We start from the raw sequence: 57671 nt of genomic DNA on the forward strand, positions 1-57671 counted from the left end.
GATTGTATAATGCAATTATAGCATATTTAGGAGGTATTTAAAATGAAAGAATATAAATATACTGTTATTACAGGAGCAAGTTCAGGGATAGGATATGAGGCTGCAAAGGCATTTGCAAAAAGAGGAAAAAATTTAATTATTATTGCTAGAAGAAGAGAAAAATTAGAAGAGTTAAAAAAGGAAATCTTACATTATAATAGATCATTAAAGGTAATAGTTAAAAGTATTGATTTGTCAATTACATCTAATGTATATAGTTTATATGATGAGCTTAAAAATTATAATATTGAAACTTTAGTAAATAACGCTGGGTTTGGCGATTATAGCAAAGTAAATAATCAAAATTTAGAAAAGGTTGAGTCTATGCTTAGCTTAAATATAGAAGCATTAGTGATTTTATCATCATTATTTGTACGTGACTATGAGAAAATTGAAGGTACACAGCTTATAAATATTTCATCCGCAGGAGGATACACAATTGTACCAAATGCTGTTATATACTGTGCAACCAAATTTTTTGTAAGTTCGTTTACAGAAGGATTAGCTAGGGAACTTATAGAGGCTAAATCTAATTTAAAAGCGAAGGTATTGGCACCAGCAGCAACTGAAACAGAATTTGGTAAAGTAGCAAGTGATGTAAAAGAATATGATTATCAAGAGAAATTTCATAAATATCACACATCAAAACAAATGGCAGAGTTTTTAATTAAATTATATGATAATGATTATATCGTTGGTAAGGTAGATAGAAACAGTTTTAAGTTCACACTACAAAATCCAATTTTTGATTATGCTTAAAAGGTAAATGTAATCTATAACTGTATATAAGGTTACTTTAAATATTAGTATTAGGTATTAGGGTTTAGTACTTATTATAACCCTAATACTTAATACTAATATTATTCTTTAAAATGTTGAATAAAAAAAGAGAAGAAAATGATAAAATCAAAAAAAGTAAACGAACACATTGAGGTATTGTCATTATTGGACAGTGTAAACATTGTTTTTTATAAATTCTCAAAAAACTTAGAATTATTGATTATGTTGAATAATGAAGTGATTTTTTATAGAAAATCTGTATGAATTAAAGTTGTAAGAGTCAAAGAAAAATGATATCTTAGAAGCATGGTATTATATTTAATAAAGTGTAAGGAGCTTTTCTAATAAAAAAGGAACATTAGTTAAAAAATAATGAATACGTTTTATTACAAAAGCAAATTAGAATCGGTATAAATGGGTAAATACAAGATAATGGTGAGAATTTAGCATGGGTGTTGTAATGGTTAATGACGAACGAATATCACATGTTTTTTATAAGCACCATTTAAAATTAAATAAAGTTTCATGGAGGGCTCAATATGAAGAAAAAGAATGTAGTTTTGAGTATTGTCCTTGCACTTGTATTTATATTATTTTATTCAGGTAGTACTTTAAAAGCCGATTCTAATAATGCAGCAATTTCCTATGAAGCACACGTACAAAATATAGGTTGGCAGAATTGGGTTAATGATGGCGCGGAGGCAGGAACAGACGGACAGGCTCTTAGAGTTGAAGCGTTAAAAGTAAAGCTTATAAATGCACCAGTAGGAGCGCAAATTACCTATAGAACTCATGTACAGAACATAGGTTGGCAAAATTGGGTTAATGATGGCACGGAAACCGGTACAGACGGATTAGGGTTAAGAGTTGAAGCACTAGAGATAAAGCTTGTAAATATGCCTGAATATTCTGTACAATATCAGGTACATGTACAAAATGTAGGTTGGCAGAATTGGGTTAGTGACGGAGCTGAGGCAGGAACAGATGGAAAAGGACTTAGAGTTGAGGCATTAAGGATAAAAATAGTTAAAAAAACAGCTGTTCAGGCTATTAGTTTGGATAAAACTTCTGATATGTTAAAGGTTGGTCAAACTGACATATTAAATGCCAATGTTAGTCCTGTAAATGTTGATAACAAAAATTTAAGTTGGACATCTTCAGATTCAAGTATAGTATCTGTGGATTCTAGTGGTAAAATTGCAGCACTTAAAAAGGGAACTGCGATAATTACAGTAGTATCTCCCGATGGAGCTAAAGCTAGTTCCTGCAAGATTACTGTAAATTCTGGAGATTTAGGAGTAACCTACGAAACGCACGTACAGAATATAGGTTGGCAAGATTGGGTTTACGATGGGAACGAGTCAGGGACAGAAGGAAAAGGGCTTAGAATTGAAGCTTTAAAAATGAATCTTGTAAATGCGCCTTCAGGGGCACAAATTACCTATAGAACATATGTACAAAATATAGGTTGGCAGGATTGGTCTAGTAATGGAGCTGAGGCAGGAACAGAAGGAAAAGGCTTTAGAATTGAAGCACTAGATATAAAACTTATAAATATGCCTGAATACACTATTCAGTATCAAGCTTATGTGCAAAATGTAGGCTGGCAAAATTGGGTTTCTGACGGAATTGAAGCTGGGGAAGCTGGAAAAGGACTTAGGATTGAAGCTTTAAGAGTAAGGCTTGTGAAAAAAGTGCATGTGCAGGCTATAACTTTACAAAAAGCTGATGCAAGTTTAAATATTGGAGATGTGTATAGTTTAGTTGCAACAATTTCACCAATTGATGCTACTAACAAAAATATCAAATGGACTTCTTCTAATGAATATGTTGCAAGCGTAGATGATAATGGAAATATTAAGGCACTTTCCATTGGAACTGCTGTGATAACTGCAGCTACGGAGGACGGAAATAAGACCGTTTCTTGTAAAATTATTGTAAATAGTAGTAATAAGGAAGATACTCAGGCATTAGAAAAAGCAAAAGATATTTTAGCTCATATAATAAAACCGGATATGACACAGGTTCAAAAGGAACTTGTAATCCATGATTATATAGTAGCTAATACAAAATATGATAAGGATATATTTCATACATATGATGTACCTTATAGTGTTTATACGGCCTATGGTGTGCTTATAAATCATGAAGCTGTATGTGCAGGGTATGCAGAAGCTTTTAAGCTAATGTGCAATATAGAAGATATTCCTGCAAACACTGTAGTTGATTATAATATTAATCATGAATGGAATATTGTTAGATTAGATGATGGAAATTATTATGAAGTAGATACTACGTGGGATGATCCTATATATTTTGATGAAAATAAATCAGATGTAAGCCATAGATACTTTAATTTATCTGATAAGCAAATGCTTGCAGATCATTCTATTAATAAGGGCGAATGGGATTCAAAGGGTTATCCAAAAGCGGCAATTGATAATAAAGAATTTTATTCAATCACAGATGATTCATACGATAGTAATATGGTTTATACAAGCTATGCGGGAAAGCTTTCGGGAGTTGATTCAGAGGGTAATGTTAAGGTTATAGCTAATGATGATGCAAGAAATATTATTTATTACAATGGACTCATATATTATATAAGTAATGATTCAATATATAGAATAGATACCAACGGTCAAAGTAAAGTACAAATAGCAAGAAATGCTTCTAAAATGTATATATATAATGGAGATATTTATTATCTTGGAGATAATGACTGGGCTATTCACAGGGTTAAAATAGATTGGAAATATAATAACAATGATAATAGCATATTAGCATATACTTGGAGTGCTAATTATTTCATAAATGATGGATACTTATATTATGAAGCTAATGATCATTTAGGTCTCCATAAAATTAATTTAAGTACTCTATCTGATCAAGAGATATTAAAAGTATCCGATTACAATGTTACAAATTATAAGGATTATATATATTATAAGGATTCTAATAAGCTTTATAGAGCCGATTTAAATGGTGATAATATAAAACTTATATCAAGTAATATTACACAATGGATGCAAATATATATGAATTATATATATTATAGTAATGATGATATCACATGGTATAAGATGGATCTTGATGGAAGCAACTTAACTAATTTACTAATTTAAAAAGATTGGGGAAACCCAATCTTTTTAATATTTATATATAATTAATTGTATTGGTATGTAGGACATTTATATAAATATGCTTTTTCATGCATTTTTATATAAAGATAGTGCCATAAGAAAACGATATAATTAAAAAATAAATAAGTTTCATGGAGGACTTAAATGAAGAAGAATGTATTATTAACTATTGTCCTAATATTTATGCTTGTAATCTCATATTCAGGCGGCGATTTTAAAGCAGATACTAACGAAGTAGGAGTTTCCTATGAGACGCATGTACAAAATGTAGGGTGGCAAAACTGGTTTAGTGATGGTGTTGAGGCAGGAACTAATGGTCAAGGACTTAGGATTGAAGCCTTAAAAATTAAGCTTGTAAATGCACCAGTAGGAGCACAAATTTCCTATAGCGCACATGTACAAAATGTAGGCTGGCAAGACTGGGTTAATGACGGAGCTGAGGCAGGAACTGATGGAAAAGGTCTTAGAGTAGAAGCTCTTAAGATAAAACTTGTAAATATGCCAGATTATACAGTTCAATATCAGGCACATGTACAAAATATAGGCTGGCAGAATTGGGTTAGTGATGGAGCTGAAGCTGGAACAGACGGCAAAGGATATAGGGTTGAAGCCTTGAGAATAAAGATAGTTAAAAAGGTAGCCGTTCAAGCAATAACATTAAATAAAGCCTCAGATGAATTAAAGGTGGGACAGACAGATCAATTAAGTGCAGCCTTTAATCCAACAGATGCTACTAATAAAAATTTAAGTTGGACATCTTCTGATGCAAGCATAGCTTCTGTAGATTCTAGTGGCAAAATTACGGCGCTTAAGCAGGGAACTTCAATAATTACAGCAACTACAGAGGATGGAAGTAAAACAGCTAATTGCAGTGTTACTGTTAACCCTGGCGATTTGCAAATTTCATATACAACACACGTACAGAATGTAGGGTGGCAAAACTGGTTTAGTGATGGTGTTGAAGCAGGAACTGATGGTCAAGGACTTAGGATTGAAGCCTTAAAAATTAAGCTTTTAAATGCGCCAGCAGGAGCACAAATTACATACAGAGCGCATGTACAAAATGTAGGCTGGCAGAATTGGGTTAGTGATGGAACTGAGGCAGGAACTGACGGCAAAGGTCTTAGAGTTGAAGCACTACAAATAAAACTTGTAAACATGCCAGATTATACAGTTCAATATCAAGCGCATGTGCAAAATGTAGGGTGGCAGAATTGGGTTAGTGACGGAGCTGAAGCAGGAACTGATGGAAAGGGATACAGGGTTGAAGCATTAAAGATAAGGATAGTTAAGAAGATAGCTGTTCAATCTATAACTTTAAATAAAAATTCAGATGAATTAAATGTAGGACAAACAGATCAATTAAGTGCAGTTTTTAATCCAACGGATGCTACTAATAAAAATATTAAGTGGACTTCTTCTGATAATTATGTGGCTACAGTAGATAGCACTGGAAAGATAACGGCAGTTTCTGGTGGAAATGCAGTGATAACAGCAACAACAGAGGATGGAAGTAAAACAGCTAACTGCAGTATTGTTGTAAACAGCACTGATTCAAAAGATAATCAAGCACTAGAAAAGGCTAAAACTGTCTTAAACACAATAGTACAGCCTGGTATGACGCAGGTTCAAAAGGAGCTTGCAATCCATGATTATATAGTAACTAATACTCAGTACGAAACGGCTGTTTTTACAAGCGATAATGTTTCTGATGATATATACACTGCCTATGGGGCACTTATAAATCATAGAGCTGTATGTCAAGGTTACGCAGAAGCTTTTAAGATGATGTGTAATTTAGTAGGAATTCCAACAGACATAATAGAGGACTTTAAGCTTGATCATGCATGGAATATTGTTAAATTAGATGATGGAAATTACTATCAGGTTGATACTACGTGGGATGATCCTGTATATGGAGACGATACTTCCTTAAGTATAAGCCATGAATACTTTAATTTGTCAGACAGGCAAATGTTTGCGGATCATACCATTGATAAAGATAAATGGCATTATCCTAAGGCTGCAGTTGATAACAGCGAGTTTTATTCAATTTCAGGAGATTCATATGACTCAAATGTGGTTTACACTAATTATAATGGTAAGCTTTCAAGTGTAGATTCAAGTGGAAATATGAAAACCTTGAATGATGATCCATCAGCAAGTATTAATTATTATAATGGATCAATATACTATTTAAGTGGTTCTTCAATATATAAGGTAGATACTAATGGACAAAATAAAGTGCAAATAGCAAGTGGAGATATACGTAAAATGTATTTGTATAATGGAGCTATTTACTACCTTGATGCTAATGATTTTTCTATTAACAAGTTAGTTTTAGATGGAACCTATAAAAATAAAAAAGTGATTGGCATTACTTGGAACAGCAGCTATTTTATAAATAATGGATGTTTATATTATGAAGCATATGATGATGACTATCTCCATAAGGTTGATTTACAGTCACTTACAAATACTAAAATATTAACAGTATCTGATTATTATGTAACTAGTTATAGTAATTATTTATTCTATAAAGATTCCAATAATCTTTATAGAACAGATCTAAATGGTGGAAATTCAAAACTTATTGTAAATAATATTACAGATAATTTTATTGATATATTCGAAAATTATATCTACTATAATGACAGTAATAATATTTGGTATAAGATGAATCTTGATGGAAGCAATTTAATAAAATTAATGTTTTAAAAAGAAGGCTGCAAAACTATTTTTGGTTTTGCAGCCTCTTTTTATTAAGTTAAAATCACATAAAGTAAATAATGAATTTACTCAATTATTAATTGATTTTTGAAAAAACACAAGGAGATTTAACTATTTTGACAAAAAGATTAATATGTGCAAGGCATGTAAATACAAGGATTAAAGCCTATAACTAATAAAAACAAAAGTTTTTAAAACACAAAAAATAAAAAAATGCAAGTTGCTAATTTATCAAGAAAAGCATTAAAAACATTAGTATTTTAGCAAAATATAACCTTTTTTTAATAAAAATTGAAATTGATTTTATCACAAGATGTAAGTATAATTATTTACATAATAGTATTGCAATTCTATAAATGTAAAAAAATAAAAGAGAAGGTGTATTTTATGAAAATTAAAACAATTACTACAAAATTATTAATGTGTACATTTACTATAAGTTCAATATTACTGCCAACTACAGCTTTTAGTGCACAGGCAAAAACAAAAGCTTTACATCCACTTGGACTTAGAACTCTTCATGAAAATATTAAAGGAATGAAGAAGGCTCCTAAAATATTTGGTGCAACTAAATTAGCACGATCTGTAGATTTATCAAGCAGATTTCCAAGTGTTAAGGATCAAGGATCATTAGGAAGCTGTGTTACATTTGCGACGACTTATGCTAAGACATATGAAGAGAATCAGAATAGAAATTGGGGAGTAAATGTTCCAAGCCATTTCTTCAGTCCTTCATACATCTACAGTCAAATACATTCAGATAATTCTGCTGATGGTGGTGGAAGCCAGTTTAGTGATGCTTTCAATCTTATTGAAGAACAAGGAGATACATCAATAACTGATATGCCATATGATGGTTCAGATTATGGATGGGAAACTCAACCAACAGCAGTACAAAGAGAACATGCAGCTCAATATAAAGCTACTGATTGGCAGCAACTTGATAGTGGAAATTATTCAGAAATAAAACAGGAATTAGCAAAAGGAACTCCTGTTGTTATAGGAATAGATGTTTATCCTGATTTTGATAATATTTCACCAAGCAACCCTGTTTTTGATGTTATATCAGGTGATGATAGAGGTGGACATGCCCTTTGCGTAGTTGGTTATGATGATAGTAAACAAGCTGTTAAAATAATAAACTCTTGGGGTACAAACTGGGGAATAAACGGATATGGCTGGATTAGCTACAAGGTACTTCAACAAGAAAATTCAGATGCATATGTTTTACAGGATTAGTGTATTAGGTTAGCAATATAATTAAAAACTGTGTGAGGAGATATTTCTATAAAATATCTCCTCACATGGTTTTTTAATTATATGATACTTATTATCCCTAGCAGAGTAATTCAATTGGCTAGTTCATTTAAAATTGAGATTTATCTCCATAATCTGAACGATATACACCATTTAAACCAGCATATTTACCTATTTCAGATAACTCTTTTATAATATTTTCTTCGTTAGATGAAAAATGTAGTCTTTCTGTATAAGCTGTAAAATATATGTATTTAATTAATCTATTTATCAAAGGAATATTTTTTTCATCAGATGAATCTAGCTTTACATAAACTTTTAATAATACCTCTTTAATATCATCAAAATTGCTTTTTTTTGATTGTGAAATACTGTTATATAAAGAATGTACTAAATCTTTAGAGCTATTAATTAATATCACCACCTTTAAGGCAAATTATATATAAAAACCAATGTAATGTAAATATTAATATTATAGGGTCTATACTAGTACAAAGGGTTAGGGTTAATAATTAATATTAACCCTAACCCTTTGTACTACACAAGTTCTATAACAATATTGTAATCATCTGCAATGTAGGTTCCATAGGTTATTTCGACAGGAACACCATCTGAATATCCATATTTGGTTTTAAGAAGCATTGCTCTATCATTACTAAAACCAAATACTTCTTTATCCTTGGCGGTAGATATTTTAGCAGATATTACTTCCTTAGCTGAAGTTATATAAAAGCCCTTCATTTCCAAATACTTATAAAAGGAACCTGTAAAATCGTCCTTTAATGATGCACCAACCTTAGGGCTTATATAATTGTGGTATATTGTTATTATTTTTCCTTTAGATTCCACTGAACGTTCTAACATTATAACATTATCACCCGGATTAATGTCAAACACTTCTGCTACGTCCTCACTTGCTTTAACGTTGTTTACACTTATAAGGGTTTTTGTGGTCTTATCGTATTCGTCTTGAAGCTGCTTAAAAGAAGATTGCATTCTTGTAGAAAAGCTTGTTTTGTCCCTTTTTACGATAGTACCTTTACCCCTTTGCCTTAGTATATATCCATCTGTCATAAGTCTATTAAGAGCTTGTCTGACAGTTATTCTAGATACGTTAAATTCATCTGCAAAGCTCATTTCAGAAGGAAGAGTACAGCCTATTTCGTATTCTCCATCCTCTATCCTTTTTTTTATTATGTTTGCCATTTGACTCCAGAGAGGTTTAGCTCCGCTGCTGAAATCAAGTTTCATTTTTTTTCACCTCGATTTATAATTTGTATATTCTCTTAGTATTATTGGCTTTATTATTTCAGTATACCTATTATAGCCTGTTTCTGTCAAATGTAAACCATCATTAGATAATTCTTTTTTTATGTTTTTAGAGGCTTCATCAAATAGTGAATCAAAAGCTTTTTTACTTTGAAGAAAATTAAACCATAAGGATTGGGGATTAATATTTTAATACTACCTCTAACTACTAAATTTAACTTTTGTTTAAAGAAGTTCTGACCACCTGTTAATAAAGGAATTATTATTTCCCAGATTAAAAGAATGACTAGGAAAATTAGTAATAGCAAATCCAGAATAAATATGAATATTTATGCATTAAAATACAATGGTTTTTTGTTATAGAAATAAAGCTTAATATTACTTTTTGTATTAATATTAAAAATACGTACTAAATATTCATATTACATATTAGGGCTGGTATTAATATTTAACCCTAGTATGTAACCCTGGGGTAATTGAATTATGTAATAGTCTTCTAGATGTACTTGTTAAGATACCTATAGAATTTGATAAAGTAAATTTTTAAGCTTATTTTATATTACTTGAAATTGGGAAAAGTAATATATACTAGACTAAAAGATATTCATTTCATTATATCGAAAAATATTAAATTTTAAATTTTTTTGAGGTAAAATGGAGAAAAGTTATCCTTTTATTTTTTAGAAAGAAGAAGGTATGGGTTTTGTTTATCAATTGGCATATTAGAAGCTTTATGGAAAATTGTAATATAATGTATGGTTTGCTATAATTGATACTATTCAAATGGTGGAGGGATATGGGAATGATTAGTGCAATTATAGTAGATAATGAAGTATTATCCGCAAATAATTTGTATAATATACTTAAAGAAAATAGTGAATTTAACATAAAAGCAAGGGTTAATAGTGAAGAAGAAGCTCTTTTAGAATTAGAGAAAATAAAGGTAGATATTATATTTATAAATATTGAAATGCAGGTAGTGGAGTTTGTAGCTAAAGCACGTGAAATAAATGATAAGGTAAAGATTATTTTTATTACTGCATATACAAAATACTCAAGTGATTCTAATATGCAGTATCTTATTAAGCCTGTAACCAAGGAAAAGCTTAATAAAGTTATTTTAAAACTTAAGCCTAACAATGAAAGTAAAAGTGAGGAGAGCTGGGATATAAAGGTTAGCTGTTTTGGTAAATTTACAGTACAAAATAGACAAGGTACTATAGCTAAATGGATAACAAAGAAGGCTGAAGAATTATTTGCATTATTGATAGATCAAAAAGGAAAGGCTATAAATACAAATAAGATAATATATATGTTATGGAGGAATTTTGATACTACTAAAGCTACTGTAAATCTTCATACAACTGTGTACAATATAAAAAAAGCACTTTCAAGGCTTAATGCTCAAGAGGTTTTTATTTGTTCTGATGGATTTTATAAAGTTGATGTAAGCAAAATTAAGTGTGATGTTTGGGAGGTTATTAGTAAAATCAGGACTATAAGTAGGCGAAATTTAACTATAGATGAGGTTGGAGAAAGCATAAAAATTATTGAAGATGGTTATTTTAAGGAAAATTATTTCGATTGGGCAGAAGATAAAAATAAGTATTTTGAAAGCGTGTATTTAAAGCTTATTTTTATAAAAGCAAAAGAGTGTAAAAAGAGTAGGAATTTTAATGAGGCAATTGAACTTATAAGAATTGGACTTAAGGTGGATGAACTAAATGAGAGCTTTAATAAAGAGTTAATAAGGCTTTTAATGTTAGTTGGCGATGAAATTGAAGCTATAAAGCATTACAATTTTTATAAAAGAAAGTTAAGAAAAGAGCTTGGCATAAACGTTGATTGTAAAATTTATGAATGGATAAAAAGCTAGAAATTAAACTTTTTAAATACTATGTAAATATGGAGGTATGTAATAATGAGACATAGCAAACTAAAGGATTTTCCAAAAGATTTTCTTTGGAGTGCATCAACTAGTGCGTATCAGGTTGAAGGTGCATGGAATGAGGACGGAAAAGGGATGTCGGTGCAGGATGCAAAAACTTCACTTCCAGAAGGAACAAGTGATTTTAAGGTTGCCAGCGATCATTATCACCATTTTGAGGAGGATATTGCTTTTTTAGGAGAAATGGGACTTAAAGCCTATAGGTTTTCAATTTCTTGGACCCGAATAATTCCAGATGGTGATGGAAAGATAAATACAAAGGGTGTACAATTCTATCATAAATTAATTGATGCTTGTTTGAGTTATAACATAGAGCCAATTGTAACTATGTATCATTTTGATCTTCCTTTTGAATTGGAGAAAAAAGGTGGTTGGAATAATAGAACTACTATTGATGCATTTTTAAAATTTAGTAAGATTTTGTTTGAACAATACGGCTCGAAGGTAAAGTATTTCTTAACTATTAATGAGCAGAACATGATGATTCTTCATGGAGCTGCTATTGGTACGTCTAAAGGTTCTGGTATAAATATATGGAAGGAATTATATCAGCAAAACCACAACATGTTAGTTGCACAGGCAAAAGCTATGGAATTATGCCATAAACTTTGTCCTAATTCTAAAATAGGTCCTGCGCCTAATATAGCTTCAATATATCCAGCATCCTCAAAGCCAGAAGATTACCTTGCTGCACAGAATTTTACAGCTATAAGAAATTGGCTTTATCTTGATATGGCCGTTTTTGGAAGGTATAATTCAACAGCGTGGTCATACCTTGAGGAAATAGATGCTGTGCCAAAAATAGAAGAAGGAGACATGGAGATATTAAGAAATGCAAAACCAGATTTTATAGCTTTTAATTACTATAATACAGCTACAGTTAAAGCAAATAATGATGCTAAAAAGGTACAAGATTCAAGTGGAGATCAACAATTAGCAGTTTTTGAAGCAGGAGTATTTGAAGGAGTCCAAAATCCTAATCTTGAAAAGACGGAATTTGGGTGGGAAATAGATCCTGTTGGTTTTAGAATAACTTTAAGAGAAGTATATGATAGGTATAATCTTCCAATTATAGTAACTGAAAATGGTCTTGGAGCTTTTGATAAGTTGGAGGATGGAACAGTTCATGATGATTATAGAATTGAATACTATAAGAAACATTTGCATGAAATAAAAGAAGCTATTACAGATGGTGTGAAGGTATTTGGGTATTCTCCATGGAGTGCAATTGATCTTGTTTCAACACATCAAGGAGTCACTAAAAGGTATGGCTTTATATATGTAAATCGTGATGAATTCGATTTGAAGGATTTAAAGAGATATAAAAAAGATAGTTTTTATTGGTACAAGAAGGTTATAGAAGAGAATGGGAATAACTTATAAAAAATAGAGTATTGATGTAGAGCCTTATGGGTTTTACATCAATACTTTATTTTTTAAGACTTATTTGTGATTGTGTGGTATAAATATATTAAGATAAAATAATATTAAAAGTATTAAGCTTTTATTGGAGGAATATAAACCTATGAAAAAAGATTTGAAGTTATCATTGATTTCTAGTTTGATTTCAACTATTGTTTTTGTTATAGCAATAAATGTATTTGGGAAGGCAAAAGGTTTTGGGGCATCTATTATTTTAGCAATTGTATTTTTTGTTCTATTTTTTGCTTTTGAATTTATATTTACAAAGATATTTGGTGGAAGGCTTTAGTTTTATTAATTTTACAAATACAATTTTTTTCTGCATTGACCTTTGGTAGATATTGAGCTATACTTTCCAGTAAAGGAAATGTCAATAGTGGAAAACTTTGTACTGTAAAGTTAATTTTTATAAGGGGGAAAATAGCAAATGAAAAAGAAAAAAGATGAAGAAACAGCAATTAGCCTATTTAATACTTTTAAAAGTTTGATTTTGGAAAAGAGTTCACAAAATAATGGATATTCTAAAGTTATAGACATTTTAAATCGTGCGATTGAACGCGTTGCAAAGGGAAGTCAAACACCACAAATGGAGGCACGATCAGTATTTCAAAACACTTGCACAATGTGTCTTGTAGAAAAAGTAAAATTAAATGAAGAAGAAGCTGCTGCTTTAAAGGAAATAGACCATTTCTCACATTCGAAAGGCATTTGGGGAGAAATGAATAATTTGAATATTTCAAATATGTGGCCCAGTAATTAATTTTTAACAAAATCATAAAGATTAAGTTCTAAGAAGAATGATTTGGAGATCTTCGGATGTTACGACGTTATAGTATTAAGTTTATGACTTTTTATAATTATTCCAAAGTTTCATAGTTGGAGTTAAGGTATTAAGTATTTCAAGGTGGCTTTTATTACTTATTACTTTATTAATTAATCCATCCAGAAATTTGTTATCCAAGTTTTTGACTATTAAATCTATATTATCATCATTTAAGTTCTCTAAAAATCTTCTTAGAACAAGCGAATTATTATAGTTTTCAAATAAAGGTTTTGCAAGTTCATCATATTTATCTAAATTGCATATATCATAAGCTGAATAAACACCTGTTAATATTGATGCAAACTGTCCAAAACCAAGACCAGGAGAAATTGTTCCAAAACAATTTCCAATAAAATATGTATTATCAATTATTGAATTGTTACATATTCCAATCATATATTTTGTAATCTCGAAGTTATCAGTTATTCTAAAATTTTGGTCTAAATCCTTACAAGCCATATTATAAAATGTTTCCCACATAGTATTTAAATCTAACTTTATATTGTTTGGATAATCGGGATAAGCAATAACTAAATTAGCTTCTTTTTCTGAAAAAGGTATCAACCAACCGTAGCCTTTTGGTATTACATCGTAATTAAACCAGGAATGAGCAATACTTGTAAGAAATTCACCTTCAATCGTAACACCTTTTATAGTACTCGTAAGGTCGCACTTATAATTACCTAAGTTAGTGGAATAAGCTCCATCTCCAGTTGCTAATATTACGTACTCAAATTCTTTACATAATTGTTCATAGTCGTAAGTAGAATTAAAGTTTATTTTAGTTTGTAACTGTTTTTCTAATTGGCATTCATAAGAATTTTCATGTCTGCCCCTAATGTTCACATATCCCATAGGTCCATCAATGCTTCCTACTTCATTTTTGGAATGAAAAACTAACTTTCTAATCATATCTGTGGGAGTTAAACTTATGTCGTAATTTTCTTTTATGTATTTTAAGCCATCTTTAATAGGTCTATTTAGTATACTAAAAGTAGCTTCTCCATTAATAAATCTATCCCCAACACGGTTTCGTTTTTCAAAAACAATTGGTTTAATTCCATGCTTTTCTAATGTTATAGCGCAAGATAACCCAGATATTCCTGCACCCATAATAGCAACATCCATAATAAATACCTCCTATATTATATAGTTTCTATCTTTGCAAGTTTTTTATACGATATTTATTATTATAGTTTGTCCATGAGGTTTTAAAGTTATCATTATTATTTTGGCAGTAATTATAGAATTTTTTTAAAAGCTGAACTCTTTTTTCAGCATCAGATTTTCCTAAGGAATCTTGTCCACTTAATAAATCAGCTCCGCCAATTAATTTTTGTCGCTTCATTATATCATAGAAGCTTACTTTCTTTGAATTTATCATCATATCGTACATTGCCATAAATGTGGTTGTTCTGCCTTTACCTCCTCGACAGTGAAAATGAAGCCAAGTACCTTTAGGAAGATTTTTTACAAAGCTAACAAAGGAATTAATTTGAGCATCATCAGGGGTTTTATGATCAGGAACTGTGATTCTTGAGTAATTAATGCCTAAAGCTTTAGCTAATTGTTCTTCTGTTTCAACGCTTTTTACATCATTAAGCTGTGAAATATTACTTATGGATTTCTTTTTTGAAAGTTTATCAAAGGTAACCTTTTTATCTTTTGATATGCGCATTAGCTTATTATTTTCATCCTTTAATACTTCTGAACTTGTTAGGTTAAGGTTGGCATCATCATTTTTTCCATACCAGCTTATACCTATTCCATTTACAAAGATATGAGATTCCTGACGTAAATCTATATCTACAATTGGTTTGTTCCCAATTTTATTTTTTATAGATTTTAGTTCATCCTCTGAGAAGGCACCACTTCCAGAAGCATTTAAGTCAGATAAGCCAGATAGGTTTAATGAACCTTTTTTATGTAAGCTTATAGTATCGCTTGTAGTTCTAAATTTTGGTGGTAAGGTATTTTTGTTTTCAGCATCAATAACTAATTTAACTTTATGTTCCTTAAGTGGTGTTCTTTTAAAGAAGTCAAAGTTATAAATAGAGATAGTTACAATTGCTGTAGCTAAAATTCCAATACAGATTAATTTAGTTTTTTTATGCAAAGTAATTCCTCCTTGGGTTATAATTAAAGTTTCAAGAATTATGATATACTAAAAAAATATATTCAAAGTTAATTTATGGTTAAATTTTTAAAAATTATATATTTTATATTGTATTAAATGACTATTTTTAATTAAACTAAGGATAAAACAGATACTTATAATTAGTTATATCACGAAAAATAGTAATAATATACTTTTTAGTGGATACATTAGCTATAATCCAGTATTATATGTATTAATTATAAGTGGAATTCGTGAGATAATATTAGTTAATAGATGAGGAGGGAATAGTCTATGAAAAGGGCAAATTATAAAATATTATATGCAGTTATGGTGGTATTAATTTTTGGACTACTATTTAGTGGCAGTAATAATATAAAGGCAGATACTATAACTGGAAAAAACAACAATAATATAACGGTTATTGCACATCGAGGTATATATTTTAATGAACCAGAAAATTCCCTTGAGGCAATTGAAGATTCAATAAAACACAAGGTAGATTATGCCGAAATTGACGTTCAAGAAACAAACGATGGTGTTGTAGTTTTAATGCATGATAAAAATTTAAGAAGACTAGCAGGAGTAAATAAAACTGTTGATGAGTTAAGTTATAATGATATTGAAAAGTTAAATATATCAAGAGGGATTTTTAATAAAAAGAAGATAACTAGAATTCCAACACTTAATAGTGTAATTAGAAAGTGTGATAATAGAGTTAAGCTAATAATAGAAATTAAGCCATATGGAAATACCGTAGATTTAACTAATAAGGTTGTTGATATTATCAAAAAAAATAATTTTGAGAAAAAATGTTTGGTTCACTCTATGAGTTATAGAATATTAGTTCAAGTGAAATCTTTGGATTCTGAAATAAAGACTGGATATATAGTATGTAGGCCAGTAAGAAATTTATCTGCATTTAATGTTGATTTTTTTAGTGTAAGAAATATTTGCGCCACTAAAAAAGTAGTTTCTATAATTCATTCAAAGCATAAAAAAATATTTGTATGGACAGTAGATAATCCATATGCTATGCAGCATGTTGTTAGTTTAAAAGCAGATGGAATAATAACAGATCGACCTAGTATCTTAATGGGTAAAAGAGTTAATAAAGTAACTAAGGCAAAGAAGTTTTAATTAATATGGTGCTTTATTAATCTGTATTCAATTAAGGTTAATATTACTATTGCGAGATCAAAGATACTTAAAACATTGAGCCATATTGAATATTTAATAGCACAACGATATAATTGGTAAAAAATAAATAGCAGAAGAGAAAATATTGTAAGAGGATAAGCCCAGGTTTTTTTATTCCAAAGCATTAAGATTAAAAAAAGTTTTATTATACCGTGAGATATTAAGTAAAAGACTCCGAAGGATTGACTGCTTAACGAAAAGTCTGATGCAAGTCTCATGGCATAGTTTGCAACAATATCTTTAGGGTCTTCTGACAGCTCGTGTTGAGTTAGCAAGACTATTATTTTATTTAATCTAGTTGGATTTAAAAATATTAGTAATATTCCTCCGAGTATTTCGAGAAGACCGTCTATTCCTTTAACTAAGATTGCTATTCTAAAGCTTTTATGAAGTATACTGAACTTTCTTCTTTTTAATAAAGAGTTTTTCATATCATTATGGTACATCTAAAATTCCCCCTGAAGTGTAATATTATCTTAGTATTACACTTTTTTTATATTTATATTACATATAGTATTAGGGGAATAGCTTTAGAAATAATAATGTGGTATAATTTTACAGTACAGTTTCATAGTAATTTGAAAAACTTTAGTTGAATGTGGGCTACTGGTATCACCTATCCCTTTCAAGGGAGGTGATATGCATGAGTAATGATGTTCTAACATTGCTATTTCAAGGCGGATTGTTCTTGATATCACTATTGACTCTGATAGTGTTACTTATAGAAAAAATCTCAAAAAAATAGTAGCCCCACGCGCAATTGGTTGCTACTATTTTTTATATTATTAAATAGTGATATCAGTTGCTCACAACTGAAATTGTACACAATAGGGTGTTACAGCACCCTATTGTTATTTTTTGTATCTTATATTTATATTATATCAAACTTAAAATAAAATAAACACATATTTTTTAAAGACCTACTTAATTTCTATTTGCAGAAATTTCAACTAGCAGTTTTAGAGCTTTTTTTTATAGAGGCCAAAATAAAAGAGGTAATTGGAAGTATAACTATAAATAAAAGAGCATATATGGGATATATATCTGATGCTATATATAATTGGTCCAAAGGTGATTTAAACATTGTAATTGATAGTACAGCGCTTATAGCAGTAACAGGAAATACTAAAGGTTTATAGCTTCTCAGCTTAAAGCACTGGGCAATAGAAATTACTGTAGCATAAAGAAAAAAACAAATCTTCATTAGAAGGTTGAATAGCAAAAATACTGCAGTAGTTACTTCCACTCTTGTTATGACTTCTCCAACATTAATTAAGCTTGAGACTTGATAGGCTGGCTGAACTTGTAGGGAGCTTACATTACCAAGAACTAAGGTATTTCTCACCAAAACAAATAAGAAGAATATAAAGCTTAAAATTAAACCAGTGAAGGCACTTTTCCTTAATTTTGTTTGATCGTTAAGATGTGGAAAGAATATCATAAATACAATAATTTCGCCAAGAGGAATAGCAACCATAATATTGGTTCCCTGAACGAATTGCCCTAGATTTAACTGGAGTGGTGGGAGCAGATTGGAAATATGTATATCCTTTGCAATTAAAGCTGTTATAATTATGGAAAGCATTACTGTTAAAATTGATAGTATGGAAGATACTCTTGATATTACTTCGGCTCCTTTTCTTACGGCATAAATACATAGTATAGCAGCAGGGATGATAAATGGTATAATATCTGAATTTTGAGATAAGTAAGTGGAGAAAAAGTCAGCTAGAAACCTAAAGTTTGCTGGAATTATAAACCAAAAATAAAATATGTATAGTAAAGAAATCAAATTGACTAAAAGATTTCCGTAAATTTTAGCGTGTATTTCTATAATTGTTTTGCCAGGAAACTTGCTACATAAAGATACATACATGAATAGTAAAAATAGTACTATAATAAAACCAGAGATTAAAACTACCCAGGTATCCTGCTTTGTGTATTGACTGACAAAAACTGCAGTAAAAGTAGAAGCTTCAATAAGGGAAAGCATAATTAAAGACAACTGCTTGCTTGATATCATACCCTGTGCAGTTAACATACATATCACTACCTTTTTGTGCAAATTTTTTATTTGTAATTAAGATGTAAAAGATTTTTTACTATAAAAGTTATTATATTTAAGGGATTTGGCACGGGAAGATTTAGAATATATAATAAAACTAAAACCAAGCTCATGAACATTAGTATTGAAAAAACAGTGAGATCCTTATAGTATTTATTTGTGATTAAAGCAGGAACTTCATAGAGAGCAACACCAATAAAAACAATTATACTTAAAAGCACCATAGCACATACCTCATTTTTTTATTTGGCCATAATAGGTTTACTAATTCTACCATTTCTTCTTAGTTTACAATTTACGTTTACTTCAATATTGAGATTTTTGAAGGTTTTGTTCCACTGAGGTTCTATCTTTTTAAAGTATTTTGGATGTCTTCTATATATAGCATCCCCAAAACCAAATATATCTGCATTTAAATCCCTTGATTTTAGAATTGCAGCTTCTATTTGCTTTTTAATAGTTTCTTCTTCTGCTTTTTCAATTACTTTAAAGTTATCAGGAGTTGCGAGATTTTCAGATGAATTTTGTTCTAATAAATTACCCTCCTGCTTTATGTTTATCTTCATAATTAGTTTGTTATCCTTAAGTTTAGCCGCAATCTTACCTTTTGAATGAATTGTTTCTACATCAATAGTTCCTTTATACCCTGGCAAATTTACAGGTACAACGCCAGTCTTTACTTTGTTAAGAGCCCAAAGTAAGCCTCTAGTTTGCTGGCTATCTAGAGTTCCTATCATTTTATCTTTTTTAAAAACAGCAGTACTTGTAAGACGTAAAGCTTTAGTTCCAGCACTGTTATTAGTTGATATCTCAACTATTGGTATAATAGGGGCGCTTGTTTTACTCATTATTCTTTCTGTAAAGTCCTTAAGGTTTATTGCTGGTATTTCAGAAACCTCTTTTTGCTCACTAATTAATTCTGCTAAATTTCTTCCTTGAGTATCTTCCATATTGGGAGGTACACTTAATATGTCTTTAACTTTAGATTTGGTTATTAAAAGCCATACCAATAGACGAGTTTCTCTATATCGCATAAAAAAATCCAGATATTTTGCTATACCACTTTTTGCAGCACTCTCTCCTAATACAATAACTTGGTTATGAGAAAAGAATAGCTGTCTATCTAATTTACGATTAAAGGTTTTTACTATTTTACCTAACCCATTTCCGGTTTCAGTTAAATTAAGAGTAACGTTATTTGCAGAAGGTGCACTTCCACCACTACTTATTGAACCGCTTTTATTACTGGATAACTTGGCTAGTTGAATGGTCATTTCCGTGTCATCACAGTTTTCTAGTTTATCGATTCCTACAGCAAGCACTATTGCTAGTTTATTTAGCTCCCTTGAATCTATACATGAGGTTAAATTTACAGCTATTAATATGCAGGAGATTATTTTGAGAAATTTTTTTCTACAACTTTTCATAAACTTTCACCTCGCAAAAAGTATCTATTCCTTTGAGTTTCTATGGGAGGGTTTTACTGGTTTGTTTCCAGAATTACTTTTTCTTAGGTTATGCCAACCTATAGTTCTTGGTCTTGTAAACATACTCCACAAAGGAAATCTTAAAAATGAGTCCTTTAAGTCTCTTGCAGTAACTGGTGCTAATGGTGACAAGTATGGAGTGCCGAAGGATCTTAATGACACAAGATGAATCAATACAGCTAGGAGTCCAATTCCTATTCCATATATACCTAAAAGTGCTCCTAAAAAAAGCAATAATAGTCTCAAAATAGCTGTAACGTCTGTGTAAGAGGGAACAACAAAGCTTGCTATTGCAGTAAGAGCCACAACTATAACCATAATACCTCCAACTAGTCCTGCAGATACTACAGCTTCCCCTATAACCAAGGCACCTACAATACTAACCGCCTGACCTACGTTACGTGGAAGCCTTATACCAGCTTCCCTTAATATTTCAAAAACAATCATCATCATTAAGGCTTCTAAAAAAGCGGGAAATGGAACGCCTTCGTGGGCAGCTGCCATGGTAAATAGCAGTGTTGTCGGAATTAGTTCCTGATGAAAAGTGGATAGAGCAACGTAGGTTACTGGAAGTAATATACTTATTGAAAAGGAAACAAATCTTAAAATTCTTATGAAGCTTGCATAATATGGTCTAGAGTAGTAGTCTTCAGAGCTTTGAAAACCTTCTATAAAAAGCATAGGAACTGTTAGAGCAAAAGGAGTTCCATCAACTAAAATTGCAGCTCGCCCTTCAAGTATCTTTGCAGCTACTATGTCTGGCTTTTCTGAGTTACCTATTGTTGGGAAAATAGAAAAGGATTCATCTTCTATATATTGTTCAATATATCCAGACTCTAGTATGCTGTCTGTATCAATTTTATCTAATCTAGTGCGAATTTCTTCAATAAGTTTTGGATTTACAACATTTTTTAAATAAACTAAACATATATCAGTATCTGTTTGTTTACCTATTTTCATATTTTCAAAAGTAAGGTTTGGATTTTTAATTTTACGTCTTAGTAGTGACATATTTGAATTAAGATTTTCAGAGAACCCTTCTCTCGGTCCCCTAATCACAACATCTGTTTTTGGCTCTTCTATTGCTCTTGAAGGCCAACCCTGAGTATCTACTATTAGAGCTTTATTTGATCCATCTAAAAGAAATATAGTATTTCCAGAAAGGCAAGTAGAAACTAAATTATTTATGTCATCACTTTCCTTTACATCACCAACTGAAATCAGTCCATCTTTTACTACTTTTAGGATTCCGCTTGATAAGTCTGGTTCCAAAGATTTTATTCTATCATCATACATAAAGGGCTTCATTATGGTTTGGTTTATAATTTTCTTTTCTGTAAGTCCTTTAAAAAAAATCAAAGCTGCCTTTATTTGCATTTTTGAACCAAAGGAGAACTCTCTATAAATTGTATCACTGCTAGTTCCAATAATGCCTTTAAGAGTATTTAAATTTTTCGTAAGACTTGATGAAAGTTTAAGTTCTTTTTTAGAATTTTGATTACTTTCATAATTAGTTGGAGGTTTATGTTTTATGAATTTTAATTTTTTGTTTAAGTAACTAAGCAACTGTATTTCACCAGCCCTTCTTTTTAAATCTTAATTTTGTTTTTTATTTTTATCTGAATTTTTTTTTACGATTTCTTTAAATTCTGGATTATCATATTTAACTTTAAAAATATATAAAACAAGCTCCCAAATAAAAACTAGAAATAGAATCAAAGAATAAGTCCAAGTTGTTATAACCATTAGTATGGGGTAAAAGCCGCGTCCTTTTACAAGAGTTTTAAAAGTATTCATTAGGTGTACAAACATTTAAAAAACCTCCTAAAAATATAATAATTACACCTATAAAAAAGTATTATAGGAATTAAGATGTTCGAGCCAAAACCTCTAAACCAATTGTTAATACAATTCTTTGTAGGTAGTTATTAAATATTTGCTATAGTTTAACCATAAATTTAAAAGGTTATTCTTTAGTTCTCTGGCTGGCTGCTTCCCCCTTATTATAGTTCAGCTCTTTTCTTTTTTAATATGTAGATAAGTAGAAGTAATTGAGGATATATAAGGGCGAATGGGAGACCATAGTATCTTGCATCAAAAGGAAACATCCACTGATGATATGCAAAACTGGGTTCAAAATAAATAGAAAAATACATCATAAATATTCCTGTAAGTATCAACACTAGTTGGCTTTTCTTTATACTAAATACTGAGTTTATAATTATAGCAATTCCATTTAAATACAGAGTCATTTTAAAAAAACCACCTAGGAATATAATGATTACACCTATAACATCTAAATGTGTTATTATATCACCTATATTAATTAATCTTAAAGTTTCTACTAATGGAATGGTCGCAATAGAAGTATATTTTGCTCCTAATGTACAGATATTGATCATAGTTGTAAAACAAAGAAGAATGCCGGATAAAATGACTGCTTTAAAGGAAGCCTTTTTTATAGTATTTATGTCATTTACATAATGCCAATACATTAAAAATACATAGATTTCTCCAAAAGGAAACCAAACTACACCTGGTAGCGATTTAAGTATTGGTTTTAAGCCGTCACCCAAAATAGGAGTTAAGTTTTTAAAATGGACCTCACCGGATATAGAAATTAAGGCAAATAATATAATTAAAAAAAATATAATTGTAGGGAAAATAAATTCAGTAGTGCGTGCGAATACCTCAAAGCCTTTAACGGATACATATAAACTAAGTCCTATAAAGAAAAACAATATAATCCATAAAGGGGTATGAGGTATAACAGTCATTGCTATAAGTTCTATAAATTCTCTTAAGTTACGGCCACAGCCCCAAATAAAGCCCATGGCATACAATATGCAAAGAGGTAATCCTAGAGGTTTTCCTAGTATATTTGTAAATATTTCAACGAGACCTTTAGTTGGAAATGCTTTTTGAAGTTCTAAATAGCTCCATAATATAAAAAGACCTATTAGTAGAGCTAGGAGTACTACAATCCATGCATTTTGTTCAGCTTCAATACCTAAAGCAAAAATAGGTGTACTTCCTACTTCAAATACAAATATTAAAGTAAAGAGTTGATGCTTGCTTAAACGTATCATAATGTAACCCTCTTTGTGTGGTGTAAAATTTTAATATTGAGTATATTATAACCAGTAAATTTTAAAATTATTATTTATTAGGAGTTTAGAGTTTTTAAAAGAAATTTTGGCATAATTTTAGAAGGGCAATTTAAGTATGCCCTTCTTTTTTTAGTAGTTTAAAGAACCAAAGGTTATAAGTTCTTGAAATAAAAAAAGTTATAAAAAGAGTAATCCAGGTTTCGTACCAAGTCCAATGTACGTATTTAAGTATGTTTGTATATCTTTCAACAAATACTTCAGCAATTGTTATGTAGGTGCAAAAGTAGAAGTAGTACATAAACTTTTGAAAGCGGCTTTTCTTTTCTGGATAGTTGGTTATAAAAAGTGCACAAATTGATGGATATATAAAATATTCAAATGAGAAACTTGTTTTATTTGCATTGGGAAAAAACCTAACGGGGTAAACTATTAATCCTAATTGTGATACGACTAAACCTGATACCCAGGTTATACTTAGCTTAAATAAAAAAGCTACTTGAGCTTCGCAAAGTTTATTTCTTGGAATAAATTTAAATAGTAGAATTATAGTTATGATCCAACCCATTAAGATAAGTATATAATCTATATTCATAAAATTAACTCCCTATTATGTAAGATTCAGTATATACAAACGCATTTAAATACTTTTAATAGGTTAGCTAATTATTTTTTAATTATACAAAGATATAGTAAGATTAAGTATTAACATATTATATTTATTGTTGTAACATTATTGTCACATAAAAAGAGTAATATATTAACGTAGTAATTGTTTTAAATAAAAATCAGCCCTTTAGGTTTTCTTTAGGCTGATTTTTTTAGTTAACAAAGTATATAAAATTTAATATGTAAAAATTGGCTTAAGTAACATGAGAATTTTAGCATAGATAATTTAGAAATGTTGGCGCTGTTAATGGGCTATTTTTTTTTGTTCCAAGCAGCATAACCTAAACGTTTTAATGATAATTGCCGCATAATTTCAAGCCATGATTTTTCATCGCCATTATGGAATTGTGAAAAAATGGATAATAAGTGTTCGCGCTGTATGTTGCTGATTTCTTTTTCTAACCTTTCACCTTCATTTGTTAAAAAAATTTCTTTGATCCTGCGATCATAATCAGATTCTTTACTAAAAATCAAGCCTTTATTAATTAGTATGTGCATCGGTTTATGCAGCGCTTGCTTACTTATTTCTAACAACTTTAACAGTTCATTTACACTAAGTCCTGGAAATCTAGCTACAAAAAATAAAATACGGTGATGTATACGCTGTATTCCATACTTTTTAATAATCAAATCTGGTTCTTCTGTAAATGTTTTATATGCAAAAGAAAAAAGCACTAATGCCTCATTCAGTTGCTGTTCTTTTTCTTTATTCATAGTAAAATTCCTGCCTTCTCTTTTTTAAATAACGCACCATATGATAAAAATTTAGTTTATCGGTATCTTTTTATATTACAAGTTTACATCCTAAAAAGTCAATGTACTTGACTAAAAATGGGACTTGTTATATCATAATAATTAGGTCAACTTAGTTGACCTAATTAAGGTGGAGGTGACAATTTTGAAGAGTGAATACACAATTGGAAGATATTTGTTAGACCGTTTATCAGAGTTGGGTATTCGGCATATCTTTGGTGTACCTGGAGATTACAATCTATCCTTTTTAGACTATATAATGGAGTACAAAGGGATAGATTGGGTTGGAAATTGCAATGAATTGAATGCTGGGTATGCTGCTGATGGATATGCAAGAATAAATGGAATTGGAGCCATACTTACAACATTTGGTGTTGGAGAATTAAGTGCCATTAACGCAATTGCTGGGGCATACGCTGAGCAAGTTCCAGTTGTTAAAATTACAGGTATCCCCACAGCAAAAGTTAGGGACAATGGATTATATGTACACCACACATTAGGTGACGGAAGGTTTGATCACTTTTTTGAAATGTTTAGAGAAGTAACAGTTGCTGAGGCATTACTAAGCGAAGAAAATGCAGCACAAGAAATTGATCGTGTTCTTATTTCATGCTGGAGACAAAAACGTCCTGTTCTTATAAATTTACCGATTGATGTATATGATAAACCAATTAACAAACCATTAAAGCCATTACTCGATTATACTATTTCAAGTAACAAAGAGGCTGCATGTGAATTTGTTACAGAAATAGTACCTATAATAAATAGGGCAAAAAAGCCTGTTATTCTTGCAGATTATGGAGTATATCGTTACCAAGTTCAACATGTGCTTAAAAACTTGGCCGAAAAAACCGGATTTCCTGTGGCTACACTAAGTATGGGAAAAGGTGTTTTCAATGAAGCACACCCTCAATTTATTGGTGTTTATAATGGTGATGTAAGTTCTCCTTATTTAAGGCAGCGAGTTGATGAAGCAGACTGCATTATTAGCGTTGGTGTAAAATTGACGGATTCAACCACAGGGGGATTTTCTCATGGATTTTCTAAAAGGAATGTAATTCACATTGATCCTTTTTCAATAAAGGCAAAAGGTAAAAAATATGCACCTATTACGATGAAAGATGCTTTAACAGAATTAACAAGTAAAATTGAGCATAGAAACTTTGAGGATTTAGATATAAAGCCTTACAAATCAGATAATCAAAAGTATTTTGCAAAAGAGAAGCCAATTACACAAAAACGTTTTTTTGAGCGTATTGCTCACTTTATAAAAGAAAAAGATGTATTATTAGCAGAACAGGGTACATGCTTTTTTGGTGCGTCAACCATACAACTACCCAAAGATGCAACTTTTATTGGTCAACCTTTATGGGGATCTATTGGATACACACTTCCTGCTTTATTAGGTTCACAATTAGCTGATCAAAAAAGGCGTAATATTCTTTTAATTGGGGATGGTGCATTTCAAATGACAGCACAAGAAATTTCAACAATGCTTCGTTTACAAATCAAACCTATTATTTTTTTAATTAATAACGATGGTTATACAATTGAACGTGCTATTCATGGTAGAGAACAAGTATATAACAATATTCAAATGTGGCGATATCATAATGTTCCAAAGGTTTTAGGTCCTAAAGAATGCAGCTTAACCTTTAAAGTACAAAGTGAAACTGAACTTGAAAAGGCTCTTTTAGTGGCAGATAAGGATTGTGAACATTTGATTTTTATAGAAGTTGTTATGGATCGTTATGATAAACCCGAGCCTTTAGAACGTCTTTCGAAACGTTTTGCAAATCAAAATAATTAGTTCAAAATATAGCATTTTAAATAGTAATCTTAAGCGTGCATTATAGAATTGAAAATAAAAATTCAGAATATTCTTACTGAATCTATCTATAGCCTATTATATTTTTTAATTAAACTACGATTATCTATATTAGTAGTTAAATGGAATTTATGGAGGCGAAAGTATGGGTATAAAGTCAGTAAGTCCAATAAAAGCATGTAATAAGGCTTTTTATTCTAAGGATGAAAAGAATTCAAAAGATAGCTTCTATAACAAACTAAAGAAAACTATAAATACTAATGAAGATGAAAATATATTGGAGGAGATAAATAGCGAGCCTACTGAGGATAAGGAAGAAGATCTTTTGTTATATCGGGTTTTAAAAAAGGATGGTTTTAAGCTTAAAGGCCATTCATTTAGCTGGGTAAGAGAAAATTGTAATTTAGTAATCTTTCCTCCTATTACAGCTCCAGGACACTTAAGAAAACAATTTAAAGACTATATTAGTACTTTGAATTTAAAAGATAAAGAAAAAAATGATATTGGCTTTTCAATAGTTGCACAGTATGCACTCTATATTAAAGAAAATCCTAAGGAAACTATGAAAGCCTATAGTAATGAGGCTATGAGTAAATTGATTTTAAATCTACTGGAGTATAATGAAAAATACAAAAAAAGGACTGATAAACTTTCTATTATAAGATATGAAAATACAAGGCTTGTATTAAATAGGCTTCTTGATTATATTAATACTAAGCATTAGGGTTAGAATTTAATATTAACCCTAATACATAATATTAGCATAATCAAGAAGCTTTTATATTTATTAAAAAAGGAACAAGGTAAGTCCCAAAATAAAGTATAAATAAAATTAATTTACTAATAATATTTTTATACTAACATTTTGGAGGAAGCATTTATGATGGATAAATTCCTGGATATCTTATTGGGTAAGCCTTTGGCAAATGAGCAAGGTTCTCATGAAAAGTTTAATATTCCTTTTGGATTGGCCGTAATGGCTAGCGATGCTATTTCATCAGTGGCTTATGCTGCAGAAGAAATTTTAATAGTATTAATAGTTGTGTTAGGGCTTCAAGCATATACTTGGCTTAGCATAGTGGCATTAATGATAATTGGACTGCTTGCCATTTTAACGGTATCTTATCTACAAATAATAAGGGCTTATCCTCAAGGTGGAGGTGCGTATATAGTTGCAAAAGAAAATATAGGTACAGTACCGGGACTTGTGGCAGGAGCAGCTCTTTTAATTGATTATATTTTAACGGTTGCTGTTAGTGCTAGTGCAGGTGGAGCTGCTATTTTGTCTGCATTTCCAGGATTATTAAATTACAAAGTACTTATAGTTATAGTATTTATTGTGGTTCTAACAATTTTAAATTTAAGAGGAGTAAGTGAGTCTTCAAAGATTTTTAGCTTACCTACTTACATATTTGTATTCGGTATGATGTTTATGATAGTTTTTGGAATATTTAAGTATGCATTTTGGGGAGGAGCTGCAAATCAGGTTAATAAAGTTGTCTTAAAGCAAACAGCTGATGTTAGCATTTTTCTGATATTGAGGGCCTTTTCCCAAGGATGTTCTGCTTTAACTGGACTTGAAGCCGTAAGTAATTCTGTGCCAAATTTCAAGGAACCAAGTCAAAGAAATGCTAAAATAGTAATGATACTACTGTCTTCTATAATACTATTTATATTTGGAGGTTCATCTATTTTAGCTAATCTTTACCGTGCAGTTCCGGGAGAGAATGTCACAGTACTCGCTCAAATTGCAGAAGGAGTTTTTGGAAGAAACTTTATGTTCTATTTGATTCAGGTTTCAACGGCTATAATACTTTTAATGGCTTGCAATACAGCTTTTACTGGATTTCCTATGCTTATGTATGTCGTAGCAAGGGATGGATTTGTACCAAGGCAATTTACTCATAGGGGAAAAAGACTAAGCTTTTCCATAGGTATTGTGTCCTTATCTGTTATTGCAGGAATATTAGTTATAGTATTTAAAGCAGTTACTCATAATCTTTTGCCACTTTACTCTGTGGGAGTATTTATGTCCTTTACACTTGCTCAAACAGGTATGGTAATTCATTGGAGACAGGGTAAAGAAAGAAATTGGCGTATAAGAGCTTTAATAAATGGATTTGGAGCTGTTGTAACAACTATAACAACAGGGATAATAGCTTATGAAAAATTTGAAGCAGGAGCATGGATAGTAATAATTTTAATACCTATTTTAGTTTTTATCATGCTTGCAATTAAAAGACATTACAACATTGTGGCAGAGCAGCTTCGTGCACATCTAAAAGATTATAAGGCGGCGGATTTACAAAAAAAATTCACACATCTTGCAGTTGTTCCCATTGCTAGCTTAAATAAAGCTTCTTTGAGTGCACTTCAATATGCAAAAAGTGTAACTGATAACGTGATTGCGTTAAACATATCCATAAGCAAAGAGCAAATGGAAAAGTTAAAGGCATCCTGGAGTGAGCTTGATACGGATATAGTTTTGGTAAGCAAATATTCGCCGTATAGACATATAGTTACGCCACTTCTTCAGTCAATAGATGATATTGCATCTAGAGCATCTGATGACGAGAAGATAACAGTAGTTCTTCCGCAATTTATAACTCATAAGTGGTGGGGAAATTTACTTCACAACAATACTGGAATCTTTCTTAGAGAGAGTATTCTTAGAAATAAAAACGTAATTGTATCAACGTATCCCTATCATTTGGATGATGATGAATGATAAAAAAATAGGACCTTTTGGTCCTATTTTTTTATATAAACTTATATAATTCTAAGTGTTTTTGGAAAGGGATAAAATAAAGTCATCGATCATTATGCGAAAGCTGTCTTCTGAATCAACTTTATTTTGAAAATATCCAAGAGAACTTAAGGATACATAGCCATGTAGCAAACTTCTTAAGGCTCTGCTTTTATGTATTAAGTCTACGTCATTTTTTATATAAAAGCTTAAAACTTGAAGAATGATATTATTAGTTTCCTTTGCCATACGATTCACTTCTTCGTTTTCTGTGGTTTTAGTACTTAAAAATAGTCTGTAAGCAGTCTTATTTTCCATAGCAAAGTCCTTATATGTATAGGCAAAAATTTTCACAGCAGCTTCTCCGCTTTTTCCAACTAGGTCCTGCATTAATTTAAAATTCAATGAATTTAATAAATATGTTGTCATGCTTATTTTGAGATCACTCATATTAGAAAAGTGATTATATAAAGATGGAGATTTTATATCCAATTTTTCTGCAAGTTTTTGAAAGGTAACCTTATCAAGACCAATTTCGTCAGCTAACGAAAAGGCGATTTGGATGATTTTCTCTTTGGTTAAATTCCGTTTTTTCACTGCTGTATCACTCCCTATAATCTTATAAAAATATCTTAACATGTTAAGAGTTTTTTTACAAACTATATTTTATAGTTTACAAACTACATTGTATAGTTTATACTATAGCTTATAGAAAGAAGGACTGAATTTATGAAAATGTGGAAAAAAAATTTGATAGTTTGTTGGTTTGGAATGTTTATAACCAGTATAGGAATGAGTCAAATTGCCCCAGTACTACCTCTTTACATAAGACATCTTGGGGTTAATAGCTCATCCTTAGTTGAAGAGTTTTCAGGTATTGCTTTTGGGATTACCTTTATAGTATCAGCTATTTTTTCTCCTATTTGGGGGCAAGCTGCTGATAAATTTGGTAGGAAGCCTATGCTTCTTAGAGCAAGTTTTGGTATGGGAATAATTATATTTAGTATGGGTTTTGTATCAAATGTATATGTGCTTATAGTATTGAGATTGCTTCAGGGTGTTATAACTGGTTACAGCACAGCTTGCACTACGCTAATTGCAACACAAACGGATAAAGAACATGCTGGATGGGCACTCGGCACACTTTCAACTGCTGGTATTGCAGGATCACTTCTTGGACCAACTATTGGTGGTTTTGTAGAAGAAGCCTTTGGTACACAAAATGTATTTTTCATAACAGGTGCACTGCTTATAATTGTATTTATTGCTACAATGCTGTTTGTGAAGGAAGATTTTGTACGTGAAAATAAAAAGGTTGATAGTATGAAGAAAGTATGGAATAGCGTTCCTGAAAAAAGTCTTACTATAACTATTCTTGTAACGTTTTTTATATTAACCTTAGCATTATACTCAATAGAACCAATTATGACAGAGTATGTTTCTAAGCTATCAAGGAATACTAGTCATGTTGCTTTTATAGCAGGGTTGGTTTTTTCAGCTTCGGGACTTGCTAACATAGTTGCAGCACCAAGGCTTGGAAAAATTTCTGATAAAATTGGACCTCATAAGATTATGCTTGGTGCCCTCATAGTTGCAGGTATAGTATTTATACCGCAAGCTTTTGTTAAAAATCCATGGCAGTTAATGTTTTTTAGATTTTTATTAGGACTTGCATCAGGAGGATTAACTCCATCAGTTAATATATTAGTAAAGAAAATCACACCTACGGCTATTACAGGAAGAATTTTTGGACTTAGTATGTCAGCAGGATACCTTGGTGTATTTGGAGGTTCAGTTTTAGGAGGGCAGGTTTCAGCTTATTTAGGAATTAGATATGTATTTTTTATTACCAGTTCACTGCTGCTTATAAATGCAGTGTGGGTTTATTTTAAAGTGTATAAAAAACTTAATTTAAAAGAAATAGTTTAATATAAAGGAGATAACAATATGGAAAATTTAGAAATAGAAAAAACGGCCCTTGTGGTTATAGATTTGCAAAAAGGCATTGTAGCTGGAGAGCATGCGCCTTATACAGGAAAAGAAGTTGTAGAAAAAGCAAGTAAATTAGTTAAAGCATTTACAGATAAAGGGGCTTTTGTAGTTCTTGTAAAAGTCTCAACTATTGATGGAAAGGACATGCTTAAGCCTAAGTTGGATTCGGAAATTAATCAAATTAAGCGCCCAGAAGGATGGGATAGCTATGTACCAGAAATATCCAATATAAAAAATACTTATGCTATTACAAAAAGGCAATGGGGAGCATTTTACGGTACTGATTTAGATTTACAGTTAAGGCGTCGAGGAATAGATACTATGGTGCTATGCGGTATTTCTACAGGAATAGGTGTTGATACTACAGCTAGAGAAGCTTTTCAGCATGGATACAATCAAATTTTTGTTGAGGATGCAATGACAGCAAGATCAAGGGAAGAACATGCCTATGTTTGTAAATATATATTTCCAAGGCTAGGAAGGATCAGAAATACTGAAGAAATATTAGAACAATTATAATATTGAAACAAAATATGATTTTTAATTATAGGTTGACAACCCCACAGTTCTTGGGATAACATTATTTTATAATATACTTATATAATGTTCCTAGGAGGAGTTTTAATGATTGATAATGCTAGGGAAATAGCAGAGTTACTAAAAGTTCTAGCTAATGAAAATAGATTAATGATTGTTTGTCATCTTATTGATGCACCTATGACAGTAACTGAACTTCATGAAAAAATAAATACCTTGACACAATCAGCACTGTCTCAGCATTTAGCTTTATTGAGAGCACATGGAATACTTAGCTCAGAGAAAAGGGGACTTTCTATTACCTATTCAATAAAGGATAATAGGATAACAAATGTAATTAAGGTTTTAAAAGAAAATTATTGTGATATAAAGTAAAGCATGCAAAACTTATAAAGTAATTGCATGCTTTTGCATTTTATATTGACAAAAGTATATTCTAGATTTATATTAGTATATAAGAAGATACTAATATAAATTGGAGGAAGTTTATGTTTAATATTTTTAAAAATAATGAAATTGGTTCTATAAGTGTACATGATTTATATGAGAGAATAGGAAAAATTAATTTAATAGACATTAGGGAAGATTACGAGTATAAAGACGGTCATATACCTTCAGCTAAGAATGTACCAATGGGGATAATTTTAAAAGAACCAGAAAAATATATTGATAAGTCAAAAGAATACTACATAGTTTGTAAGTCAGGAGCAAGAAGCATAAAAACTTGCAAACAATTAATAAGTAAAGGATACAATGTAGTTAATATTTCAGGGGGTACATCAGCGTATATAAGACCACTAGAGAGATAATTAACATGTGATAGTATGAAATAAAATAGAAAATATTTTAAAGGATAAATGGAGGAATCAAAATGAAAAAGGTAATTGAATTTCATAAGGAAGGTTATAATTGTGCAGAATCTATTGTAAAGGCAATAAATGAGGATAAAGGCTTAAATATTCCAGTTTCTATAGCAACTCCTTTTGGAGCAGGAATGGCGGTTGGAACTACTTGTGGTGCTATTACAGGAACGCTTATGGCAATTGGAGCAGTAAAGGGAAGAGAATCAGGAAAGGCTGCAAATGAAACTAGAGAGTTGAGTAGAAATTTAATTAATAAAATTAAGGAAAAATATGGAACATGCCAATGCGTAGAGTTAAAGAAAAAGGGAATAAGCTGTGATGAAATAATAGAATTCAGCTATGATATTTTAAAAGAATCTATATAATGAATAACATACAAGTTATCCAAAACATTGCATGTCTTTTTTATTGAAATATATAAATATAAACTAGCTTTAAGGGAAAAATAGTATTGTTAAGCTAGAGTATAAGGTAGCTTAAAGTTAAGCTTTCTGTAGTATCTCGATCATTGGTGTATTATAATATAAAAGGAGGTAGTTTATATGGTTTCTACTTTAGGCAGTGATACTTTTACTTCAATAAGTGCTCATGACTTGCATGGAAAATTGGGAAATATTCATTTAATAGATGTAAGAGAAAATGATGATTTTAAAGAAGGGCATATACCAACTTCCAGAAATATACCAATGGATATACTTTTAAAAGAACCAGAAAAGTATATTAATAAAACAGACGAATATTATATAGTTTGTCAAGCAGGAGTAAAAAGCGAAAAGACCTGTAAAGAATTGTGGAGTAAAGGATACAAGGTAATTAATATTAAAGATGGTACAGATTCGTACAAGCAACCACTTGAAAGATAAAAAACAAGAGTAAAATGTAAAATAGTCTATGTGCTTCATGAAGCTAATATAATGAAGCAAAGACTATTTTACATTCTTTATTTTTTAAAATGATTTTATATAGATATCCTTAAGTTCACTTATAAGTGGATACCTAGGATTAGCTGTTGTACATTGGTCATCAAAAGCAAGCTCTGACATTTTATCTAGCGTATTATAAAAATCTTTTTTATTTATTCCAGCGGCACTTATATTTTGTGGAATACTCAAATCTATCTTTAACTTTGAAATAGCTTCTATTAAGGCTGTTACCTTTTCGGTATCGCTAGTACCCTTTAAATTCAAATACTCTGCAATTTCAGCATATTTTCTCTTAGCATTAGGAGATTTATATTGAGGGAATGCTGTTTGCTTTGTTGGACAGTCTGTAGCGTTATATTTAATAACTTCTTCTATTAATACAGCACAAGCAATTCCATGTGGAACGTGATGCATTGCCCCAAGTTTATGAGCCATTGAATGGCATACACCTAAGAAAGCATTTGCAAATGCCATCCCCGCAATATTAGAGGCATGTGCCATTTTTTCTCTTGCTTCAATGTCGTTAGTCCCATTTTTATAGGCTCTAGGCAAATATTTAAATATCATTTTTATTGCTCTTAAGGCTAATTCATCAGTATAATCCGTAGCCATAACCGAAACATATGCTTCTATAGCATGAACTAATGCATCTATTCCAGTTGCTGCTGTTAATTTTCTAGGCATATTTAACATTAATTCAGTATCTATTATTGCCATGTTTGGGGTCAATTCATAAGAAGTTAAAGGGTATTTCATTCCTGTTTCATCATTAGTTATAACTGCAAAAGGTGTTGCCTCTGAACCGGTACCAGCAGTTGTAGGAATAGCTACTGAAATCGCCTTTGTACCTAATTTAGGGAAATTGCATATTCTCTTTCTTATATCCATAAAGTTTATAGCTAGATTTTCAATTTCTGCTTCTGGATATTCATATAACAAGTGCATAACCTTTGCTGCATCCATTGGCGATCCACCACCAATAGAGATTATAGTATCAGGTTCAAAGTTAAGCATTTCTTTAGCACCTTTTTTTACTGAATCAATAGTTGGATCAGATTTAATATCTGTAAATATACTGTATTTAATATCTATCTCATCTAGTACCTTTGTTATTTTATTAACATATCCAAGTTTAAAAAGATCTTTATCTGTTACTATAAAGGCTCTTTTCTTATTCATATCTTTTAATTCTTTTAATGCAAATCTAAGACATCCATATTTAAAATATATTTTTTGTGGCACTTTAAACCAAAGCATATTTTCCCTTCTTTCAGCAACACTTTTAATATTTAATAAATGTTTAGGCTCTACATTTTGCGATACAGAGTTTCCTCCCCAAGTGCCGCATCCAAGAGTAAATGATGGTGCTATCGCAAAATTGTATAAATCTCCGCTTGCTCCCTGTGAAGAAGGCATGTTAATAAATGTCCTTGAAGTTTTCATTGCTAATCCAAATTCTTTAACTTTATCCTTATTGTTTTGTGAATCTATATATAAAGATGACGTGTGTCCACTTCCACCTAATTCTATTAGCCTTTGTGCCTTTTTTAGAGCTTCATCAAAATCCTTAACTTTATACATTGCAAGTACTGGTGATAGTTTTTCATGTGAGAACAGCTCGCTTTTTTCAACAGATTGTACTTCGCCTATAAGTATCTTTGTAGTTTGAGGAACTTCAATTCCTGCCATTTTAGCAATTATATAAGCAGATTTTCCAACTATGTCAGCATTAATAGCTCCATTTTTAAACATAGTTTCTTTTATTTTAGCTATTTCATTTTGATTGAGTATATATGATCCTCGTTTTACAAATTCCTCTTTAACTTTTTCGTATATTGAATTCATAACTAATATTGATTGTTCAGAAGCGCATATTACTCCATTGTCATAAGTCTTTGATAAAATTATGGAGCTTACTGCCATATCTATATCTGCACTCTCATCTATTATTGCTGGTGTATTTCCTGCTCCAACACCAATTGCAGGTTTTCCAGATGAATAGGCCGCTTTAACCATTGAAGGACCTCCTGTTGCTAATATTATATCAGCTTCACTCATCAAATCTTGAGAAAGTTCTATTGATGGCTCATCTATCCAGCCTATTATATTTTTAGGTGCTCCTGCTTTAACAGCTGCATCTAAAATTAATTTTGCTGCAGCAATTGTAGATTTTTTTGCACGTGGATGTGGTGAAAAGAATATTGCGTTTCTTGTTTTTAAAGAAATTAATGATTTGAAAATTGCTGTGGAAGTTGGATTAGTAGTAGGAACTATGGCTGCAACAATTCCAATTGGTTCAGCAACCTTTGTTATGCCTAAAGAATCGTCATGGTCTATTATGCCACAAGTTTTTTCATTTTTATATTTATTGTATATATATTCTGCTGCAAAATGATTTTTTATAATTTTATCTTCTACAAGACCTATTCCTGTTTCTTCTACTGCTAATTTAGCTAAGTTTATTCTTTCTTTAGCTGCGGCTATGGCACATTGTTTAAAAATTTTATCAACTTGCTCTTGAGTATAGGTTGCAAACTTCTTTTGCGCTTCTCTCAATTCATTTAGCTTTTGTTTTAGTTCTTTTTGATTTGTAACTTTCATTTATATACACTCCTTTATAAAATTTATTATTAGTTTGATATTTAACAAACTATTGCAAATAAAACTTATTGTATTATATAACACACTTTGATGCCTTATAAATTATAGAGTGTGGTTTCCTTACATTATTTACTTCTAATGTGATAAACCGTTGATATGTACATATTTAACGCTTGTATTTCTATAGTAAAATTATGCAGTCATTTTATTTTCTATAATATTATTATATAACAGTAATTAAAGATTGTCAAACATTTAACAATAATTAATGATTATAACTATTTTTATTGCCAAATACTAGTTATAAGTGGGTGTATTACGTATTATTAGAATAAAGTAAAATCGATAAGTGTTGAGTTTGTTTTTTTATTCACTAAATGTATTTTTTACCTATAGCAAAAGGCCTCCTATGATTTTTGTTTTATCATAGAAAGCCTTTTGTTTTTTAAGCTATAGATTTTTCTCACACTTTTTTATTCATCAACCTTTTTGCAAAGTGCCTTACAGCTCTGATCCATATTCAGTTGATTTTTATATTCTATATTTTCAATATTGCAGTTAGGGCCTATTGTAATATTGTTTCCTCTCACTATTTTTGCGTCCGTGTGCTCGAGATAAATATTATCGCCTTCGATTATGCTGGTTACCAATCTTCCGCGGGTAAAGAAAAGGTTCATCATCTCATGTATAAAATGTCCAGAACCTAATTTTACTGTTATATTCTCTCCACCTATATCCTTTACTCTACATTTTCCATACATATATATTTCAATATCACCAGCATTTAATAATCCAGCTATCTCGAAGCCTCCTCTTGCATGGAAATGTTCTGCTTCACAATCCTCACCTATAGAAACTGAACCGGATATATCTATACTGTCAGTGTGAACATTTCCTTCAATATCACTTGAGCCACTTATTTTGATTTTTTTAGCAGTAACATTTCCAAAGGTACGGGAAGAGCCGCTTACAATTAAATCTCCAGAATTTAAATCACCGTGTACTTTAGTTGTTCCTGAAATTTTAACTATCTCTTTGGCAGTAATATTTCCATTAGCAGTAGAAGAGCCTGAACACATATAACTGTTGCAATTTACATTACCATTTATTTTAGCAGAGCCACTAATTTTTACTTCGTCATAGTTTCCTCCACCTATACTTCCGCTTCCAGATACTTTTACGTCTGATAATTTTTCTTCCATTTTAAAATCTCCTTTATTTTATAGTGATAATTTTGATTTTAATTCTTCTAAACATTCTCTAGCGTTTACTTTTAGAACAAGAGATGCTGTATTTTCAATATATATCTCATTTGGTATAAGCATAAGAAAACATATAGCTATTCCTAGTTTTCTTATTAATACTACGTCACAATATCGGTCATCAAAATTTTTGTAATTTTCTTCAAGAGTATGAAGTATGAGTTTACCTTCTTCTAAACTTGTTTTCCCGGATTTTAGGAACCTATCTAATATAGTCATGAAAAGTAGTTCGTTAAATGAAAAGTTATTTGAATTTTCATGAATGCTAGTATATAAGTTCATTATAGTTTGCGAAACAATGTTTTGTTCCAGCATTTCTTTTTTTTCTAAAGAAAGCTCTGAAAGATTTGGGGAAAATATATTGGCAAGCTCATCTAATGATACATCCCCCTTAAAGCTCTTAATTTTTTCAATTCTATCTAAGATTTCATTTTTAGGGAAAAAGGTCTCCTGCCCAGTAAAGCTGGATTTCTTTATGAACCATTCCTCAGGTATAAGTTTCTTTCTCTTCCATCTATACAGCTGACCATAAGAAATATGAGTTATCTCAAGAAGTTCTTTTTTAGAAATTAAATTAGTTTCATCCATATAGCTATTCCTCCAGTTATTCTCTTCATGAATACAATATAACATAACATTGTTACGTTTGCAATAGGAAAGTTTTATTTCACACAAAAAACAGCTAAAATATAAATTTAGCTTGTTTCGAACTATAGATAAGGAGTGTTAATATTTATATGAAAATATACATTATCTTAAAATTGATGTTATAATATAGAGCATATATTAACTATAATCCACTACATAAGTGTAATTTATTATATAAAGATAATATTGGAGGAAAAAGATTGTGTTTATTTTATTATTAAAATACATAAAACCCGTTGAGGAAGTTGATAAAGAATTAGAAAATCATATAAAATATTTGAATAAATATTATTCATTGGGGAAATTTATTTGTTCAGGAAGAAGAAATCCAAGAATAGGTGGTGTAATTCTTTGCAAGGCTGAAAGCCAAAAGGAGGTCAAAGAAATACTTGAAAAAGATCCTTTTTATTTAAAAAATATTGCTGAATACGAAATAATAGATTTTTCACCTACAAAATATGCAGAAGGGTTTGAAAAATTTATAAATATATGATACTTATAAAGGCAAATTTAAAAGCAACTAAAATATAAAATTGAACTGACCCCTGTCAAGTAGACAGGGGTCAGTTCAATTTTAACTAAAGCTTATCGAATTTCTTTTCCCATAGCCTTTTTAAGTGAAATTTTTCTTCGTCTATTTCTTCTTGTGTTCTAATGCCCATTTTTCGAAGAAGTGGCAAAGGAGGACACCAACCATGAATTGCATGTTGGAGTAAAAAGCCTGAAACAATCCCAGCAAATTTAAAATATCCAGAATTCTTTTTTATAAGGCCTGCAGCGATACTCAATAATATAATAGAAGCTGCATTGGTCTCTAGTATTCTTTCTATATCCCATTCTGCATCAAGTTCATGGATTTTAGATAATATTTCTTCTTTGCTCATTTTGTTGTAGGCCTCAATATTTGAGCAAAGTTTTTTCTGAATTTTAAGGTTAATTTCATTACTAGTATTCATAGCTACTCTTTTGGAAGTAGGAGGACAAATTGTATGGAGCATAATTATATACACCTCATTTTATACTGATTTTGGGTTTAGTTTGCTCTATTATAAAAAATTTATTACATAAAAATGCTCTCTTTTCGCTTGGAAAAGAGAGCATTCTTCATTGTGTTAAGATTTAAAGTCTTTAGAACCCCTAATTTTTTTTACATAATAAAATTTACCCACCTTAAAAATTTTACCATGGTGTCATTGGTGAAACAGATAGTCCTACGTTATTACCTAAGAAATTAACTCCTAAGAATAATAGAGTTAAAGCAAGTACTGAAAAAGCTAATTTGTGTTTTTTTAATAACATAGATTGATCATCCTTTCTTGTATAAAATTTTTACTAAAATCATATATCTCTTTAATAGAGTGAATATCATTGGTGGCAAAGTAAAAATCTAATAATTTAAACATAAGTTTAGAATTTAAATTTTTGTCCCTACTAGAATTTGAAAAAAATTCATCTTTTATAGTCTGAACTTTTTCAGGAACATTTAAGGTTTTATATATATCTAGCAATTCACCATATATATCATTTACTAAATAGTAATGAGTATTTCGCTTAGCATAATTTAATGATTTTAAACAATATAACTCAGCATCCTTTGTATAACCTAATTTTTTCAAGATCCTGCTCATCTCAAGGTATGTAGAAGGTAGAAGAGTTGAACTTTCATTCAAATTGTTTATATTTTCAAGTATAATTCTTAAATTTGATTCTGCCTTTTCAAAATTTGAATTTTCTACATAAATGTCAGAAGAATTAACCAATATAAAAAGATATTTTTCATAATCACTTTTGTCTATACTTTCTAGTAGTTTATTATATATATCTAAACTTTTTTGATATTCCTTCATCCATTGATAACAAATAGCCTTTTGAATAAGCACTTCATAGTATTTATTCTGATCAATATTTTTTATTATAGATTCGACTTCATTAAGCCTTTTAAGGGCTAAATCATATTTTTTTAATTGACCATAACACAAGGAACTGTTAAAAAGGAAGATACATCTGTACTCCTCATCCATATTTTTAAACTGCTTTAATGCAAATTCACAGCAGTTTATATCATCCTGATATCTCAACATGTAATAATAGGTCATGGACAATTTTCTTAAGATATGTACTATATTATCGCTGTAAATATTTATATCTATTAGTGCCTTTGCTTTTTCGTAATATAAGGATGCATTATAAAAATCATTTGTACTAGAAAAGTAGTCACCAGCAAGCTCAAAAATAGTAATTTTTTTGTCTCTAAAATCCCAAGTGACCAAGAAATCTTCTACTTCCCTTAGCTTATTTATAAATACATTATCCTTATAAATAGTCAAATCTCTCAAATCGTCTATATATTTATCAAGCACTTTAATTGCTTGCGATTTCTCATCTTCCATCAAATAGTTTATATCTTCATCAACTTGTACATTTTTTTTATCACAAATTTTTTTTAAGTTCTTAAGCATTATTTCGGCAGCACTCCTAGTTAAGTTTGCCTTATTATGTTCTATCTGGCTTATAAGGTTTCTAGTTATCTCATTTCCTGCCAGATCTTCTTGACTTAGGCCGTATTTATCTCTTATGTTTTTCAATTTATTAGCTACCGACAGTATTTTGTAACTTACCATAGAAATTCTCCTTAACGTAAAAAAGTTTTGTTACCTTGATTATAGCACCAAAATAGGAAAAGTACTACAGGTAAAACTATAAAAAAGTACAACTTTTTCTTGTAAAATACCTTGTAAAAATACATAAATCGTCTGATACCTAAAACAGGCATGTGAATTTTTTATCACATAATGTAATAATTACTTACTTTTCGTAATTTAAAAAATGAAAAAATTCAGTATACTCCTAGAAATTAAATTTTATAAAGTATAATTAAATATTTATTTTTGCATAAACTACAGTTTATATAAGCATATATGTTAGTGCAGGGTATGTTGATTGATATAATTGTTGGAGCTGCTGCTGTTTTAATATGTTGGAGATTTGGAGAATGGAGTAAATGGAGCGAATACTATTCTACTATTTTATTTTTTATACTAGGAGATATGGCATATAATTTTTCGTTTTATAATCATCCATTATGGATGTATGGTGGAAACCTTATTAATCATACTTTTACAGATATATTTATTGCTATTACCTTGTTTCCGACAACTATAATTTTATATAATACATTCTATCCAAATAAAGTCGGTAAGAAAATAATTTACGTATTATTATGTTCGGGTATATACTCACTAATAGAATTCATATTATATGTTTTTAATAGTTTTTTTATAAAAATGGTTGGAAGGTAGTTTATTCTTTTATTTTTGACATTGTAATGTTTACGATTTTAAGGATCCACTATAAAGAACCTCTTTTAGCATGGGTTATATCTATGATATGTGCAGTAGTGTTGATGATAAAATTTAATATTAGTATTCTTGAGATGAAATAATTTAAAACAGAGTAGGTGTAATAATGAATTATAACACTATATACAGTATGGATAAAGTATTTAAAGAATTTAATAAAGTAACTTTGAAGCTTTATAATTTATGGTCAAATCATATGATATATACCTGGCGCTGGTGGCTTCAAGTGCTAATAGCAATACTTCCATGGATATTGTGGGTAATCATAAGAAAAAAAGAAAGTGCAGGAAGATTGCTTTATGCCGGTTTTTTTACTATGCTTATAGCAACATATACGGATGTACTTGGAACTACGCTGGGTTTATGGGAATACCCAGTAAAGCTTCTTCCAATATTTCCACCAATGGCACCATGGGATTCTACAGTGATGCCAGTTACTACAATGATTTTTCTTCAGTATAAAACTGAAATAAATCCTTTTTTGAAAGCCTTTATTTATTCTTTTTTTGGTGCGTATGTACTTGAACCTTTAGCTGTTATATTAAAGTTATATAAACCTTTTGGGTGGAAGCATATATATTCGTTCATAGTTTTTTTCGTTATTTATATTTTCACAAACTATATATTTATGCGGGATAATTTCAAAAAAATATAAAGTTAAATACTGCGTTGTCTGTATTAACAAAATAAGGGCGAAAGTTCCCCTTTATTTAAAATGAAAATGTTCATAATTCATATCTTTGATTTTAAAGTTCACTTTTTCAAAATCTCGTCGAAGTTTTTCTCTCATTGGCTTTGGACCACAAAAGAATACTGAATACTCAAGATTTTTATCTATATGTTTTTCTAAGTCTTCAAGTCCTAAAAATCCATTTTTGGAGCTATCAATCGAGTGTATATTTAGATTGCTATTTTTATTAATAGAATTGAGTTCATTGATATAAGCACCTTCATTTTCATTGTTATATGTGTAAAATAAATCCACAGTGTAGTCAGAAGGAAGTTCAGCCTGCCAAAAGCTTCTAAAAGGAGTTATGCCTATTCCGCCGGCAATCCATATTTGATGTTTTAGGCCATTTTCATAATTGAATTTTCCGTGAGGACCGCTTACGGATAAAGTATCGCCTACCTTTAAATTTTCTTTTAGAGCTTTGGTGTGGTCACCTAGAACCTTTATGGAAAATTGAATCTCGTTAGATTTATTGGAATTACTCATAGTAAAAGGATGTGAGGGGAAAAAGCTCTTTTTTTCAGGAATTTTTATAAATGCAAATTGTCCTGCTTTATATTTGAGTTCATTTTTAAGGGAAGTTCCTGTAATTTCAAAGGTATCCTTCGCAATTTCATTAATACTTGTAACTTTATATTTGTGCTTAAAGGAAACAAATTCATATATAAATATACTATAAATAATTGACAAAACACCAATTAAGTTAAATAGGTTCATCCATAAACTAAAGGCACTTAGGGAAAAAACTTTGTATTCAGAGGATAAATAGTAATGAAGAACTCCTAAAATATATGGTACTATCATTATGGTGTGGAATTTTTTCCAATTTTCATATTCTAATTTGTAAAGCACAAGAAAAATTATCACAAGACCAGTGAAAAGGTATAGACTGAAAGTACCTAATTGCTTTCCGGAGAAAAACATGCCGGCGCCGGAGGGTTTAACTCCTTTAGGAAGGGATTTAAAGTTAGTAGGACGCTTTCCAGAAAAACCTCCCATCTTTAGGGTGAAGTTATGTGCCCAAATGAGAAATACAATAAGAATACTTAAATATTTGTGGTATATGTAGGAGATATCAAGTCCATTAAAAAAATCATCAACATAGTGATGTCTAGTAGCAATAAAGTTTATCCAAGTAAGAGCAATTAGTGCGATAGAGGATATAAACTGCGAGTACCGTCTATATAGGGATAATGATTTTTCTGGTGTTTCAAAGAGCCAGAATATATAGGTTAAAAGAAAGGTTACCAAAATTAAAATTAATCCTTGATATTTTTTCATAATTATTCTCCCCACTTTATAGTATTAGTCTTATTTAGATATTTACTAAAGGGAGGTTTTCTATGTATGTATTTTTAATGAAGAACGGACAAATTTAAATAACTTGTCCGTTCTCAAAATATATTATTGAGTTACTAGTTGTTTTTCAAAGATATCTAATATTTGCTGCTCAAAATCCTTTTCAGAGTTTCTAATTATGGCCCTATAATTATCAAATTTTAAGCTTTCGGTGTGGAAATTTTCAAAGCATTCTGATATTTTATTTAATATGAGAGGGATATTTTTTTCTTCATCCTCAAATTTAAAGGAAGCATCAATTGGAACATCCTTAAAATATTTTGCAGAGCCCTTTTTGTCTGTTATAACGCAGCAGCCACAAATAGCAGCTTCACGTGGTAGTCTGTCCTTGCCGGGGTGGTTACCAAAATCTATATAAACTTTTGACTTTTTTAGTAAATCAATTACTTCCTGTCTACTCATATTTATAATTGGTCTCCAATTAATAGATTTATGAGCTTTCATAAGCTTTTCAGTAAACTCTAATCCTTTTTTTGGATTGTATACTACAATGTTTTCTCGATTAAAAAGATCATTATCTAAATTGTTTTCTAGAAAATCTCGATTTAAGTAATCTGATAGATAGTATACCTTTGGAATGTTTTTTTCTTTTAAAGTTTCAGTAATGTACTCGCATTGAGCTAGATGAATTATATTATTATCTTCAAAGTTGAAATACTTAAAATCACCAAGTAGAGCTTTGATTTTTTCATTATCTTTATTTTTTTCTAAAATCTTTATGGAATCATAATAATTATCTATACTTAACCACCATATGGCTTTTCTTATTTTTTCATACCTATATAGAAACATGGTCAGTACTTCAGGAACTATTATTAAGTTTTTAGAATCATCTTCAATAGTGTTTACATATTGTATGTTATATTTTTTATATTCATCTGGTGTTGGGTTTTCAGTGTCTTCTCCAACATAGAACATATATGCCTTAAAGCCTAAGCTATTAAGCTTGTACACCAATTGGTGGAGTAGTTCAATACCGCCTGTGGTATACTTTGATACACAAACAACAAATATCTTTGAATCTCTAAACATTTGTATCATATAATCTCCTCCTTATATAAATTTAAATGCTAAAAAGTAGCTAAAATAAAGGTTATTTTAACTACTTTTATAGAATGAATTTAATTTAAAATTTCAGTTCTTGCTTTAAGCTTTAGTACTTCTTCAGCAGCCCTTTTGTAGCCACCGCTTTCTCTGAAGGAATTATTGATTTTTCTTATGTTCTCCATGTAATTTTGGTTTGTCATTACCTCATATACAGAATTTCTTAGAAGCTCTGGTGTAAGAGTATCTATATCAAGCTTAATGCAGGCGCCTAAATCAGCGGTTCTTGATGCCATATAAGGCTGGTCTGCACCTAAAGGAATAGCTACAAAAGGAACGCTATTAAACAGTAAATCGTTAGTACTGTTCATTCCTGAATGCGTTACAGCTGCATTTGCATATTTTAAAATTTCTGTTTGAGATATATAATTTCTAACTACAAAGTTTTTAGGTATATCAAATTGTGATAAGTCAACTTTATATGCAGTCATAACGACTACTACATCTTCGTTTTTAAAGGCATTAAAGAATGTCTCATAAAGTTTAATATCAAAATTGCTGTATACAGTACCTAGTGAAATGTATATTACCTTTTTATCCTTAATTTCTTCATAAGGGAAGTTTGATAAATCCTCTTTTCTATCGTATATAGGCGGACCTATAAATTTAAAGCTGTCATCATAATATTGAATATTTGGAATAAAATATTTTGATGTGTATGCGAAGTTTACATCTCCCTTATTAAAAAATAGCTTCTTTATTTCAGGAAGTTCTATATCGTATTTTTCTTTAAGCCCATATTTAAGCTTCATGTATTTTTCCATTATAGGAGTGTCTTTCATAGATTCTTCGGTAATGCCTTCAAGGCTTTTTGGCATAATTTCATCTGGAGTAGCAAAAATTGCAAAAGATGAAAATGATGGCAGCTTTAATATTTGTGCTAGTAAGCTTCCAAAAGGACATGCAGCAGCATAACCAATGTAGTCAAATTTAGTACCATTTGTTTTATCTAGAACAGATTCAATAGCTTTTTCACAAATATCAAGTGATTTTTCAATTATGGCAATTAAAGTTTCCTTGGTCATATTTGAGGCACTAAAGTGATGTTTTCTATTTGAGGGATCCATGGCACTACCATAATCTTTAAAGATAGCACCTGTCTTTTCTATTCTTTCTCTAAATTCTTCAGTACAAAAATAGGTTACTTCTTGTCCACGTTTAACTAATTCGCTTATAATACCTAGTGTTGGATTCACATGTCCATAAGCGGGGATACCTAAAAATAATATTTTTCCCATGTTATAATCACATCCTTATCAAGTTTATGTAATTTATAGTGTTTACTTTAGTATTTTGGTTTATACCATTCTGTTCTAGAAATGTTCATATTCTATGTTTTTACCACATCTTGCTTTTAAAATATATATAAATTATAATTTTTAATAAATCAATATTCAATCACTAATATAGAAAAAAGTGTTGTTTAATCAACAGATTATATACATTTTGTTGTTTATTTTGGAGGAAATTCAATGAAGAATAGAATAGAAGATAGAAGAATAAAGTACACAAAGATGGTTATAAAACAAAGTTTAATTACCCTCTTAAAAAATAAACCTATAAACAAGGTGACGGTTACAGAGATATGTAATTTGGCAGATATAAATAGGAGTACCTTTTATACTCATTATTCCAATCCATACGATTTATTGGATTCAATAGAGGAAGAACTATTTGAGGAAGTAAAATCCTCGCTTAGGGATTCAGAAGGAGAGACAAAAATTGAAAACACTGTAAATGAAATTTTTAAGGCCATTGCAAAAAATAAGGAACTTTTTAAAATTTTTTTTAGTTCCCATAGAGATTATGGTTTTTTAATAAAGTTTTTTGGAGCTGTATATAATAATTCTATTGATAATTTTAAATCAGCCTTTAAGTCTAATAACGATGCACAGTTGGAATATCTGTACAACTATATATTAACTGGTAATGCGTCTATCAGCTATAAATGGATTAAAAATGGATTAAAGGAAAGCCCAGAAGAAATGGCTTCCCTTGTCAATAGATTAATAGTACATACCATGTCATTTATAAAATAGAACTATACTTGGAGTTCTAGATCATCATAGCTGGCATAGGAGTTATTAAAGATAGTTTTTGCAGCAAGTTCTGCTTTTTTTCTATCGTCTAGAGTTAGATATTTAGCTGCATCAAAGTGAATAAGCATTAATTTTTTTGCACCAGCTTCTTTTGCAATCTTAGACGCTAATTCTGGGTTTAAATGCACAGAAGCGTCATCAGTGCCTAAGGGCTTCATGCTACATTCAGATATTAATAAATCTGCATTTTTAGCTAAAGTAATTGCATTAAAACAATAGCTAGTATCCGTGCAGTAGGATATTGTTTTACTATCAATCTCAAGTCTTATACCAAGAACATATGAGCTGTGAACTAAAGGTAGAAAGGTTGCTTTAAATGGGAGAAAATTAAGCTTATTACAAGCCTCTATTATTTCAGTTTTAAAGGGCAGCTTCTTTATAGGAACTGTAAATGGAACGTTTACAAATTGATTAATTAATTTAGTTCCGCCTTTTGGAACTATAATGTATAATCCTTTTGAAAATTTATTCAAGGGTAAAGTATGTAGACCTGAAATATGATCCAAGTGAAAGTGACTTAAAAAAAGATAAACAGGCTTATCAGAAGAAATGCAATTTCTCAATTTTGATATACCATTTCCTGCATCTAAAATTATATAATAATTCCTATGTTCAATTAGAACTGATGGGGTGTTCCCTGTATTTGAATCAAACCAACCATTTGTACCTAAGAAAGTTATCTTTAACATTTAATGCCCTCCCTTTGATTATTAGTTAATATATTTATTATACTAATAAGGTAAAATTATACAAGTGGGCAATTTATCAAACTCTTGTTATATTTCTTAGGAAAATATTTAATGAAGAAAAATTTGAGATAAACCGGAAGTAAGAAAATAAAACATGCTTATATTCAGTAAATGGAAGCTAAAAAGTCGAATATAAAAGAAAAACGTAGAAAAAAATAGCATTATAGTATATAATATGTATATGTTTAAATTTGAAGATGATACGTGGTTAACAAGAGATTATATGGTCAAAAACGTTATTGTAATCAAAGCTTAAACTTAAATTTTAAAAGGGAGAGTGTATTATGATTTCAGTACATGGTATAGATTACATAAAGGGTATGTGTGAGCTTCAAGTAGATGAAGTACCAGGAGGTGTTATTTACTTGATAAGTGATGGTAACGTGTTTACTTGGAGAAAAGCATCTATGGATTTTAATTTGGATATATTTCAAGTTGGAGAAAAATTAAATGCTGAAAGTGTAAATGTTAAGGCTCTGAGAGAAAAGAAAAGATTTGTAGAGAATGTTCCGCGTTCATTGTATGGAATTAGATTAAAGGTTATAGCCGATCCTATATTAGATGATGATGGCGAAGTTGTTGGGGTGTTTTCTATGGTATTCCCAGTTCTACATCCAATGATGTCAGCGTTCAAAGATTTTGCTCCAGTTTTGTCTGATATGTTTTCGGATGGTGTAGTATTATTTGTAACGGATTTAAATAAATTTGTAGAAGTACAGCACTCAGAAAATTTTGAGCTTCCTGAACTAAGAGCAGGTGATGAATTTAAAATTGATACTACTCCTGATAAGGTTATAAAAACTAATAAAGCTGTTTCAATTGAATACCCGTCTTCTGTATATGGCGTTCCAGTTTCTGCAGCTTGTCATCCTATAGTTGATGAGGTAACAGGAAAGATTGTGGGAACTTTTGGGCTACTTATTCCAAAGGTTGTGGCATCAAAGCTAAAAGAAGTATCACAAAGCTTAGAGGATGGTATTACGGAAATAGCATCAACTATTGAAGAACTAGCAGCATCAGCATCAAACATACATGTAAACGAGCAGAAGCTAAATAATAGCATTGATGGTATAACATCATTATCTGAAGAAATAAATTCTGTGACAAAGTTCATAAAAGATATAGCAAATCAAACTAAAATGCTAGGGTTAAATGCGTCTATAGAGGCGGCAAGAGCGGGTGAGATAGGAAAAGGTTTTGGGGTTGTTGCAGATGAAATAAGAAAATTATCTGAAGAGTCTAAGAGTACGGTACCTAAAATTAAAGAGCTAACTGATAAGATTATACAAAAGGTGAGCGAGTCTAGTGAAATGAGCCAAAGCTCGTTATCCTCAAGTCAGGAACAGGCTGCAGCTACACAGGAAATTACAGCAAGTATAGAAGAAATAACATCTATGGCAGAGAACTTAAATGAAATAGCAGATAGATTATAATATAATAATTGTTGCATGCAGGAATTAGAAGAAATAAACTCCTGCATTATTTTTTATATATGGTTTAAAATTTCAATAAATCTTTTGGTTTCATACATAAGATCTCTAAGTATTAGAACCTTCCACTTTTCAACTATAAGTAAAAGAGTAGTTTCAATAGGACATGCTGGCAATTCTTCTTTCATAATATAGTTTCCTTTCAGATATATTCACATTAGTTACCTATGTGTACTTAGAAAACTTAAAAGTACTCACTTTAAGAGAGCTATAGTTCTAATTTTTTAAAAGGCACATTGGTAAAGTAATGTGCCTTTTAGTAGGTTAATTTTTACTTCCTTCAAAGCTGTCTACAGTAAACAGGCTTGAAAACAATTTTCTCCAAATAAGAACAACTAGAATGGTTCCAACACCTCCAAGAAGTGCTGCAGGTACAGTACCCAAAAGTGAGGCTGTAATACCTGATTCAAATTCACCAAGTTGATTAGAGGTACCTATAAATATCATGTTTACAGAGCTTACCCTTCCTCTCATGTTATCAGGAGTTTCAAGTTGAACTAGAGTTGAACGAATAACAACACTTATTACATCTGATGCACCAAGTACAAAAAGAGCTAAAAAGGATACAATAACAGATTTTGATATTGCAAATATTATAGTTGATAATCCAAAACACACTACTGCTGTGAACATTATTTTACCAACGTTTCTTTTTAGAGGCTTTCTTGTAAGTAAAGCTGACATAAGAAGTGCACCTACAGCTGGAGCTGATCTTAATACTCCTAGTCCAAAGGAGCCTATTTTTAAAATGCTGCTTGCATAGATAGGTAGAAGAGCTGTTGCTCCACCAAATAGTACTGCAAACAAATCTAGTGATATTGCTCCAAGAATTATAGGTCTGCTTTTAATGAAGGTTATTCCCGCAAAGAAGGATTTTAAATTTACAGGATCAGGTTTTCTTTCTTCCTTGTTCACATGAATTTGAATTATTAATACACTTGCCAGTATTAATAGTCCAGCGGTTATTGAGTAAATAAGTGAAGCTCCAAAGGAATAGAGGATTCCAGCAAAACCCGGGCCTACTATAACTGCAAATTGAGAAGCTGAAGACACTAGCGCGGATGCCTTAGGAAAGATTTTTCTTTCAACTATATTAGGAAGTAAGGCTTGCATTGGCGGACCTTCAAAAGAATGAGCTAAAGCTATAAAGAAAACCATTATTAAGAAGCTTTCTTTAGTAATCCAGCCATTATAGTTTCCAAAGGCTAAAAGGGCTATGCAAATTCCTTGTACTAATTGGCTTATGGAAACTATTTTTCTTCTATCATATCTATCTGATATATGCCCAACAAACAGTGATAACACTAGCATAGGAAGAAATTGAACTAGTCCAATAAGGCCAAGGTAAAAAGCTGAATGAGTAAGCGAGTACATTTGCCAACCAATAGCAACCGTAAGCATTTGATATGCAAAGTTACTGGATACCCGAGCTGTAATTAGTAAGCTTAAGGACTTGTTTTTTAATAGAGTCGGAGTTTTAATAAAGTTCATAGTATAATTCCTAACCTTTCAAAAAATAATAAATGATTACTATAGTAATTTTAAGTTAACGCGGGAAAAAGTCAATAAAATATTTGTAAGGATAAGTGAGAATTATTACATTATTTTTATTAATATGTATTGAATGGTATAATATCTATAATTGCAATTAAGGAGTGAAATTACTATGGGTACAATAGCAGAAACAAAGTATGGAAAACTAGAAGGCATAAAAGAAAACGGCATAAATAAGTGGCTTGGAATTCCGTACGCAAAACCGCCAGTAGGTGAACTTAGATTTAAGAGAACAGTTGAATGTGAGCCTTGGAATGGGGTGCGTTATGCAAAAAAACATGGCAGCAAACCACATCAATTTGCAAATACCTCTGAAGAAGTAGGTATAGAAAGTGAAGACTGCCTTTATATGAATATTTGGGCACCAGAAAATGCAAAAAATTCTCCTGTATTTGTATGGATTTATGGTGGAGCTTATGCTATGGGTTCCTGCTCTGAAGCTTATTATGACGGGACAAATTTTGCAAAAGAAGGTATAGTTTATGTAGCTTTTAACTATAGACTTGGTGTACTTGGTTTTTATGATTTTACAATGTATGATGATAGTTTTGATTCTAATTGTGGAGTTTCAGATCAAATAATGGCTCTAAAATGGGTAAAGGAAAACATTGAGGCTTTTGGAGGAGATCCAAACAATATTACAATTGCAGGTGAGTCAGCAGGTGCGGCATCTGTCACAAATATGTTAGCAGTACCAAAGGCAAAGGGATTGTTTAACAAGGCTATAGCAGAAAGTCCATTACCTGGTTGTGTTACAAGCCATAATACTGCTAGGTTAATTACAGATATATATTTAAAGCGCTTAGGGCTTGAAGCCAGCGAAGTACATAAATTAAAGACAATGGAGCTAGAGGATATAAAAAAGGCAGCATTATATGTGATAGACGACACTTGTAGCAGCTATCCAGGAATGTATATACCAGGGCCTGTACTTGATGATTTGATACCAAGATTGCCTTGGGAAGGGATAGCTTTAGGAAGTTCGAAAGGAGTAAAGCTCATAATCGGCACTAATCATGATGAAGGTACTTTATTTATTAATAAAAATAAGTCTATGCTTCCAGGAGGATGGAAGGATGTAGAGAGAATGTTAAGAATGAATAAATGCTTTGATAGCTTGCCTAAGATTCATAAATTATACGATAAATTCTCAGAAGAGATGATTCAAATTCAAGAAATCATGAAAGATAGAACTTTTTTAGTAGATTCTATTAAAGTTGCTGATGCACAAAGTGAAAAAAATGATACTTGGATGTATCGTTTTGATTACGCTCCTATTTCTGCTAAGCTTAATGGACTTGGAGCAACACATGCAGTGGAGGTGTCTGTAGCGTTAAATAATACTAAAGGGGAAGGTATAGCCTATTCTTTTTGGAGGGATACGCCAGAGGATATAATTAAAAAATTCATAGAAAATATGCATATGTCATGGGTAAACTTTGCTAAAACAGGAGATCCTAATGGCAATCTTGATATAGAGTGGAAAAAGTATGATTCTAAAAGTAGAACTACCTTTGTTTTTGATGAAGAAAATAAGGTAGAAAATAATCCAGCAAAGGATATTTATGAAACTTGGAGAGATATTAAATTATATACTGATATATAGTTAGAAGATGAGAAGTATTAAAATATATAGTACTTCTCATCTTTTGTTATTTTACTCTAAAGCTTTCTGGAAGTATATTAATGAGCCAAGCTAAAAGGCGCCAGCGCTTTGAAATATATATTTTTCTTTTCTTTTTTAAAATAGAAGTATATATTTCTTCAGCAGCTTTATCAGCAGTAGTTGTCCAAAAGAGCTTGGACTTATCAGCTTGCTTTGTCATTTCTGTATATACCCAGCCAGGCACAACTTCTGTCACATATATTCTTTTGCTTGCTTTAGTTAGTAAAATTCTCAATCCCCTTAAGTAATTTGAAACAAATGCCTTTGATGCACAGTATGCATTACTTCTATCGCTATATACCAAGGAGGACATGGAGGAAATTCCAACTATATGTCCATATTTTTGTTTCATAAAGTACTGGGAAGCTGTATTTGCCATAGCTGCGAAACCGGATATATTTGTAGCTATGGTTTCTTCTTCGTTACTCCAGCTTAGTTCTAGGTTAGGTCTTACAATTCCTGAACTTATAACAATTAAGTCTAGGCCGCCCAGTTCATCAATAAGCTCTTTTAAAAGCTCAATTGCCATATTGGGTTTACAAATGTCTATTTGCTTTATAAATGTTTTGGTTTTTATAGATTTTTGGAGATTTATAAGTCGTTCTTTTCTTCTTCCAGTAATTCCAACTATATAGCCGTTTTCGGCTAGTTTTTTTGCAGTTTCCATTCCTATACCTGAAGTGGCACCGATTACAATAGCTTTTTTCATTATTTTCACCTTATTCTATTCCTTTACTAATTTTATCTAATAGGTTAATAAGTGTTTCTCTTTCGACATCTTCATTTAATGACATAAGAACTTTTTCCCACAGCTCTTTTTCAGCCTCCTCATGCTGATTACTTAGTTCGATACCATCCTTTGTAAGTTCAAGTGCATAGGAGCGTCTGTTTTCTTTATTTATAGTTCTTCTAACTAAATTTCTTTTTTCCAGTCTATCAACTATGCTGGTAAGAGTACTTCCGGGGATATCTAAATACTCTCCAATTTCTTTTAAAGCTGAATTGGGATATTTACTAGCTGCCTTTAGTACACTTAGTTCGCTGCTGGTTATGCCTTTTGGAAACATTGAATCTATATCTCCATGAAGTTGTCTTAAACGTTTATATATACTGTGCATAACAGCATCAAATCTTTTATATTGTTCTTCACTTATTTTATTCATATAATCATTTCCTTTTAGTATTATTTCGATATCGTATTAATTCTATATGGAAATAATATCGCTTTTTATAAAATATGTCAAGGGATTATTTATTTATATAAAAAAGCTCCTATTTAGGAGTTTACTAAATAGGAGCTAAATATTCTAATGTGATGCTAAGTAAGATCTTAACCATTTAAGAGCTGGACGTTCAGTACCATTTGAATTAACTAAATAAGTACCACTATTCCAAGTTTGACCTTGCATATATCCCCATAAAGTTATACCTTTTACATTAGGATTTTGATATAGAACAGGGAACTTTTGTTGATATCTAGCAAGCTGAGTTGAGTCATCGCCAGTCATATCAAGTTCTGATACGTATATTGGTAAACCTGTATTAGATAACATATTTAAAACATAGTTCATTGTTCCTACAGAAACGTTATCCATATTGAAATAGTGACATTGAATTCCTATTCCATCAATTAAACCTTTGCTTTTAAGAACATTTATGATTTTAACATAATTAGCTGCTGCATTAGGATCGCCTATTATGCCATATTCATTAATTAAAAGTTTTGAATTAGGGAAGGCTTTTCTTGCCTGCTGATAAGACCATACAATCCAATCATAACCGGTGGAACCATCTCCGCCTAAAGCATTTTTGTAAGAAGGTTGAGTATGCAGTGGTTCATTTACAACATCAACAAAAGCTGAACCAGAATATCTTTGACCTGCGGCTGCAATCCATTTTGATACTTCAGATTTTTGATCTTGAGGTGAAAGATTTGACAACCAAGTAAGCTGCTGACTTCCCCATACTAAATTATGAAATTTGAATGGCATGTTTTTACTTCTGGCGTAATTATAAATAAGATCTGCGCTTCCCCAGTTATAATTGCCACGACCATATTCAATTGCGCCCCACTTAGTTGCATTTTCTGGTGTAACTTGATTCCAATAGGTATCAAAGTTAGAAGGAATACTTCCTGCTATAATATTTCCTACAAATTTGCTATGTGACATAGCAGCTTTAAAAGTTCCTACACCTGAAATTGAAAGGGCAAGACCTAAAGCTAAGACTCCTGTACATATTTTTGATAATTTTGATTTTAACATAATAACACTCCTTTTTTTATTTAATAATTAATTTTAATGACCATTTAAAAGCTTTTTTTCAAATACATTTAAGGTATCGCCATTTGTAATAACAATACGAGGTAAACCATATTTGTTACTTGTGTCGGTGCTTAAGACGTTTGATACGGAAAAACCAGCTTTATAACCTAAACTTTTAAGGATTGAAACACTATCTGCATCATATGTTCCATAAGGGTATGCCAAGTAAAGTGGAGCTTTATTGGTTATAGACTTAATTTTGGCAGTTGCATTATTGATTGCAGCATACTTTTGGTTATGTGTTAAAGTAGTTAAATCTAAGTGATTTGTAGTGTGATTCTCTACATCAATTCCGTTATAGAAAACAGTTTTAAGCTGACTTGTAGTTAAATGTCCATAGGTATCAATTAGATTTGTGATTGCAAATTCGGCTGCTTTCATATGGTATTTCCTTAAAATAGGATATACATTTGTATAGAAGTCTTCAGTACAATCATCAAAGGTAAGCATAACTGGCTTCTTAGGCATAGGAGCCTTTTTGTTTATAATATTGTAATATTGGTCAATAGAAAGTGTCGTATATCCATTAGCGTTTAGATAATCCATATGCTTTTTGAATTCTGTAAGACTAAATTGATAAAGATTATTAGGGTCTGGATTTGTAGAAACAACATGATATAGAAGAACTGGGACACGTACATTAGTTTCTGCTTTCGCAGATTTTACAGAGTAAGGAATAGATAAAAGTGTCAAGATAAGAATTACAGTGAGTAATTTTTTCATAGTATCATCCTCTCTAAAGTTTTTTAAATGCAAAAAGTAAATGAATGTGTTTACATATATTATAACACATATTTCCATAAATTCTATATTTTTTTTGAAAAGGTATTCAAAAGTTTTAGTTGTTACTTAATTAGAAAAATATTAAGTATTATCTTTGAGTTTTTGTATGAATACACTTGTTATTAAGTCATCTTATTTTGGGGACGTACATACATATAAATTATGTTAATATTAAAAATAAAAAATTTTGTCTTGTACATTTATTGATAGTAATGGTATAGTTATAAAATTAGAGGGATAGAGTAGGAAAATTATATCAGTTTAAAAATTAATTAAAGGAGAAATAGTATGAAAGCAAAAGACGAGACAAATTACTTAGAACGATTCCCACTGTTGTTATCTATAGCAATAGCAATTATCTTTCTACTTGTGCTTAGGGGCGGAATTTTGATTTATTTAATTAAGCCAGCACCATCAGATTATGATGTAATACTTACATCAGATGTTTTAGGAATTATATTTGCATTAATTGTTATGTTTTTATTAAAAAAATTATATATCATAAGAGAAAGAAAGTATGGAATAATAAGAGGAATTTTTGTTGGTGGTTTTCTATTTTGTGTATCTGCGCTAGGAATGCTAAGTGTGTTATCAACTGTTTTGGGTAGAAAGCTTTTACCAATATCTAATATAGTAGTGTTTATTGCAGCTATGGTAGCAGTTGGTATAGCTGAGGAATTTATTTTCAGGGGAATTATACTTAATCTTTTTATTGATAAGTTTGGCAGAACCAAAAAAGGAGTATTAGGTGCAATAATTATATCAAGTATAATGTTTGGATGTGCACATATGAATAATGTGTTTTCAGGCATTTCCCTTAAGGGTGCATTTATACAAGCTATGGGAACTATAATGCTTGGAGCATTGCTTGCAGCTGTTTATTTAAGGACAAGAAACATTTGGGTAGTTGCCATTCTTCATGCTTTTATGGATTTTAGCTCTCTTATAGGAGCTGGGCTCTTTGGTGTAAGTTCCTTTACTAGTCAAGTAAATCAGTATAGCTATGTTAAACTTATAAGTGTTGCTATATATTTAATACCTGTAGTAGTTTTGCTTAGGAAAGAAAAAATGAAAGAAATATTAGAGTCTTAGTTATGAAATATAGCTGTGTACAATATTAATTTGTTGTACACAGCTATATTTTTATATAATTGTAACTACCCTGACTTACTATAATATGAAGATATTTTTATATAAATCAGTAATAGTATACTGATTTATATGGATGATAATAAAATATAGATGTATATATATATAAAATTAAATAAAAAGTTTTACAATAACTATTGACCATGTTAACGTTGATAGGTATAATGTGTAATATAAGGCTTAATTATTGATAACAGAAATGTTAACGTTAACATAAAAATCTTAAGAAAAGAGGTTTTATTTATGAAAAAAATAGTATGCTTAGTCGCATCAGCGGCACTTTCGCTTTCATTATTTTCACTACCTCAGCTAGCAAGTAGTGTTAATGCAGCTAGTGCACCTGTAACTATACAGGTAGCTAGTACAGGAACTAGTGATGATTCAGATGTTTTAAAGTCAGCTATAGCTAAGGCTAATCCTGGAGACACAATTTTACTTACTAGCTCAACTTACAAATTGAAATCACCTATTCTTTTAAATAAGGATGGTGGTACTGGAAATACCATAAAATTAAAAGGGGCAGGTTCAAACAGAGTTAGGCTTGATTTTTCAGGTGAAGCAGATGGAGATAGTTCTTACGGAATTAACATAAAAAATGCTTATTGGGAATTACAGAACTTAGATGTCTACAGTGCTGGTGATAACGGCATAATAATGAAAGGAGCTGCGTCTAATCATAACATTATTACAAATTGTGAAACTGAGAATAATGATGATGCAGGTCTTCAGATTACAGGAGGAGCACATGATAATACAGTTCAAGGCTGTGATTCCTTTAATAATTATGACATAAAAACAAAGGGATCAAATGCAGATGGTTTTGCATGTAAGCTTGGTGCTGGAGCAGGAAATAAGTTTATAAGCTGTAATTCTTATGGTAATGCAGACGATGGTTGGGATTTACTTGGAACTGACGAAGCAGTTACAATAACTAATTGTACAGCTACTAAAAATGGATATTATCATGGAGATCCAACAAATGCCCTTAATAATTCAGGAATGAATGGTGACGGAATAAAGCTTGGAGGTAATCAAAAACCACCAAAGGGAACACATAGATCATTAGGTTCACATGTTGTAACTGGCTGTAAATCTTA

Annotated in this window: 54 protein-coding genes and 1 pseudogene (1 of these 55 running past the window's edge); 27 read left to right on the plus strand and 28 right to left on the minus strand. The window is 30.7% G+C overall.

The genetic code is table 11. From position 1 onward, the window contains the following. The first annotated feature begins 42 nt into the window (after nt 1-42). The 4 genes from CA_RS19230 (at nt 43) to CA_RS19245 (ending at nt 7931) form a co-directional block, all read left to right on the plus strand. On the plus strand, nt 43-798 hold the full coding sequence (locus tag CA_RS19230; RefSeq protein WP_010890687.1) for an SDR family NAD(P)-dependent oxidoreductase: 756 nt from the start codon (nt 43-45) through the stop codon (nt 796-798). Between the two features lie 560 nt (nt 799-1358). Further along, nucleotides 1359-3944, plus strand: coding sequence for an Ig-like domain-containing protein (locus CA_RS19235; RefSeq protein WP_010890688.1), 2586 nt, complete (start codon nt 1359-1361; stop codon nt 3942-3944). A gap of 162 nt (nt 3945-4106) precedes the next feature. Then, complete coding sequence (locus CA_RS19240; RefSeq protein WP_010890689.1) at nt 4107-6680, plus strand: Ig-like domain-containing protein; 2574 nt, start codon at nt 4107-4109, stop codon at nt 6678-6680. 399 nt (nt 6681-7079) lie between these two features. Beyond that, complete coding sequence (locus tag CA_RS19245) at nt 7080-7931, plus strand: C1 family peptidase (RefSeq protein ID WP_014519092.1); 852 nt, start codon at nt 7080-7082, stop codon at nt 7929-7931. Between the two features lie 127 nt (nt 7932-8058). Here the strand turns inward: CA_RS19245 and CA_RS19250 are convergent, their stop codons facing one another. After that, nucleotides 8059-8373 carry a bacteriocin immunity protein gene (locus tag CA_RS19250; protein WP_010890691.1) on the minus strand — a complete coding sequence of 105 codons (315 nt, stop codon included), beginning with the start codon at nt 8371-8373 and terminating at the stop codon, nt 8059-8061. A 113-nt stretch (nt 8374-8486) separates the two neighbouring features. Then, a complete protein-coding gene (locus tag CA_RS19255; protein WP_010890692.1) occupies nt 8487-9200 on the minus strand; it encodes a GntR family transcriptional regulator in 714 nt (237 codons plus the stop codon). Nucleotides 9201-10020: 820 nt separating this feature from the next. Between CA_RS19255 and CA_RS19260 the strand changes: the two genes are divergently transcribed. From CA_RS19260 to CA_RS19275, 4 genes are all read left to right on the plus strand, one after another. Further along, nucleotides 10021-11094: a response regulator gene (locus tag CA_RS19260; RefSeq protein ID WP_014519094.1), complete on the plus strand. Its 1074-nt coding sequence runs from the start codon at nt 10021-10023 to the stop codon at nt 11092-11094. Between the two features lie 45 nt (nt 11095-11139). Next, nucleotides 11140-12549, plus strand: a complete 1410-nt coding sequence (locus CA_RS19265) for a glycoside hydrolase family 1 protein (RefSeq protein WP_010890696.1) — start codon at nt 11140-11142, stop codon at nt 12547-12549. A gap of 142 nt (nt 12550-12691) precedes the next feature. Further along, a complete protein-coding gene (locus tag CA_RS19270) occupies nt 12692-12877 on the plus strand; it encodes a hypothetical protein (protein ID WP_043943646.1) in 186 nt (61 codons plus the stop codon). Between the two features lie 138 nt (nt 12878-13015). Continuing rightward, complete coding sequence (locus CA_RS19275) at nt 13016-13348, plus strand: bacteriocin immunity protein (protein WP_010890697.1); 333 nt, start codon at nt 13016-13018, stop codon at nt 13346-13348. An 81-nt stretch (nt 13349-13429) separates the two neighbouring features. Here the strand turns inward: CA_RS19275 and CA_RS19280 are convergent, their stop codons facing one another. Both CA_RS19280 and CA_RS19285 read right to left on the minus strand, forming a co-directional pair. Beyond that, nucleotides 13430-14539, minus strand: coding sequence for an NAD(P)/FAD-dependent oxidoreductase (locus tag CA_RS19280; protein WP_010890698.1), 1110 nt, complete (start codon nt 14537-14539; stop codon nt 13430-13432). Between the two features lie 28 nt (nt 14540-14567). Continuing rightward, nucleotides 14568-15527 carry a fused DSP-PTPase phosphatase/NAD kinase-like protein gene (locus tag CA_RS19285; protein WP_010890699.1) on the minus strand — a complete coding sequence of 320 codons (960 nt, stop codon included), beginning with the start codon at nt 15525-15527 and terminating at the stop codon, nt 14568-14570. Between the two features lie 294 nt (nt 15528-15821). Between CA_RS19285 and CA_RS19290 the strand changes: the two genes are divergently transcribed. Further along, entirely contained in the window at nt 15822-16667 is an 846-nt protein-coding gene (locus tag CA_RS19290; protein ID WP_010890700.1) for a glycerophosphodiester phosphodiesterase, read from the plus strand. On the opposite strand, the gene CA_RS19295 is transcribed toward CA_RS19290, so the two are convergent. Continuing rightward, entirely contained in the window at nt 16664-17173 is a 510-nt protein-coding gene (locus tag CA_RS19295; protein WP_010890701.1) for a DUF2127 domain-containing protein, read from the minus strand. The two genes, CA_RS19290 and CA_RS19295, sit on opposite strands and share 4 nt — an antisense overlap. A gap of 197 nt (nt 17174-17370) precedes the next feature. Here CA_RS19295 and CA_RS19300 point away from each other — a divergent pair, with 197 nt between their 5' ends. Beyond that, a complete protein-coding gene (locus tag CA_RS19300) occupies nt 17371-17472 on the plus strand; it encodes a putative holin-like toxin (RefSeq protein ID WP_043943648.1) in 102 nt (33 codons plus the stop codon). A 201-nt stretch (nt 17473-17673) separates the two neighbouring features. Here the strand turns inward: CA_RS19300 and CA_RS19305 are convergent, their stop codons facing one another. The 7 genes from CA_RS19305 to CA_RS19335 form a co-directional block, all read right to left on the minus strand. Further along, a complete protein-coding gene (locus CA_RS19305; protein WP_010890702.1) occupies nt 17674-18768 on the minus strand; it encodes an endospore germination permease in 1095 nt (364 codons plus the stop codon). Nucleotides 18769-19034: 266 nt separating this feature from the next. Then, nucleotides 19035-20219, minus strand: a complete 1185-nt coding sequence (locus CA_RS19310; RefSeq protein ID WP_010890704.1) for a Ger(x)C family spore germination protein — start codon at nt 20217-20219, stop codon at nt 19035-19037. A 24-nt stretch (nt 20220-20243) separates the two neighbouring features. After that, nucleotides 20244-21845 (minus strand): spore germination protein, encoded by a 1602-nt coding sequence (locus CA_RS19315; protein ID WP_010890705.1) that lies wholly within the window; start codon nt 21843-21845, stop codon nt 20244-20246. A 30-nt stretch (nt 21846-21875) separates the two neighbouring features. Beyond that, the gene (locus CA_RS19320; protein WP_010890706.1) at nt 21876-22091 is read right to left on the minus strand and encodes a hypothetical protein; all 216 of its coding nucleotides are present in this window, start codon (nt 22089-22091) and stop codon (nt 21876-21878) included. A 191-nt stretch (nt 22092-22282) separates the two neighbouring features. After that, a complete protein-coding gene (locus CA_RS19325) occupies nt 22283-23368 on the minus strand; it encodes a spore germination protein (protein ID WP_010890707.1) in 1086 nt (361 codons plus the stop codon). Between the two features lie 130 nt (nt 23369-23498). After that, nucleotides 23499-23981, minus strand: a complete 483-nt coding sequence (locus CA_RS19330) for a CBO0543 family protein (RefSeq protein WP_010890708.1) — start codon at nt 23979-23981, stop codon at nt 23499-23501. Between the two features lie 326 nt (nt 23982-24307). Continuing rightward, a complete protein-coding gene (locus CA_RS19335) occupies nt 24308-24769 on the minus strand; it encodes a MarR family winged helix-turn-helix transcriptional regulator (RefSeq protein ID WP_010890709.1) in 462 nt (153 codons plus the stop codon). Between the two features lie 184 nt (nt 24770-24953). On the opposite strand from CA_RS19335, the gene CA_RS19340 reads away from it, so the two are divergent. The 3 genes from CA_RS19340 (at nt 24954) to CA_RS19350 (ending at nt 29364) form a co-directional block, all read left to right on the plus strand. Continuing rightward, a complete protein-coding gene (locus tag CA_RS19340; protein ID WP_010890710.1) occupies nt 24954-26618 on the plus strand; it encodes an alpha-keto acid decarboxylase family protein in 1665 nt (554 codons plus the stop codon). Between the two features lie 163 nt (nt 26619-26781). Continuing rightward, nucleotides 26782-27360 carry a hypothetical protein gene (locus CA_RS19345; protein ID WP_010890711.1) on the plus strand — a complete coding sequence of 193 codons (579 nt, stop codon included), beginning with the start codon at nt 26782-26784 and terminating at the stop codon, nt 27358-27360. Nucleotides 27361-27516: 156 nt separating this feature from the next. Further along, nucleotides 27517-29364 (plus strand): APC family permease, encoded by a 1848-nt coding sequence (locus CA_RS19350; RefSeq protein ID WP_010890712.1) that lies wholly within the window; start codon nt 27517-27519, stop codon nt 29362-29364. 51 nt (nt 29365-29415) lie between these two features. Here the strand turns inward: CA_RS19350 and CA_RS19355 are convergent, their stop codons facing one another. Further along, complete coding sequence (locus CA_RS19355) at nt 29416-29979, minus strand: TetR/AcrR family transcriptional regulator (protein WP_010890713.1); 564 nt, start codon at nt 29977-29979, stop codon at nt 29416-29418. 132 nt (nt 29980-30111) lie between these two features. Between CA_RS19355 and CA_RS19360 the strand changes: the two genes are divergently transcribed. The 6 genes from CA_RS19360 (at nt 30112) to CA_RS19385 (ending at nt 33637) form a co-directional block, all read left to right on the plus strand. Then, nucleotides 30112-31311: a multidrug efflux MFS transporter gene (locus CA_RS19360; RefSeq protein ID WP_010890714.1), complete on the plus strand. Its 1200-nt coding sequence runs from the start codon at nt 30112-30114 to the stop codon at nt 31309-31311. Nucleotides 31312-31329: 18 nt separating this feature from the next. Then, the gene (locus tag CA_RS19365; protein ID WP_010890715.1) at nt 31330-31893 is read left to right on the plus strand and encodes a hydrolase; all 564 of its coding nucleotides are present in this window, start codon (nt 31330-31332) and stop codon (nt 31891-31893) included. 105 nt (nt 31894-31998) lie between these two features. Then, complete coding sequence (locus CA_RS19370; protein WP_010890716.1) at nt 31999-32286, plus strand: ArsR/SmtB family transcription factor; 288 nt, start codon at nt 31999-32001, stop codon at nt 32284-32286. Between the two features lie 113 nt (nt 32287-32399). Continuing rightward, the gene (locus CA_RS19375; RefSeq protein ID WP_010890717.1) at nt 32400-32720 is read left to right on the plus strand and encodes a rhodanese-like domain-containing protein; all 321 of its coding nucleotides are present in this window, start codon (nt 32400-32402) and stop codon (nt 32718-32720) included. 62 nt (nt 32721-32782) lie between these two features. Further along, nucleotides 32783-33139: a C-GCAxxG-C-C family (seleno)protein gene (locus CA_RS19380; protein ID WP_010890718.1), complete on the plus strand. Its 357-nt coding sequence runs from the start codon at nt 32783-32785 to the stop codon at nt 33137-33139. Nucleotides 33140-33316: 177 nt separating this feature from the next. Continuing rightward, entirely contained in the window at nt 33317-33637 is a 321-nt protein-coding gene (locus CA_RS19385) for a rhodanese-like domain-containing protein (protein ID WP_010890719.1), read from the plus strand. 84 nt (nt 33638-33721) lie between these two features. Here CA_RS19385 and adhE read toward each other — a convergent pair whose 3' ends face one another. The 3 genes from adhE to CA_RS19400 all read right to left on the minus strand — a co-directional run bounded on the left by adhE (nt 33722) and on the right by CA_RS19400 (nt 38148). Then, nucleotides 33722-36298: a bifunctional acetaldehyde-CoA/alcohol dehydrogenase gene (gene adhE, locus CA_RS19390; RefSeq protein WP_010890720.1), complete on the minus strand. Its 2577-nt coding sequence runs from the start codon at nt 36296-36298 to the stop codon at nt 33722-33724. A 473-nt stretch (nt 36299-36771) separates the two neighbouring features. Continuing rightward, on the minus strand, nt 36772-37500 hold the full coding sequence (locus tag CA_RS19395) for a polymer-forming cytoskeletal protein (protein ID WP_010890721.1): 729 nt from the start codon (nt 37498-37500) through the stop codon (nt 36772-36774). Between the two features lie 18 nt (nt 37501-37518). Beyond that, complete coding sequence (locus CA_RS19400) at nt 37519-38148, minus strand: YhbD family protein (protein WP_010890722.1); 630 nt, start codon at nt 38146-38148, stop codon at nt 37519-37521. 262 nt (nt 38149-38410) lie between these two features. On the opposite strand from CA_RS19400, the gene CA_RS19405 reads away from it, so the two are divergent. Continuing rightward, the gene (locus CA_RS19405) at nt 38411-38701 is read left to right on the plus strand and encodes a YciI family protein (protein ID WP_010890723.1); all 291 of its coding nucleotides are present in this window, start codon (nt 38411-38413) and stop codon (nt 38699-38701) included. 85 nt (nt 38702-38786) lie between these two features. Here CA_RS19405 and CA_RS19410 read toward each other — a convergent pair whose 3' ends face one another. Together CA_RS19410 and CA_RS19415 are read right to left on the minus strand one after the other, a co-directional pair. Beyond that, on the minus strand, nt 38787-39206 hold the full coding sequence (locus CA_RS19410) for a YgaP-like transmembrane domain (RefSeq protein ID WP_010890724.1): 420 nt from the start codon (nt 39204-39206) through the stop codon (nt 38787-38789). 291 nt (nt 39207-39497) lie between these two features. Then, nucleotides 39498-40829, minus strand: a complete 1332-nt coding sequence (locus tag CA_RS19415; RefSeq protein WP_010890725.1) for a helix-turn-helix transcriptional regulator — start codon at nt 40827-40829, stop codon at nt 39498-39500. Between the two features lie 312 nt (nt 40830-41141). Between CA_RS19415 and CA_RS19420 the strand changes: the two genes are divergently transcribed. Both CA_RS19420 and CA_RS19425 read left to right on the plus strand, forming a co-directional pair. After that, nucleotides 41142-41507, plus strand: coding sequence for a CBO0543 family protein (locus CA_RS19420; RefSeq protein WP_241393212.1), 366 nt, complete (start codon nt 41142-41144; stop codon nt 41505-41507). A 166-nt stretch (nt 41508-41673) separates the two neighbouring features. Then, nucleotides 41674-42222 (plus strand): CBO0543 family protein, encoded by a 549-nt coding sequence (locus tag CA_RS19425; protein WP_010890727.1) that lies wholly within the window; start codon nt 41674-41676, stop codon nt 42220-42222. A gap of 51 nt (nt 42223-42273) precedes the next feature. Here the strand turns inward: CA_RS19425 and CA_RS19430 are convergent, their stop codons facing one another. From CA_RS19430 to CA_RS19440, 3 genes are all read right to left on the minus strand, one after another. Then, nucleotides 42274-43578 (minus strand): ferredoxin reductase family protein, encoded by a 1305-nt coding sequence (locus CA_RS19430; RefSeq protein WP_010890728.1) that lies wholly within the window; start codon nt 43576-43578, stop codon nt 42274-42276. Between the two features lie 123 nt (nt 43579-43701). Continuing rightward, a complete protein-coding gene (locus tag CA_RS19435) occupies nt 43702-44697 on the minus strand; it encodes a hypothetical protein (protein WP_010890729.1) in 996 nt (331 codons plus the stop codon). An 80-nt stretch (nt 44698-44777) separates the two neighbouring features. Beyond that, a complete protein-coding gene (locus CA_RS19440) occupies nt 44778-45998 on the minus strand; it encodes a glycosyltransferase (RefSeq protein WP_010890730.1) in 1221 nt (406 codons plus the stop codon). Between the two features lie 234 nt (nt 45999-46232). Here CA_RS19440 and CA_RS19445 point away from each other — a divergent pair, with 234 nt between their 5' ends. Continuing rightward, nucleotides 46233-46799, plus strand: coding sequence for a TetR/AcrR family transcriptional regulator (locus tag CA_RS19445; protein WP_010890731.1), 567 nt, complete (start codon nt 46233-46235; stop codon nt 46797-46799). A gap of 2 nt (nt 46800-46801) precedes the next feature. On the opposite strand, the gene CA_RS19450 is transcribed toward CA_RS19445, so the two are convergent. Continuing rightward, on the minus strand, nt 46802-47548 hold the full coding sequence (locus CA_RS19450) for a ribonuclease Z (protein WP_010890732.1): 747 nt from the start codon (nt 47546-47548) through the stop codon (nt 46802-46804). Between the two features lie 344 nt (nt 47549-47892). Here CA_RS19450 and CA_RS19455 point away from each other — a divergent pair, with 344 nt between their 5' ends. Continuing rightward, entirely contained in the window at nt 47893-49041 is a 1149-nt protein-coding gene (locus tag CA_RS19455) for a methyl-accepting chemotaxis protein (RefSeq protein ID WP_010890733.1), read from the plus strand. 56 nt (nt 49042-49097) lie between these two features. Here CA_RS19455 and CA_RS19460 read toward each other — a convergent pair. Both CA_RS19460 and CA_RS19465 read right to left on the minus strand, forming a co-directional pair. Then, a pseudogene (locus CA_RS19460) lies at nt 49098-49226 on the minus strand (winged helix-turn-helix transcriptional regulator); the annotation flags it as partial. Between the two features lie 136 nt (nt 49227-49362). Next, nucleotides 49363-50589, minus strand: a complete 1227-nt coding sequence (locus CA_RS19465; protein ID WP_010890734.1) for an MFS transporter — start codon at nt 50587-50589, stop codon at nt 49363-49365. A gap of 175 nt (nt 50590-50764) precedes the next feature. Here CA_RS19465 and CA_RS19470 point away from each other — a divergent pair, with 175 nt between their 5' ends. Beyond that, the gene (locus tag CA_RS19470; protein WP_010890735.1) at nt 50765-52258 is read left to right on the plus strand and encodes a carboxylesterase/lipase family protein; all 1494 of its coding nucleotides are present in this window, start codon (nt 50765-50767) and stop codon (nt 52256-52258) included. A gap of 46 nt (nt 52259-52304) precedes the next feature. On the opposite strand, the gene CA_RS19475 is transcribed toward CA_RS19470, so the two are convergent. From CA_RS19475 to CA_RS19490, 4 genes are all read right to left on the minus strand, one after another. Continuing rightward, nucleotides 52305-53027, minus strand: a complete 723-nt coding sequence (locus tag CA_RS19475) for an SDR family NAD(P)-dependent oxidoreductase (protein WP_010890736.1) — start codon at nt 53025-53027, stop codon at nt 52305-52307. 10 nt (nt 53028-53037) lie between these two features. Continuing rightward, entirely contained in the window at nt 53038-53481 is a 444-nt protein-coding gene (locus CA_RS19480) for a MarR family winged helix-turn-helix transcriptional regulator (RefSeq protein ID WP_010890737.1), read from the minus strand. A gap of 144 nt (nt 53482-53625) precedes the next feature. After that, nucleotides 53626-54582, minus strand: coding sequence for an endo-1,4-beta-xylanase (locus CA_RS19485; RefSeq protein ID WP_010890738.1), 957 nt, complete (start codon nt 54580-54582; stop codon nt 53626-53628). A 33-nt stretch (nt 54583-54615) separates the two neighbouring features. Continuing rightward, nucleotides 54616-55365 carry a polysaccharide deacetylase family protein gene (locus CA_RS19490; protein ID WP_010890739.1) on the minus strand — a complete coding sequence of 250 codons (750 nt, stop codon included), beginning with the start codon at nt 55363-55365 and terminating at the stop codon, nt 54616-54618. A gap of 348 nt (nt 55366-55713) precedes the next feature. Between CA_RS19490 and CA_RS19495 the strand changes: the two genes are divergently transcribed. Both CA_RS19495 and CA_RS19500 read left to right on the plus strand, forming a co-directional pair. Then, nucleotides 55714-56517, plus strand: a complete 804-nt coding sequence (locus tag CA_RS19495; protein WP_010890740.1) for a CPBP family intramembrane glutamic endopeptidase — start codon at nt 55714-55716, stop codon at nt 56515-56517. Between the two features lie 300 nt (nt 56518-56817). Then, nucleotides 56818-57671, plus strand: the 5' portion of a protein-coding gene (locus CA_RS19500) for a right-handed parallel beta-helix repeat-containing protein (RefSeq protein ID WP_010890741.1). The gene runs 283 nt beyond the window's last position; the window shows 854 of its 1137 coding nt (coding positions 1-854); its start codon is at nt 56818-56820; its stop codon lies beyond the right edge, outside the window.

It is taken from the genome of Clostridium acetobutylicum ATCC 824 (assembly GCF_000008765.1).
In the GTDB taxonomy this organism is placed as follows: Bacteria; Bacillota; Clostridia; order Clostridiales; family Clostridiaceae; genus Clostridium_S; species Clostridium_S acetobutylicum.

Excerpts from the sequence above, each read along its gene's own strand:
- CA_RS19230 (WP_010890687.1), top strand. The coding sequence starts at position 43 with ATGAAAGAATATAAATATACTGTTATTACAGGAGCAAGTTCAGGGATA.
- CA_RS19235 (WP_010890688.1), top strand. The coding sequence starts at position 1,359 with ATGAAGAAAAAGAATGTAGTTTTGAGTATTGTCCTTGCACTTGTATTT.
- CA_RS19240 (WP_010890689.1), top strand. The coding sequence starts at position 4,107 with ATGAAGAAGAATGTATTATTAACTATTGTCCTAATATTTATGCTTGTA.
- CA_RS19245 (WP_014519092.1), top strand. The coding sequence starts at position 7,080 with ATGAAAATTAAAACAATTACTACAAAATTATTAATGTGTACATTTACT.
- CA_RS19255 (WP_010890692.1), bottom strand. The coding sequence starts at position 9,200 with ATGAAACTTGATTTCAGCAGCGGAGCTAAACCTCTCTGGAGTCAAATG.
- CA_RS19260 (WP_014519094.1), top strand. The coding sequence starts at position 10,021 with ATGATTAGTGCAATTATAGTAGATAATGAAGTATTATCCGCAAATAAT.
- CA_RS19265 (WP_010890696.1), top strand. The coding sequence starts at position 11,140 with ATGAGACATAGCAAACTAAAGGATTTTCCAAAAGATTTTCTTTGGAGT.
- CA_RS19270 (WP_043943646.1), top strand. The coding sequence starts at position 12,692 with ATGAAAAAAGATTTGAAGTTATCATTGATTTCTAGTTTGATTTCAACT.
- CA_RS19275 (WP_010890697.1), top strand. The coding sequence starts at position 13,016 with ATGAAAAAGAAAAAAGATGAAGAAACAGCAATTAGCCTATTTAATACT.
- CA_RS19280 (WP_010890698.1), bottom strand. The coding sequence starts at position 14,539 with ATGGATGTTGCTATTATGGGTGCAGGAATATCTGGGTTATCTTGCGCT.
- CA_RS19290 (WP_010890700.1), top strand. The coding sequence starts at position 15,822 with ATGAAAAGGGCAAATTATAAAATATTATATGCAGTTATGGTGGTATTA.
- CA_RS19295 (WP_010890701.1), bottom strand. The coding sequence starts at position 17,173 with ATGTACCATAATGATATGAAAAACTCTTTATTAAAAAGAAGAAAGTTC.
- CA_RS19300 (WP_043943648.1), top strand. The coding sequence starts at position 17,371 with ATGAGTAATGATGTTCTAACATTGCTATTTCAAGGCGGATTGTTCTTG.
- CA_RS19305 (WP_010890702.1), bottom strand. The coding sequence starts at position 18,768 with ATGTTAACTGCACAGGGTATGATATCAAGCAAGCAGTTGTCTTTAATT.
- CA_RS19310 (WP_010890704.1), bottom strand. The coding sequence starts at position 20,219 with ATGAAAAGTTGTAGAAAAAAATTTCTCAAAATAATCTCCTGCATATTA.
- CA_RS19320 (WP_010890706.1), bottom strand. The coding sequence starts at position 22,091 with ATGTTTGTACACCTAATGAATACTTTTAAAACTCTTGTAAAAGGACGC.
- CA_RS19325 (WP_010890707.1), bottom strand. The coding sequence starts at position 23,368 with ATGATACGTTTAAGCAAGCATCAACTCTTTACTTTAATATTTGTATTT.
- CA_RS19330 (WP_010890708.1), bottom strand. The coding sequence starts at position 23,981 with ATGAATATAGATTATATACTTATCTTAATGGGTTGGATCATAACTATA.
- CA_RS19335 (WP_010890709.1), bottom strand. The coding sequence starts at position 24,769 with ATGAATAAAGAAAAAGAACAGCAACTGAATGAGGCATTAGTGCTTTTT.
- CA_RS19345 (WP_010890711.1), top strand. The coding sequence starts at position 26,782 with ATGGGTATAAAGTCAGTAAGTCCAATAAAAGCATGTAATAAGGCTTTT.
- CA_RS19350 (WP_010890712.1), top strand. The coding sequence starts at position 27,517 with ATGATGGATAAATTCCTGGATATCTTATTGGGTAAGCCTTTGGCAAAT.
- CA_RS19360 (WP_010890714.1), top strand. The coding sequence starts at position 30,112 with ATGAAAATGTGGAAAAAAAATTTGATAGTTTGTTGGTTTGGAATGTTT.
- CA_RS19365 (WP_010890715.1), top strand. The coding sequence starts at position 31,330 with ATGGAAAATTTAGAAATAGAAAAAACGGCCCTTGTGGTTATAGATTTG.
- CA_RS19370 (WP_010890716.1), top strand. The coding sequence starts at position 31,999 with ATGATTGATAATGCTAGGGAAATAGCAGAGTTACTAAAAGTTCTAGCT.
- CA_RS19375 (WP_010890717.1), top strand. The coding sequence starts at position 32,400 with ATGTTTAATATTTTTAAAAATAATGAAATTGGTTCTATAAGTGTACAT.
- CA_RS19380 (WP_010890718.1), top strand. The coding sequence starts at position 32,783 with ATGAAAAAGGTAATTGAATTTCATAAGGAAGGTTATAATTGTGCAGAA.
- CA_RS19385 (WP_010890719.1), top strand. The coding sequence starts at position 33,317 with ATGGTTTCTACTTTAGGCAGTGATACTTTTACTTCAATAAGTGCTCAT.
- adhE (WP_010890720.1), bottom strand. The coding sequence starts at position 36,298 with ATGAAAGTTACAAATCAAAAAGAACTAAAACAAAAGCTAAATGAATTG.
- CA_RS19395 (WP_010890721.1), bottom strand. The coding sequence starts at position 37,500 with ATGGAAGAAAAATTATCAGACGTAAAAGTATCTGGAAGCGGAAGTATA.
- CA_RS19400 (WP_010890722.1), bottom strand. The coding sequence starts at position 38,148 with ATGGATGAAACTAATTTAATTTCTAAAAAAGAACTTCTTGAGATAACT.
- CA_RS19410 (WP_010890724.1), bottom strand. The coding sequence starts at position 39,206 with ATGCTCCATACAATTTGTCCTCCTACTTCCAAAAGAGTAGCTATGAAT.
- CA_RS19415 (WP_010890725.1), bottom strand. The coding sequence starts at position 40,829 with ATGGTAAGTTACAAAATACTGTCGGTAGCTAATAAATTGAAAAACATA.
- CA_RS19420 (WP_241393212.1), top strand. The coding sequence starts at position 41,142 with ATGTTGATTGATATAATTGTTGGAGCTGCTGCTGTTTTAATATGTTGG.
- CA_RS19425 (WP_010890727.1), top strand. The coding sequence starts at position 41,674 with ATGAATTATAACACTATATACAGTATGGATAAAGTATTTAAAGAATTT.
- CA_RS19430 (WP_010890728.1), bottom strand. The coding sequence starts at position 43,578 with ATGAAAAAATATCAAGGATTAATTTTAATTTTGGTAACCTTTCTTTTA.
- CA_RS19435 (WP_010890729.1), bottom strand. The coding sequence starts at position 44,697 with ATGATACAAATGTTTAGAGATTCAAAGATATTTGTTGTTTGTGTATCA.
- CA_RS19440 (WP_010890730.1), bottom strand. The coding sequence starts at position 45,998 with ATGGGAAAAATATTATTTTTAGGTATCCCCGCTTATGGACATGTGAAT.
- CA_RS19445 (WP_010890731.1), top strand. The coding sequence starts at position 46,233 with ATGAAGAATAGAATAGAAGATAGAAGAATAAAGTACACAAAGATGGTT.
- CA_RS19450 (WP_010890732.1), bottom strand. The coding sequence starts at position 47,548 with ATGTTAAAGATAACTTTCTTAGGTACAAATGGTTGGTTTGATTCAAAT.
- CA_RS19455 (WP_010890733.1), top strand. The coding sequence starts at position 47,893 with ATGATTTCAGTACATGGTATAGATTACATAAAGGGTATGTGTGAGCTT.
- CA_RS19465 (WP_010890734.1), bottom strand. The coding sequence starts at position 50,589 with ATGAACTTTATTAAAACTCCGACTCTATTAAAAAACAAGTCCTTAAGC.
- CA_RS19470 (WP_010890735.1), top strand. The coding sequence starts at position 50,765 with ATGGGTACAATAGCAGAAACAAAGTATGGAAAACTAGAAGGCATAAAA.
- CA_RS19475 (WP_010890736.1), bottom strand. The coding sequence starts at position 53,027 with ATGAAAAAAGCTATTGTAATCGGTGCCACTTCAGGTATAGGAATGGAA.
- CA_RS19480 (WP_010890737.1), bottom strand. The coding sequence starts at position 53,481 with ATGAATAAAATAAGTGAAGAACAATATAAAAGATTTGATGCTGTTATG.
- CA_RS19485 (WP_010890738.1), bottom strand. The coding sequence starts at position 54,582 with ATGTTAAAATCAAAATTATCAAAAATATGTACAGGAGTCTTAGCTTTA.
- CA_RS19490 (WP_010890739.1), bottom strand. The coding sequence starts at position 55,365 with ATGAAAAAATTACTCACTGTAATTCTTATCTTGACACTTTTATCTATT.
- CA_RS19495 (WP_010890740.1), top strand. The coding sequence starts at position 55,714 with ATGAAAGCAAAAGACGAGACAAATTACTTAGAACGATTCCCACTGTTG.